Source organism: Arthrobacter sp. NPDC055138 (assembly GCF_053607305.1).
On the sequence record NZ_JBSGTH010000006.1, the window covers coordinates 180,944 to 238,614 of the forward strand.

General features: G+C 67.4%; 43 protein-coding genes (1 of these 43 cut by a window edge). 16 read left to right on the plus strand and 27 right to left on the minus strand.

What is annotated here, in order from left to right; all coding sequences use genetic code 11:
• Positions 1–1,236, plus strand: the 3' portion of a protein-coding gene (locus ACWF5H_RS15795) for a GAF domain-containing protein (RefSeq protein WP_452038014.1). Its footprint begins 54 nt before the window's first position; only the last 1,236 of its 1,290 coding nucleotides appear in the window; its start codon lies beyond the left edge, outside the window; it ends in the stop codon at positions 1,234–1,236.
• A 41-nt stretch (positions 1,237–1,277) separates the two neighbouring features.
• On the opposite strand, the gene ACWF5H_RS15800 is transcribed toward ACWF5H_RS15795, so the two are convergent.
• Complete coding sequence (locus ACWF5H_RS15800; protein WP_452038016.1) at positions 1,278–1,820, minus strand: dihydrofolate reductase family protein; 543 nt, start codon at positions 1,818–1,820, stop codon at positions 1,278–1,280.
• A gap of 242 nt (positions 1,821–2,062) precedes the next feature.
• On the opposite strand from ACWF5H_RS15800, the gene exaC reads away from it, so the two are divergent.
• Both exaC and ACWF5H_RS15810 read left to right on the plus strand, forming a co-directional pair.
• The gene (exaC, locus tag ACWF5H_RS15805; RefSeq protein WP_364650932.1) at positions 2,063–3,586 is read left to right on the plus strand and encodes an acetaldehyde dehydrogenase ExaC; all 1,524 of its coding nucleotides are present in this window, start codon (positions 2,063–2,065) and stop codon (positions 3,584–3,586) included.
• A 14-nt stretch (positions 3,587–3,600) separates the two neighbouring features.
• Positions 3,601–4,044, plus strand: coding sequence for a DUF779 domain-containing protein (locus ACWF5H_RS15810; protein WP_452038018.1), 444 nt, complete (start codon positions 3,601–3,603; stop codon positions 4,042–4,044).
• A gap of 74 nt (positions 4,045–4,118) precedes the next feature.
• Here ACWF5H_RS15810 and ACWF5H_RS15815 read toward each other — a convergent pair whose 3' ends face one another.
• Entirely contained in the window at positions 4,119–4,496 is a 378-nt protein-coding gene (locus tag ACWF5H_RS15815) for a VOC family protein (protein ID WP_452038019.1), read from the minus strand.
• A gap of 67 nt (positions 4,497–4,563) precedes the next feature.
• Entirely contained in the window at positions 4,564–5,442 is an 879-nt protein-coding gene (locus tag ACWF5H_RS15820; protein ID WP_452038020.1) for an aminoglycoside phosphotransferase family protein, read from the minus strand.
• Positions 5,443–5,609: 167 nt separating this feature from the next.
• Between ACWF5H_RS15820 and mgtA the strand changes: the two genes are divergently transcribed.
• Positions 5,610–8,270 carry a magnesium-translocating P-type ATPase gene (gene mgtA, locus ACWF5H_RS15825; RefSeq protein WP_452038022.1) on the plus strand — a complete coding sequence of 887 codons (2,661 nt, stop codon included), beginning with the start codon at positions 5,610–5,612 and terminating at the stop codon, positions 8,268–8,270.
• A 174-nt stretch (positions 8,271–8,444) separates the two neighbouring features.
• Here mgtA and gatB read toward each other — a convergent pair whose 3' ends face one another.
• The 3 genes from gatB to gatC are packed head-to-tail and all read right to left on the minus strand — an operon-like array spanning position 8,445 to position 11,765.
• Positions 8,445–9,956, minus strand: a complete 1,512-nt coding sequence (gatB, locus tag ACWF5H_RS15830) for an Asp-tRNA(Asn)/Glu-tRNA(Gln) amidotransferase subunit GatB (RefSeq protein ID WP_452038024.1) — start codon at positions 9,954–9,956, stop codon at positions 8,445–8,447.
• Positions 9,957–11,459, minus strand: coding sequence for an Asp-tRNA(Asn)/Glu-tRNA(Gln) amidotransferase subunit GatA (gatA, locus tag ACWF5H_RS15835; protein WP_452038026.1), 1,503 nt, complete (start codon positions 11,457–11,459; stop codon positions 9,957–9,959).
• Between the two features lie 9 nt (positions 11,460–11,468).
• Positions 11,469–11,765, minus strand: a complete 297-nt coding sequence (gene gatC / locus ACWF5H_RS15840; RefSeq protein WP_127511844.1) for an Asp-tRNA(Asn)/Glu-tRNA(Gln) amidotransferase subunit GatC — start codon at positions 11,763–11,765, stop codon at positions 11,469–11,471.
• Between the two features lie 168 nt (positions 11,766–11,933).
• Between gatC and ACWF5H_RS15845 the strand changes: the two genes are divergently transcribed.
• The gene (locus tag ACWF5H_RS15845) at positions 11,934–13,022 is read left to right on the plus strand and encodes a metallophosphoesterase (RefSeq protein ID WP_452038028.1); all 1,089 of its coding nucleotides are present in this window, start codon (positions 11,934–11,936) and stop codon (positions 13,020–13,022) included.
• Between the two features lie 40 nt (positions 13,023–13,062).
• Here the strand turns inward: ACWF5H_RS15845 and ACWF5H_RS15850 are convergent, their stop codons facing one another.
• The 13 genes from ACWF5H_RS15850 to ACWF5H_RS15910 all read right to left on the minus strand — a co-directional run bounded on the left by ACWF5H_RS15850 (position 13,063) and on the right by ACWF5H_RS15910 (position 34,294).
• Positions 13,063–13,560, minus strand: coding sequence for a GNAT family N-acetyltransferase (locus tag ACWF5H_RS15850; RefSeq protein ID WP_364651277.1), 498 nt, complete (start codon positions 13,558–13,560; stop codon positions 13,063–13,065).
• 107 nt (positions 13,561–13,667) lie between these two features.
• The gene (locus ACWF5H_RS15855) at positions 13,668–14,444 is read right to left on the minus strand and encodes a hypothetical protein (protein WP_452038030.1); all 777 of its coding nucleotides are present in this window, start codon (positions 14,442–14,444) and stop codon (positions 13,668–13,670) included.
• 118 nt (positions 14,445–14,562) lie between these two features.
• Positions 14,563–15,051, minus strand: a complete 489-nt coding sequence (locus ACWF5H_RS15860; RefSeq protein WP_452038032.1) for a DUF2087 domain-containing protein — start codon at positions 15,049–15,051, stop codon at positions 14,563–14,565.
• Entirely contained in the window at positions 15,048–17,222 is a 2,175-nt protein-coding gene (gene ligA / locus ACWF5H_RS15865) for an NAD-dependent DNA ligase LigA (RefSeq protein ID WP_452038033.1), read from the minus strand. The genes ACWF5H_RS15860 and ligA overlap by 4 nt, the downstream gene beginning before the upstream one ends.
• 71 nt (positions 17,223–17,293) lie before the next feature.
• Positions 17,294–17,995, minus strand: coding sequence for a hypothetical protein (locus ACWF5H_RS15870; RefSeq protein WP_452038035.1), 702 nt, complete (start codon positions 17,993–17,995; stop codon positions 17,294–17,296).
• A gap of 95 nt (positions 17,996–18,090) precedes the next feature.
• Positions 18,091–19,608, minus strand: a complete 1,518-nt coding sequence (locus ACWF5H_RS15875; protein ID WP_452038037.1) for a serine/threonine-protein kinase — start codon at positions 19,606–19,608, stop codon at positions 18,091–18,093.
• On the minus strand, positions 19,605–21,146 hold the full coding sequence (locus ACWF5H_RS15880; RefSeq protein ID WP_452038038.1) for an FHA domain-containing protein: 1,542 nt from the start codon (positions 21,144–21,146) through the stop codon (positions 19,605–19,607). The genes ACWF5H_RS15875 and ACWF5H_RS15880 overlap by 4 nt, the downstream gene beginning before the upstream one ends.
• Positions 21,143–21,982: a PP2C family protein-serine/threonine phosphatase gene (locus ACWF5H_RS15885; RefSeq protein WP_452038039.1), complete on the minus strand. Its 840-nt coding sequence runs from the start codon at positions 21,980–21,982 to the stop codon at positions 21,143–21,145. Before ACWF5H_RS15885 ends, ACWF5H_RS15880 begins: the two co-directional genes overlap by 4 nt.
• Positions 21,979–23,223 carry an RDD family protein gene (locus ACWF5H_RS15890; RefSeq protein WP_452038040.1) on the minus strand — a complete coding sequence of 415 codons (1,245 nt, stop codon included), beginning with the start codon at positions 23,221–23,223 and terminating at the stop codon, positions 21,979–21,981. Before ACWF5H_RS15890 ends, ACWF5H_RS15885 begins: the two co-directional genes overlap by 4 nt.
• The gene (locus tag ACWF5H_RS15895; RefSeq protein WP_452038041.1) at positions 23,208–25,742 is read right to left on the minus strand and encodes a transglutaminase family protein; all 2,535 of its coding nucleotides are present in this window, start codon (positions 25,740–25,742) and stop codon (positions 23,208–23,210) included. The genes ACWF5H_RS15890 and ACWF5H_RS15895 overlap by 16 nt, the downstream gene beginning before the upstream one ends.
• Positions 25,739–27,091, minus strand: a complete 1,353-nt coding sequence (locus tag ACWF5H_RS15900) for a DUF58 domain-containing protein (protein WP_452038042.1) — start codon at positions 27,089–27,091, stop codon at positions 25,739–25,741. The genes ACWF5H_RS15895 and ACWF5H_RS15900 overlap by 4 nt, the downstream gene beginning before the upstream one ends.
• Before the next feature lie 39 nt (positions 27,092–27,130).
• Positions 27,131–28,102 (minus strand): AAA family ATPase, encoded by a 972-nt coding sequence (locus ACWF5H_RS15905; RefSeq protein WP_364650982.1) that lies wholly within the window; start codon positions 28,100–28,102, stop codon positions 27,131–27,133.
• Positions 28,103–28,195: 93 nt separating this feature from the next.
• Complete coding sequence (locus tag ACWF5H_RS15910) at positions 28,196–34,294, minus strand: Ig-like domain-containing protein (protein ID WP_452038043.1); 6,099 nt, start codon at positions 34,292–34,294, stop codon at positions 28,196–28,198.
• An 858-nt stretch (positions 34,295–35,152) separates the two neighbouring features.
• Here ACWF5H_RS15910 and ACWF5H_RS15915 point away from each other — a divergent pair.
• Positions 35,153–36,802, plus strand: a complete 1,650-nt coding sequence (locus tag ACWF5H_RS15915) for a DUF222 domain-containing protein (RefSeq protein WP_452038044.1) — start codon at positions 35,153–35,155, stop codon at positions 36,800–36,802.
• Here ACWF5H_RS15915 and ACWF5H_RS15920 read toward each other — a convergent pair.
• The 3 genes from ACWF5H_RS15920 to ACWF5H_RS15930 all read right to left on the minus strand — a co-directional run bounded on the left by ACWF5H_RS15920 (position 36,799) and on the right by ACWF5H_RS15930 (position 39,621).
• On the minus strand, positions 36,799–37,881 hold the full coding sequence (locus tag ACWF5H_RS15920) for an adenylate/guanylate cyclase domain-containing protein (RefSeq protein WP_364651280.1): 1,083 nt from the start codon (positions 37,879–37,881) through the stop codon (positions 36,799–36,801). The two genes, ACWF5H_RS15915 and ACWF5H_RS15920, sit on opposite strands and share 4 nt — an antisense overlap.
• A 255-nt stretch (positions 37,882–38,136) precedes the next feature.
• Positions 38,137–38,658 carry a PH domain-containing protein gene (locus ACWF5H_RS15925; RefSeq protein ID WP_452038046.1) on the minus strand — a complete coding sequence of 174 codons (522 nt, stop codon included), beginning with the start codon at positions 38,656–38,658 and terminating at the stop codon, positions 38,137–38,139.
• Positions 38,659–38,733: 75 nt separating this feature from the next.
• Entirely contained in the window at positions 38,734–39,621 is an 888-nt protein-coding gene (locus tag ACWF5H_RS15930) for a biotin--[acetyl-CoA-carboxylase] ligase (RefSeq protein ID WP_364650994.1), read from the minus strand.
• A 355-nt stretch (positions 39,622–39,976) separates the two neighbouring features.
• Between ACWF5H_RS15930 and ACWF5H_RS15935 the strand changes: the two genes are divergently transcribed.
• A complete protein-coding gene (locus ACWF5H_RS15935) occupies positions 39,977–41,572 on the plus strand; it encodes an acyl-CoA carboxylase subunit beta (RefSeq protein WP_452038048.1) in 1,596 nt (531 codons plus the stop codon).
• Positions 41,569–41,838, plus strand: coding sequence for an acyl-CoA carboxylase epsilon subunit (locus tag ACWF5H_RS15940; protein WP_452038049.1), 270 nt, complete (start codon positions 41,569–41,571; stop codon positions 41,836–41,838). The genes ACWF5H_RS15935 and ACWF5H_RS15940 overlap by 4 nt, the downstream gene beginning before the upstream one ends.
• Before the next feature lies 1 nt (position 41,839).
• Here ACWF5H_RS15940 and ACWF5H_RS15945 read toward each other — a convergent pair whose 3' ends face one another.
• On the minus strand, positions 41,840–42,223 hold the full coding sequence (locus ACWF5H_RS15945) for a VOC family protein (RefSeq protein ID WP_452038050.1): 384 nt from the start codon (positions 42,221–42,223) through the stop codon (positions 41,840–41,842).
• A 23-nt stretch (positions 42,224–42,246) separates the two neighbouring features.
• On the minus strand, positions 42,247–43,503 hold the full coding sequence (locus ACWF5H_RS15950; RefSeq protein WP_452038051.1) for a serpin family protein: 1,257 nt from the start codon (positions 43,501–43,503) through the stop codon (positions 42,247–42,249).
• Between the two features lie 170 nt (positions 43,504–43,673).
• On the opposite strand from ACWF5H_RS15950, the gene ACWF5H_RS15955 reads away from it, so the two are divergent.
• The 4 genes from ACWF5H_RS15955 (at position 43,674) to ACWF5H_RS15970 (ending at position 48,661) form a co-directional block, all read left to right on the plus strand.
• The gene (locus tag ACWF5H_RS15955; RefSeq protein ID WP_452038052.1) at positions 43,674–45,401 is read left to right on the plus strand and encodes a DUF885 domain-containing protein; all 1,728 of its coding nucleotides are present in this window, start codon (positions 43,674–43,676) and stop codon (positions 45,399–45,401) included.
• A gap of 253 nt (positions 45,402–45,654) precedes the next feature.
• Positions 45,655–46,311: a Maf family protein gene (locus tag ACWF5H_RS15960; RefSeq protein WP_452038054.1), complete on the plus strand. Its 657-nt coding sequence runs from the start codon at positions 45,655–45,657 to the stop codon at positions 46,309–46,311.
• 122 nt (positions 46,312–46,433) lie between these two features.
• Positions 46,434–48,212 carry an acetyl/propionyl/methylcrotonyl-CoA carboxylase subunit alpha gene (locus ACWF5H_RS15965; RefSeq protein ID WP_452038055.1) on the plus strand — a complete coding sequence of 593 codons (1,779 nt, stop codon included), beginning with the start codon at positions 46,434–46,436 and terminating at the stop codon, positions 48,210–48,212.
• Positions 48,213–48,391: 179 nt separating this feature from the next.
• A complete protein-coding gene (locus tag ACWF5H_RS15970) occupies positions 48,392–48,661 on the plus strand; it encodes a GlsB/YeaQ/YmgE family stress response membrane protein (RefSeq protein ID WP_364651286.1) in 270 nt (89 codons plus the stop codon).
• A gap of 314 nt (positions 48,662–48,975) precedes the next feature.
• Here the strand turns inward: ACWF5H_RS15970 and ACWF5H_RS15975 are convergent, their stop codons facing one another.
• Positions 48,976–50,379: an MFS transporter gene (locus tag ACWF5H_RS15975; protein ID WP_364651011.1), complete on the minus strand. Its 1,404-nt coding sequence runs from the start codon at positions 50,377–50,379 to the stop codon at positions 48,976–48,978.
• Between the two features lie 258 nt (positions 50,380–50,637).
• Here ACWF5H_RS15975 and ACWF5H_RS15980 point away from each other — a divergent pair, with 258 nt between their 5' ends.
• The 3 genes from ACWF5H_RS15980 (at position 50,638) to ACWF5H_RS15990 (ending at position 54,191) form a co-directional block, all read left to right on the plus strand.
• Positions 50,638–50,943, plus strand: coding sequence for a hypothetical protein (locus tag ACWF5H_RS15980; RefSeq protein WP_452038056.1), 306 nt, complete (start codon positions 50,638–50,640; stop codon positions 50,941–50,943).
• 75 nt (positions 50,944–51,018) lie between these two features.
• On the plus strand, positions 51,019–53,442 hold the full coding sequence (locus tag ACWF5H_RS15985) for a Tex family protein (RefSeq protein ID WP_452038135.1): 2,424 nt from the start codon (positions 51,019–51,021) through the stop codon (positions 53,440–53,442).
• Positions 53,443–53,819: 377 nt separating this feature from the next.
• Positions 53,820–54,191 carry an Hpt domain-containing protein gene (locus ACWF5H_RS15990; RefSeq protein WP_364651017.1) on the plus strand — a complete coding sequence of 124 codons (372 nt, stop codon included), beginning with the start codon at positions 53,820–53,822 and terminating at the stop codon, positions 54,189–54,191.
• Positions 54,192–54,215: 24 nt separating this feature from the next.
• Here the strand turns inward: ACWF5H_RS15990 and ACWF5H_RS15995 are convergent, their stop codons facing one another.
• Positions 54,216–55,166, minus strand: coding sequence for a response regulator transcription factor (locus tag ACWF5H_RS15995; RefSeq protein ID WP_452038057.1), 951 nt, complete (start codon positions 55,164–55,166; stop codon positions 54,216–54,218).
• A 121-nt stretch (positions 55,167–55,287) separates the two neighbouring features.
• The gene (locus ACWF5H_RS16000; protein ID WP_364651023.1) at positions 55,288–56,691 is read right to left on the minus strand and encodes an NAD(P)H-quinone dehydrogenase; all 1,404 of its coding nucleotides are present in this window, start codon (positions 56,689–56,691) and stop codon (positions 55,288–55,290) included.
• A gap of 170 nt (positions 56,692–56,861) precedes the next feature.
• On the opposite strand from ACWF5H_RS16000, the gene ACWF5H_RS16005 reads away from it, so the two are divergent.
• Positions 56,862–57,662 carry a purine-nucleoside phosphorylase gene (locus ACWF5H_RS16005; protein WP_452038058.1) on the plus strand — a complete coding sequence of 267 codons (801 nt, stop codon included), beginning with the start codon at positions 56,862–56,864 and terminating at the stop codon, positions 57,660–57,662.
• Positions 57,663–57,671: the final 9 nt, after the last annotated feature.

The window sequence follows — 57,671 nt, forward strand, 5'->3', positions numbered from 1 at the left end:
GCCCACGAAGGGCTTGATCCGGACGGGCTGCCCGGCCGTTCCGGGAGCCTGCGCCTCAGGGGTTTGCGCCCGGTGGTCCGCGACTCGTGGCAACGGTCCTTGCGGCTCGCCACGGATCCGGACCGTGCGTTGGCTCGGCTGGTCCTGGCCGAGGACGAGCTGGACGCCTTCCGACGGGACCATCCGCTGGCCGCGATCATGCCCGTCTTCAGCCGGTTGCTGGTGGAACCCAGCCACGAAGCGGGAATGCTGGTGGCCGTCGGGGACCAGCACGGGCGCCTGCTCTGGGTGGATGGCGACACCCGGCTGAGGGAACGCGCGGAGGGCATGATGTTCATGCCGGGCACCGACTGGTCCGAGGCATCCGTGGGCACCAGCGCCCCCGGCACCGCCCTCGCCCTGGGCCACGGGGTCCAGATTGCCGGCGCCGAGCACTTCAGCAGGGCGGTCCATTCGTGGAGTTGTACCGCGGTCCCCATTCATGATCCCGATTCCGGCGCCGTCCTCGGCGTGGTGGATCTGACCGGCGGCGAGGAAGCCGCCGCCCCGCACACACTGTCGCTGGTCCGGGCGGCGGTGGCCGCGGCCGAGGCCGAGCTGCGGATCATCCGCCTGCAGGCGGCGCCCAGCGGCCGGCCCAGGCAACAGCCCGCCGGCCTGACCATCACCGGCCGGGACCATGGCCTACTGGAGCTGGCCGGCCGGCGGATCGAATTGTCCCAGCGGCACACCGAGATCCTCACCCTGATGGCCCTGCACCCGGCCGGTCTGACGGCCGAGCAGTTGGCCGACCAGCTCAACCCGCACGCCCGCGGCGCAACACTCCGGGCCGAGATGGTCCGGCTGCGCAAACTGCTGGCCGGCATCAGCCCGGCCGCGGTCCCCGAATCGCGGCCGTACAGGCTGCGGCAGCCGCTGGCCGTCGACGCCCAGCGGGCCCTGCAGTGCCTGGCCCGCGGCTCATACCGGCAGGCCCTCGAGCTCTACCAAGGCCAGATCATTCCGGGATCCGAGGCGCCGGGCATCGTCGATTTCCGGCATCACGTCAGCGCCACGCTGCGCGAGGCGGTGCTCAGCAGTGCATCGCCGGAAACCGTGATGCGCTACCTTCAGCTTCCCGAGGCGAAGAACGACGGCGATGCCTGGCACGCTGCGCTCCGCCTCCTGCCGCCGCGCTCACCGCGGCGGGCCGGCGTCGTTGCCCGCCTGGAGCAGTTGGAGGCCGGGGACAGCTGACCGGCCAACCGGGTCTTGTCAGCTTCCCTCACCGCGGGCGATCAGCGCACGACGCGGAACCGCAGGTGGGTCTCGCTGGCGTAGGCAGCCGTCTCCAGCCGCTCCAAATTGATGCGTTCGCCCAGCCCGCCGAAGAGCGAGATGCCGCCACCGAGCAGCATGGGCAGCACGTGCAGCTGAATCTCATCCACCAGCCCCAGCGTGAGGCACTGCCGCGAGATGCTGCCGCCCAACAGGCTGACGGTTTTATCGCCGGCGGCCTGCTTGGCGGCGTCAACCGCCTGTTTGATGTCGTCGACCACAAAGGTATAAGTCGTCCCGTCTTTCTCGACGGATTCGTGCTCGCTATGCGTCATCAAGTAGACCGGCACTTTCAGCCTGCCACCGTACGGCAACTCACTTTCGTCGATGGTCTGCGTCTTGTTGGCGCCGCCCACCACCGCGCCTATCTCCTCCCAGATCTTCGTCATGACCGCCGAGTCCTCATCGGCAGCCTCCACATCGAACATCCAGTCAACGCCGCCCTCGGTGTCTGCCATAAAGCCGTCGAGGGTTACCGTCGCATGAATCATGACCTGTCCCATGACCTTCTCCATTCGTTGACCGGTGTCCGTGGCGGCACCCCACCCGGAAAGAGCCCGAGGTGGCCCCACGCTACCTTCACGGAACCGATGCGTCCACGTTCAACCTGACGAGCCAGGCGGGCGGTAGCGGGCCGGATGCCCGGTGCAACCTCGATGCAACCTTGCCTTCCCTAGGCTCATCAGCACAGACAGTGCAGTCTGCCGGACCGGCGTGGTCCGGAACCGAAGCCGAAGGAGTCGAGATGACTGTTTACGCCCAGCCCGGAACCGAGGGATCACCGGTCAGCTTCAAGCAACGCTACGAGAACTGGATCGGCGGCGAATGGGTCGCCCCGGTAAAGAACCAGTACTTCGAGAACATCTCCCCCGTGACCGGCAAGCCGTTCTGCGAGGTGGCACGCGGCACCGCCGAAGACATCGACCTGGCTCTGGACGCCGCACACAAGGCGGCACCGTCCTGGGGCAAGACCTCGGTGGCGGACCGGGCAGCCGTGCTGAACCGGATCGCCGACCGGATCGAGGAGAACCTCGAACTGCTGGCTGTGGCGGAAACCTGGGACAACGGCAAGGCCGTCCGCGAGACGCTGGCGGCAGACATCCCGCTGGCCGCCGACCACTTCCGCTATTTCGCTTCCGCCATCCGCGCGCAGGAGGGCAGGCTCTCCCAGCTCGACGACGACACCACCGCCTACCACTACCATGAGCCGCTGGGTGTGGTCGGCCAGATCATTCCGTGGAATTTCCCCATCCTCATGGCCACCTGGAAGCTGGCGCCCGCGCTTGCGGCGGGCAACGCCGTCGTGCTTAAGCCTGCGGAGCAGACGCCCGCGTCCATCCTGGTGCTGATGGAACTGCTCGCAGACATCCTGCCGGCCGGCGTGGTCAACGTGGTCAACGGCTTCGGTGTGGAGGCCGGCAAGCCGCTCGCCTCCAGCCCGCGGATCCGCAAGATCGCCTTCACCGGCGAGACCACCACCGGCCGGCTGATCAGCCAGTACGCGTCCCAGAACCTGATCCCGGTGACCCTGGAGCTGGGCGGTAAGAGCCCGAACATCTTCTTCTCCGACGTGGCCTCCGAGAACGATGCGTTCTACGACAAGGCACTGGAGGGCTTCACGCTGTTCGCGTTCAACCAGGGCGAAGTCTGCACCTGCCCGTCCAGGGCGCTGGTGCAGGATTCCATCTACGACTCGTTCATGGCGGATGCACTGGCGCGGACCGAGGCGATCATCCAGGGCAACCCGCTGGACACGGACACCCAGATCGGCGCGCAGGCCTCCAACGACCAGTTGGAGAAGATCCTCTCCTACATGGACATTGGCAAGCAGGAGGGGGCGAAGGTCCTGACCGGCGGCGGGCGCAACATTCTGGACGGGGACCTGGCCGAGGGCTACTACGTGAAGCCGACCATCTTCGAGGGCGACAACAGCATGCGCATCTTCCAAGAGGAGATCTTCGGACCGGTGGTCTCGGTCACCCGGTTCGCCGGCTACGAGGAAGCCCTCGAGATCGCGAACGACACCCTCTACGGGCTGGGCGCCGGAGTGTGGAGCCGCAACGGAAACGTGGCCTACCGCGCCGGCCGCGAGATCCAGGCCGGCCGCGTGTGGGTGAACAACTACCACGCCTATCCGGCAGGGGCGGCGTTCGGCGGCTACAAGTCCTCCGGCATCGGGCGGGAAAACCACTCGATGATGCTGGACCATTACCAGCAGACCAAGAACCTGCTGGTCAGCTACAACGAGAACAAGCTCGGCTTCTTCTAGAGACAGGTCCGCTCATGGCGTCTGCTTCACCGCAGCCGGAGGGTGCAACCAGCCCGCCCGCTGCACACCACGAGGCGGCGCTCGAGGCCACGGCAGCGCTGCCCGGGGAGGATTTTTCCCGGGTAGCGCTCACCGGTCCGGCCGTCGGGTTGCTGCAGAAACTTTGGGAGACCCACGGTCCGCTGATGTTCCACCAATCCGGCGGCTGCTGCGACGGGTCCTCGCCGATGTGTTATCCGGCGGGCGAATTCCTCACCGCAGACGCGGACGTGCTGCTGGGAACGTTCGATCTGCCGGACCGCGGAAGCCTTGACTTCTGGATGTCGCGGGAACAGTTTGCGTACTGGAAGCACACGCATCTAACTGTGGACGTGGTGCAGGGGCGCGGCAGCGGGTTCTCCGTGGAGGCGCCTGAGGGCAAGCGCTTCCTGATCCGCTCCCGGCTGTTCGACAGCTGAGTCTGTCGGGCATCCTCGGCGCGCGGCCGCCTACCCTCGGGTGGGCGGCCGCGCGTTGCTGGTTTTCGAGCGGGCTAGTTTTCGAAGAGGCAGAACGGATGGCCCGCCGGGTCGAAGTAAACGCGGACGTCGTCCTGCGGTTGAAAGGCCGCCGGCTCGGCGCCGGCTGCTTCCGCATGGCCGCAGGCCATCGCCAAGTCATCGACCAGGATGTCCAGGTGCATCAACATCTGTTGCTCGCCGGGTTCCTCGGGCCAGACCGGCCGGCGGTAGTCGTTTTCCAGCTGGAAGGACAGTCCGGGGCCGCCACTCGGATTGACCAAGGTGACCCAGTCCGGCTCCTTGGTGCGAACCTTCCAGCCCAGAAGCCGGCCGTAGAAGTCCGCCAGGGCCAGCGGGTCGGGGGCGCCCAAGACGGTGGCGTGCAGCCGCAGCCCTCCGGTTCCGGGCATCGTGCCTCCTCTGCTCCGCCAGGCTGTTGCGCCGTCCGGTCATGCTACTGCGGCTGCGGCCCGGCGGCTAGCTGCCGGAGAGCACCTCGGCCAGCGCGCGCTCCCCGACCCCGCGCAGCAGCCGGTTGTCGTCGGAGGAGGTCAGCAGCGCCGTCGCCATCACCAACGCCCAGCCGCGGCCGCGCTGCCAGGTTTCCGGCGCCACAGCGGTACGCGATTCGACCGCAGCGATGAACTCCCGGCGTCCCGCGGCGTCGAACACCAGCCAGGCGACGGCCAGATCCGTCGCCGGGTCGCCCGCGGTGATGTCGCCGAAGTCGATCACGGCGGCCAGCCGGGTGCCGTCCACCACCAGGTTGCCGGGGTGGAGGTCGCCGTGCAGCCACAGCGCCGGTCCGTCCCACGCCGGCAGCCCCGAGAGCTGGCGCCACAGCGCGGAAACGCGCTCTGTCTGCGGCACCGCGCCCGAATCCAGCCGCTGCAGGACGGCCGCGTTGCGCGCGGACAGCGGCACGCCGCGGACCGGGTTCAGCGGCGCGCCGGACGGGGCAGGTACGTGTAGCGCAGCCACGAATGCGGCCAGCCCGGGGGCCAGCGAACGCCGTTCCTCCGCGCGGAGGCGCCAGGCGGCCCGGCCTTCGAGCCACGGCACCACCGACCAGGACCAGGGATAGTACGACGACGGCTTGCCGCAGCGCACCGGGGCGGGCACGGCGACCGGCAGTTCCGGCGCCAGCGACGGCAACCACTGCTGTTCGTTCAACAGCAGGTCGGCCGCCGCCTCGCGACGCGGCAGCCGGATGGCCAGCTCGCCGCCGAGTTTGAACGTGACGTTGTCCCAGCCGTTGGCCACCCGGACCAGGGGCAGCCGGGCCAGGTCCGGAAACTGGTCGGCCAGCAACCGCTGCACCAAATCATTGGTGACGTCGATTTCCGCAGCGGGCATCAAGGCCATCTGGTTCCGTACTTCCTTCATTCGTGTGGCAAGGTCCCGCCAGCGGCGCGGACCGTGCCGGCGGGCTGATCTGAGGCGGGGACTTCCATCAGATCATCCGGGAGCGCCCGGGACCAACCGGACACGCTGCCGCAGAGACCGGGCGTAAAATTTGCCCTGTGAGCGTCCAGGCTCTCCCCGGGCTCGTCCAGCTTCCCGCCCCGCGGGCCGCTTCAATGCCGTCCGATGAAGTGCTCGCCACTCTCGGTTCGGGTCCCGAGGGGCTCAGCGAGAGCGAGGCAGCCCGTCGCCTCGCTCTCGGCGCCAACGTCATCGAAGCGCGTCGGGTGAGCTGGCGGCATCTGCTGGTCCGCCAGTTTGCGAGTCCATTGCAGGCGCTTCTGGTCGCGGCAGCGACGCTGTCCTTCATCACCGGTGACCGCCTCAACGCGACGATCATCCTCGTGATCCTGCTCGGCAGTGCCCTTCTGGGGTTCGCGAACGAGTACCGGGCGGAGCGCACCGCAGCTGATCTCCACGAGCGGATCAGCCACACGGTCGTCGTTGTCAGGAACGGGGTCGAGCGGCCGCTCCCGGTCCGCGACCTTGTTCCGGGCGACCTGATCAGGATAGGCCTCGGAAACATCGTTCCCGCGGACGGGCGCATCCTCGAAGCCGAGGGTTTGGAAGCCGATGAAGGCGTGCTCACCGGGGAATCGGCAGCGGTCGACAAATCGAGCGATCCTGTTTCGGAAGGGGCCGATCTCGCCGAGCTGTCGGACTGCCTGCTCATGGGGACCGTCGTCCACGCGGGCTCGGCGCGCGCGGTCGTCGTCGCGACGGGCCCAGCGACCGAATTCGGGCGGATCGCTGCCGGCCTCGCCCAGGTTTTCCCCCAGACAGTGTTCCAGCGTGGTCTCCGGCAATTCTCGTTCATGCTGATGTGGGTCGGTATCGCGCTGACCGGGGGCATCCTTGCCATCAACCTGCTGCTTGAGCGTCCGTTCCTCGACTCGGTCCTGTTCTCGCTCGCGATCGCGGTGGGCATCACGCCGCAACTGCTCCCCGCCGTCGTGAGCACAAGCCTCGCAGCGGGCTCGCGGCTTCTGGCGAAGAACGGTGTGCTCGTCAAACGGCTCCTCGCTATAGAGGACCTGGGAAACCTCGACGTCCTCGTGACCGACAAGACCGGGACTCTCACGGATGGCCGTATCGGCTTCGAGGAGGCCCTGCCCTCTCTCGGAGGTTCAGCGGACCGGCTGACGGAGCTGGCGCTACTGTGCTGCGAGGCCGATCCGACTGAACCTGGGGCGTCCGGCGCAGGCCAGAACCCGGTCGACGCGGCTCTGTGGGAAGCCTTTCCCGGCCTCGCAGCCCGGCTGACTGCTCGGCCCCGGCTCTCCCTGCGACCGTTCGACCACGACACCCGGACCATGGAGACCAAGGTGGCGGGGCCCAAAGGCCCGGTGCGCATCCTTAAGGGGGCTCCGGAAGCGGTGCTCGAACGTTGCGAGCGCGTTGAGGACACCGCGCGGAACCAGCTCGACGCCCTGTTCCGCCGCGGTGCGAGGGTCGTCGCCGTCGCGAGCGGGCCGGCCGACGACGCCGATCGAATCGGAGAGCAGCTCTCGCTGGAGGGCTTTTTGACCTTCATTGACCGGCCCAAGGCGGACGCGCGGGCGTCCCTGGATCGGCTGAAGGGTCTCGGCATCGACGTCAAGATTGCGACGGGAGATAACATGCTCGTCGCCGAGCACGTGATCGCCGTGCTTGGCATGCCTGCCGGCGACGTTCTCAGCGGCGCGCAGATCGCCGGCATGGACGACGACGCACTCGCCGCTGCCGCCGCCGGCGCCCGCGCCTTCGCACGGGTCTCCCCCGAACAGAAGGCACGCATCGTCATGGTGCTCCGGCGGGTACACGCGGTGGGATTTCTGGGCGACGGCGTCAACGATGCCCTCGCCCTCAACCGGGCCGACGTCGGCATCTCCGTGGACAGCGCGACCGACGTGGCCAAGGATGCGGCAGACGTTGTCCTGCTCCAGAAGGACTTAGGGGTGCTCGCCGACGGAGTCGTGGGCGGGCGGCGGATCTTTGCCAACACGATCAAATACCTGCTGATGGGCACGAGCAGCAACTTTGGCAACATGTTCTCCGCCGCGGTGGTCAGCGCTTTCCTGACGTTCCTCCCCATGCTGCCGGGGCAAATCCTCCTCAACAACCTGCTCTATGACGCTAGCCAGCTCGCCATTCCCACCGACAGGGTTGACCAAGACCAGCTCCCCAAGCCCGCTCACTGGGACATCGGCGCGATCCGCCGGTTCATGGTGATCTTCGGTCCCATCTCCTCGCTCTTCGACTTCGCCACCTTCGGGCTCATGCTCTGGGTCTTCGCTGCGACACCGGAGGAGTTCCGGGCCGGGTGGTTCGTCGAGTCGCTCGCGACCCAGACCCTCATCGTCTTCGCTATCCGAACGCGCCGGATCCCGTTCTTCCGCAGCCGCGCCTCGGTGGCGCTCACGGTAAGCGTTCTGGCTGTTGTCGCTGTCGGCACAGTCATTCCTTACATCCCCTTCGGCACGCTGATCGGCTTCCGGCCTTTGCCGGCGCCGTTCTTCCTGGCGTTGGTCGGGATGGTCCTGCTTTACCTCGTGCTCGTGGAGACCGCGAAGCACTTTTACTATCGGGCCGCCCCGGAGGCCATTCCCGCGCCGCTCCCGGCCAAGGCTGAGCATCTGTCCCATGCGCGCGTCCACCGCCGTGCCGCCCCGTTCCTTGCCCACACCGGGCGCGCCAGCGTGCGGCGTCTGCCGCAGCACGGACAACGCCCCCGCCGGTAACGGCAGGGGCGTTGTCAACATTGAGCCGTGGCCTGGAGAACCGCTAGGCCCGCGGCGTTGGTCCAATATCGGTGGCGGGTGTGCCCCGGCCGATCAGGACGATCCGCCGGGGCACCGGGCCGATATCGGCGCGGGACGAGCCAGGAGCAATACTCTGCACTTGTTCTCTCCCGACTAACCCTGAACGCCGAGGCGTTCGAAAATGAGTTCACGGACGCGGCCGGCGTCGGCTTGCCCGCGGGTCGCCTTCATGACACCGCCGACAATGGCTCCGGCGGCCTGGACCTTGCCGCCACGGATCTTCTCCGCAACCTCCGGCTGGGCCGCCAGCGCCGCGTCGATCGCTTCCAGCAGCGCCGAATCGTCGGAAACCACGGCCAGGCCGCGCTTCTCCACGATCTCTTCCGGGCTGCCTTCACCGGCGAGTACGCCGTCCAGCACCTGGCGGGCCAGCTTGTCGTTGATCTTTCCGGCCTGCACCAGGCGGTCCAGTTCCACCACCGTCTGCGGGCTCACGCCCAACTCCGACGGTTCAACTTCGGCTTCCTTGGCCCGGCGGGAGATCTCGCCCATCCACCACTTGCGCGCCACCGCTGCGGAGGCACCGGCGGCGATGGTCTCCTCGATCGAATCCATCACGCCGGCGTTGACCACGTCGCGGAACTCGGCGTCCGCGTAACCCCAGTCGGCCTTCAGCCGCTTGCGCCGTTCGGCCGGGGGCTCCGGCAGCCGGGCACGGAGTTCCTCGATCCACGCTTCGGTGGTGACCACGGGCACCAGGTCCGGCTCCGGGAAGTAACGGTAGTCGTCGGCATCCGACTTCGGCCGACCGGAGGTGGTGGACCGGGTGTCTTCATGCCAGTGGCGGGTCTCCTGGACAACCTTCTGCCCGGATTCCAGCACCGCGGCGTGGCGCTGGATCTCGAAATAGACCGCACGTTCCACCGCACGCAGCGAGTTCACATTCTTGGTCTCGGACCGGGTGCCGAACTGCGTGGCGCCCTTCGGCATCAGGGACACGTTGGCGTCGCAGCGGACGTTGCCGCGTTCCATTTTGGCATCCGAGACGCCCAGGTTCTTGACGATCTCGCGAACGGCGGCCACGTAGGCGCGGGCCAGTTCGGGAGCACGGGAGCCGGCTCCGACGATCGGCTTGGTGACAATCTCCACCAGCGGCACGCCGGCGCGGTTGTAGTCCACCAGCGAGTACTCAGCGCCCTGGATGCGTCCGGTGGCGCCGCCCATGTGGGTGAGCTTGCCGGCGTCCTCTTCCATGTGGGCGCGTTCAATCTCCACGCGGAACACTTCGCCGTCTTCCAGCTCGATGTCCAGGTACCCGTCGTAGCAGATCGGGTCCTCGTACTGGGAGGTCTGGAAGTTCTTCGGGGTGTCCGGGTAGAAGTAGTTCTTCCGGGCGAAGAAGCACGACTCGGCGATCTTGCAGTTCAGCGCCAGCCCGATCATGATCGAGTACTCCACCGCCGACTTGTTGACCACCGGCAGCACGCCGGGCAGGCCAAGGTCCACCGGCGACACGTTCGTGTTCGGTACATCGCCGAACGCGTTCGGAGCGGCCGAGAACATTTTCGTCTTCGTGTTCAGCTCAACGTGGACCTCGAAGCCGAGGACCGGATCGTACTTCTCCATCGCCTCATCGAAGGCGACCAGTTCTTGTGTTGCAGCCATTTACTTCACACCTCCGAGAGCGGGAGCCTGGGCCAGCAGCGGGCCGCCCCATGTGGCTTCCAACAGGTTTTCGAGGCCGGCGCCGGCGCGGTACAGGCGGGCATCTTCGCGGGCCGGGGCCAGGAACTGGATGCCCACCGGCAGGCCGTCGGCCAGGCCGCCGGGCACCGAGATGCCCGGGACACCGGCCAGGTTTGCCGGAATGGTGGCCACGTCGTTGAGATACATGGCCATCGGATCGTCCAGCTTTTCGCCCAGTTTGAAGGCGGTGGTCGGAGCGGTCGGCGAGATCAGCACGTCCGCGGTTTCAAAAGCGGCAGCGAAGTCGCGCTGCACCAGGGTGCGGACCTTCTGCGCCGAGCCGTAGTACGCGTCGTAGTAGCCCGCGGACAGGGCGTAGGTGCCCAGGATGATGCGTCGCTTGACCTCGTCGCCGAAGCCGGCGGCGCGGGTGGCACCCATCACGCGTTCGATGGTCAGCGAGCCGTCTTCCGGCAGCACCCGGTGCCCGTAGCGGACGCCGTCGTACTTGGCCAGGTTGGAGGAAGCCTCCGAGGGCATGACCAGGTAGTAGGCGCCCAGCGCGTACTTGAAGTTCGGGCAGGACACTTCCACCACGTCGGCGCCGGCGCCGCGCAGCAACTCAAGTGCCTCGTCGAAGCGGGCCTGCACGCCGGCGGAGTACCCTTCGCCCTGCAGTTCCTTGATCACGCCGATGCGCATGCCGCGCACGTCGCCGCTGCGGGCGGCCTCGACCAGCGCACCCACCGGATCGGTCAGCGAGGTGGAGTCGGCCGGGTCGTGCCCGCCGATCACCTCGTGCAGCAGTGCAGCATCCAGCACGGTCCGGGTGACCGGCCCGATCTGGTCGAGTGAGGAGGCCATCGCGATGGCGCCGTAGCGGGAGACTCCGCCGTAGGTCGGCTTCACGCCCACCGAACCGGTCACCGCGGCCGGCTGCCGGATCGAGCCGCCGGTGTCAGTGCCCAGCGCCAGCGGGGCCTCGAAGGCCGATACCGCAGCCGCGGAACCGCCGCCGGAGCCGCCCGGGATGCGCTCCAGGTCCCAGGGGTTGCGGGTGGGGCCGAAGGCCGAGTGCTCGGTGGAGGAACCCATGGCGAATTCGTCCAGGTTGGTCTTGCCCAGCATCGGCATCCGCGCCGCCCGGATCTTCTTGATCACGGTGGCGTCATACGGGCTCATCCAGCCCTCGAGCATCTTAGAGCCGGCGGTGGTGGGCTGGCCCACGGTGACGATCAGGTCCTTGATCGCAATCGGGACACCGGCCAGGGCGTGCAGCTCTTCGCCGGCGGCGCGGGCCTTGTCCACGTCGGCGGCGACGGCGAGCGCCTCGTCGGTGTTCACGTGCAGGAAGGCGTTGACGTCACCGTCGACTGCGGCAATGCGGTCCAGGTGTGCCTGGGTCACCTCGGTCGAGGACACCTCGGATGCGGCCAGCAGGTCCGCCAGCTTCGCGGCGCTGTGGTTAATCAGTTCACTCATCGGTGCCTCTTACTCCTCGTCCAGGATCGCCGGAACCTTGAACCGGCCGTCGGCCGCGTCCGGTGCGTTCGCCAGTGCCAGTTCCTGGCTCAGGGTCTCGCCCACGACGTCTTCGCGGAACACGTTGGTCAGCGGGATCGGGTGTGAGGTCGCCGGCACCTCGGGCCGGGCAACTTCCTGGACAGACTTGATCGAATCGACAATAACGTCGAGTTCTCCGGCCATCTTGTCCAGTTCTTCGGCGGTCATCTCAATGTGGGCCAGGCGCGCCAGATGCGCCACCGCCGCACGATTGATCTCAGACATGAGTCTCCTACGCGGATGGATTGCTTTTCCTGTTCAGTCTACCGGCGCGGGAAGGTCCGGAGTCGCCAAGACGGCGGGGGGCGATCCGGACCGCGGGGACTTGTGACCACGTTGACTGCCGTCTGCCCAGTGCTTAGAATTTCGACCCATCCACGGCGAGGAGGCCCAATGCGTCCGGCTCGACTGGCAGCAGCAGCCCTGGCCGTCCTGCTGCTCTCGTGCTGCAGCAGCCTGCCGCCAAGCTCACCCGCTGCCACGCCGCCGGCCACCAGCGGCGGCACGGCGAGCCAGCCGGCCACCGCCTCGGCTCCGGCCACTCAGGCAGATCCCTCCGGCACGGCAGTGGAATTCGCGGCGGCCGGAGATTTCGGCGACGGACAGGCGGCCGCGGAGGTCCTGGACGCAATGGCGGCCAGCAAGGCACAGTTTGGCTTGGCGCTCGGAGACCTGTCTTACGGAAGCCCGGGTTCAGAATCGGCGTGGTGCAGCTTCGTCGCCGACCACTTGGGGCCGGATATTCCCTTGCAGTTGCTCTCTGGTAACCACGAAAGCGACGGCCGGAACGGTTCCATCGATGCCTTCGCTGACTGCCTGCCGCAGCGTTTGTCCGGCGCTCACGGCGTCTATGGCCGCCAATGGTTCGTCGATCTCCCGCAGCGGGATCCCGTGCTGCGGCTGATCATGATTTCGCCGGGCTTGGATTTTGCCGATTCAGGCCGCTGGGACTACGTGCCCGGAAACGAGCACTACGACTGGACCGCCGCCGCCATAGACTCCGCCCGTGACGCGGCCATTCCGTGGGTGGCGGTTGCCTCGCACCTGCCCTGCCAGACGATGGGCCGTTACGACTGCGAGCCGGGCCCGGCCGTGACGAATCTGCTGCTGGACAAAAAGGTGGACCTGGTGCTTCACGGCCACGAACACCTCTACCAGCGCACGCACCAACTGGCGCTAGGCCCTGGCTGTCCGTCGCTGCTGCCCGCCCACAGTGCCGCAGCCTGCATTGCCGACACCGATTCCGACTTCGTGTCCGGTTCCGGAACGGTCTTCGCGACCGTCGGCACCGGCGGACGGCCGCTGCGCGATGTCAACGCCTCGGACGTCGAGGCGCCGTACTTCGCCGCCTACTCCGGAAAGAACGAGGACCCCACGCACGGGTTCCTGAAGATCCGGGTAACCGACGACTCGCTCCGTGCCGAGTTCGTCCGTGCCGGCGGCGGGAATTTCGCCGACTCCTTCACGCTGCATCGGCCCTGAGCGCGCACCCTTGCCCGCAGCGGGCGGCGCTGCGGCGGGCTTACAGCCCCTTGACGAAGACCAGCAGCCGGATATCCGTGCCGGGCACCGGCCAATCCCGCTCCGGCACGCGGTCGAACCCCAGCGATTCATACAGCCGGTGGGCCGCGGTCCAGTCGCTGCCGGTGGTCAGGCTGACCGCGTCAATGCCCTCCAGGGTGCGGGCATGTGCCACGATCGCCTCCACCAGCGCCCTCCCAACACCGGAGCGCTGCAGCCCCGGATCGACCGCCAGCATCCGGAACTCCAGCTCACCCTCCCGGGCGATGTCCGCGTACTCGCCGCCGGCCCGGGCCAGCGTCACCGCGCCGGCGACTTGCCCGCCGCGCTCGGCCACCCACACCTCGGCCCGCGCGGCCCGGTGCGCCACGTCGGAGACGTGTACCAGGTACGGGTGGTCGGCGGCCGGAAAATGGCCTGCGGCCAAGTAGGCCTCGCGCGTGAGGCGCGCTACGTCGTCGTAATCAGCTGCGGTGGCAGGGCGGATGGTGATGTGCATGTGCTGGGGCGGGTCCTCGCGGAAAGGGGAAAGCACGACGGCGGTGCGTGCCTTACCAGTTTCGCGCACCGCGGGCGGTGCGCGCCAATGCGGCCGTCCGTCCCGGTTTAGCCCGGCTGCGGGTCGGCGATGGGCCCGGGCCGCTGCTCGGGCCGGTCGCCGCGCCGCGGCCCCGCCGGCGGGTCGGGCAACGGCAGCAATTCAGGATTGACCTGCCGCTGCAGGGCCGCCAGTGCCTCGGCGGGCAGGGCCAAGAGTCCGTCCAGCTCCTTGCGTGCCCGGCTGTAGGCCAGCTGCCGCTCGGCCGGTGTGGCGGCCCGGTCCACCGCGATGGTCAGCAGCCGGCGGGCGGTGTTCAGCCGCAGCCGTTCGGGCCCGCGGAAGTGTTGGTCCCGGATCCGGCGGGCCTCGCGTTCGGCGATGTCGAAGGCCACCTCAAAGGCGCGCACCGCCTCGCGGTATTCGCGCAGCCGCTCGTCGGTGGAGATTTCCGCCGCGGTGACCGGAAGCAGCCCGTCTGCGGTCCGCTTGGCGCGCAGGAATGCCACGGTGAGCGGTTCACGCACATCTGACATCATCGGGTAGTCGATCAGTTTCGCTACGTCCAGCTCATAGTCCAGCCAGCGGACGTTGACCGCGTGATGGTCCGCCATCAGTTTCTCGGTATCACGAAGCCGCTGCTGGTGGGCGGCAGCGGCGGCATGCCGTCGGTCCGCCTCGCGCCGGGAAGCCTCCGACCATGCGCTGTCGCGGCGCTGGCCACCCGCCCGGTTCCTGGCCTGCTGGCGCCTGGCTCGCTTGGCGCGCTGGCCCATGCCGGAGACCACGGCGAAGCCTACCCAGATGAACCACCAGGGAAAACCATCGGCGAAGAACTCGTTCATGGCCGCTCCACAGGTCCATGCTCCCATGGCCGGTGACGCGAGTCACGCCTACGCTTCCGGTTCTGCCCGGGCGGCGCACGCCGGCGCCGACCAGGCGCCGGACCGGAGCTGTACCCGGTTACCCGTTGGCAGGGCCCCGGCGGTAGGCACTGCCGTCCGGCTCACGGACCAGGAACCCGTAGTCCACCATGGCGCGCCGGAGCATCGGGACATCCGTCGTGAATGCGGCCAGCCCGGCGTTCAGGTCCTTTTCCGTCATCGATTCCCCCTCGGCGATGACGCGGTCGCGGAGGTAGCCCAGCAATTCCAGCCGGTCGGCCGCGCGGTGCGGCAGCACCACCAGGCCGCCGGCCAGGAAGCGTTCCGGTCCGGTCGGCTCCGGCGTCCGTGCCGCCGCCAGCGCCGCCTTGAAGACGTCCGGAGCAACGGCGAGGGCACCGCCGTCGTCACTCACCAAGCCGGAGGCGAGCAGCTTCTGCCGTTCCTTGGCGGTCATCTCGGGCCGCTGGCCCAGCACCAGGGCCGCGTAGAGTCCGCGCAGCCGATGGCTGGCGAGGGTGGAGAGGATTTGCTGCCAGCTGGTCTCGGCAGGCTGCTCCGCCGTCATGGCGCGCCGGTTTCCAGCAATCGGCGGAAGCCGTCCTCGTCCAGAACGGTCAGGCCCAGGGATTCGGCCTTGTCCAGTTTGGTGCCGGCGTTCTCGCCGGCCACCACGTAGCTGGTGTTCTTCGAGACGGATCCGGACGCCTTGCCGCCGCGGATGATGATGGCTTCCTTGGCCTCGTCGCGGCTGAAGTTCGGCAATGTGCCGGTCACCACCACGGTCATCCCCTCCAGCGTGCGCGGCGTGCTCTCGTCCACCTCGTCGGCCATCCGCACGCCGGCCGCGGCCCACGCATCGACGATCTCGCCGTGCCAGTCCACCGCGAACCACTCCTTCAAGGCGGCCGCGATGGTGGGCCCGACGCCGTCCACGTGCGCCAACTGTTCCTCGCTGGCGGCCCGGATGGATTCCATCGATCCGAAGGCGGTGGCCAGAGCACGCGAGGCGGTGGGCCCGACATGCCGGATGGACAACGCGACCAGCACGCGCCAGAGCGGCTGGGCCTTGGCTTTCTGGAGTTCCTCGAAAAGCTTCTTGGTGTTGGCCGTGGGGACCGAGGGCTTCTTCGGGGTGCCCTTCGTGTAGAAGTAGGGCACCAACTCCATCTCGCCGGTCGGCACGCCCTTGGTCTTCTTCTCGCGGAGGATCCGCACGTCCGCCAGGTCCTCGGGCTTGAGGCTGAAGATCCCGGCCTCGTTGGTGAGCGGAGCCTGCTCGGGTTCGGCCGGGCGGGTCAGCGCCAGCGCCGCCTCGTAGCCCAGCGCCTCGATGTCGAAGGCGCCGCGGCCGGCCAGGTGCGCCACCCGTTCGGTCAGCTGAGCCGGGCAGGACTCGGCGTTCGGGCAGCGCAGATCGACGTCGCCCTCCTTGCCGGGGGCCAGCGGCGTGCCGCAGGAGGGGCAGTCGGTGGGCATGACGAAGTCGCGGACCGGCGGATCCTGTGCCTCACGCAGCGCCATCACCGGGCCGACGATCTCCGGGATCACGTCGCCGGCCTTGCGCAGCACCACGATGTCGCCGATCTTCACGCCCTTGGCCTTGACCACGTCCTGGTTGTGCAGGGTGGCCATCTCCACGGTGGAGCCGGCCACCTTCACCGGTTCCATCACGCCGTAGGGAGTGACCCGTCCGGTGCGGCCCACGTTCACGCGGATGTCCAGCAGTTTGGTGTGGACCTCTTCCGGCGGGTACTTGTAGGCCACGGACCAGCGCGGCACACGCGAGGTGTGGCCGAGCGCGCGTTGCAGGCCAAAATCGTCCACCTTGACCACAATGCCGTCGATTTCGTGCAGCAGGTCGTGGCGGTGCTCGCCGTAGTGCTCGATGAAGGCGAGCACGTCGTCCAAGCTGTCCACCACTTTGAAGTAGGGACTGGTGGGCAGCCCCCAGCCGCTCAGCAGGCCGTAGGTGTCCGATTGGCTTTCCGCGTCCAGGCCTTCGCGGGCACCGATCCCGTGCACGAACATGTGCAGCGGCCGCTCCGCCGTCACCTTCGGGTCCTTCTGGCGCAGCGAGCCGGCCGCGGAGTTGCGCGGGTTGGCGAACGGCGCCTTGCCGGCCTCAACCATGCGTTCGTTCAGGGCCAGGAACTCTTTGGTGGGGATGAAGATTTCACCGCGGATTTCCACCTCGGCCGGAAAGTTGCTGCCGGTGAGCTTGCGCGGAATGTCCCCAATGGTCAGCACATTGTGGGTAATGTCTTCGCCGGTGGTGCCGTCGCCGCGGGTGGCGGCACGGACCAGTTCGCCGTTGCGGTAGAGCAGGTTCACCGCCAGTCCGTCGATCTTCACTTCGCTGAGCCAGCGCAGTTTCCTGCCGTTGCCCAGATTCGCCACGGAGGCGGTGGCACGGTCTACCCAGGCCTTCAGCTCGTCCAGCGAGAAGACGTCCTCCAGCGAATACATCCGCTGCAGGTGCTCCACCGGGGCGAAGGCCGCGGAGACCTCGCCGCCGACTTCCTGGGTGGGCGAGTCGTTGGCCACCAGTTCCGGATGCAGCGCCTCGATTTCTTCCAGCCGGCGGTAAAGCGCGTCGAACTCGGCATCCGAGACCAGCGGGGCGTCCTCGTTGTAGTACGCGTAGCGGTATTTGCGGACGTTCTCGGTCAGCTGCTCGTATTCGTCCCGGATCTCGTCGCTCGGGATTTCGCTGGCGGGTGTTTCAACTGTGCTCACCTGACTATCTTGCCCCAGGCGCCAAGATCAGGCGACGACGGCGGTGCCCCGGCGGGCGGGGCACGTTGCGTTCAGTCCTCGGCATCCAACTGCACGTCGAGCAGCGGCAGGTCAGCTGCAGTGACCAGATGGGAGGTCACAGCGTGCTCGACCAGCCGTGCCCGCCGGTTGGTGGCGAGCTTGCCTCCGCCGCCGCGCAGCCCGGCGACACCCACCCGGTCCAACTTGTCGCAGACGTTGTCCAGCTTGCGGTTGAACTTGGTCAGCGGCCAGCCCAGCCGTGCGGCTGCCTGCGACGACGAAGGAATCGAACTCAGCCCGGTGCCGTCGCGCTTGAGCATCGGCTCGGCCAGGGCCAGAATCAGCGCCTTTTGCGAGTCGGTGAAGATCACCGGGCCGATGGTGGTCTCCCCCACCGCGTCCGTGTCCCGGTGTTCCTGCCGGAAGGACGGGGTCTTGACGTGGACGGACAGCTCGTAGGTGGTCGGGCCGGCGGTGAAGACGATATTCGTCAGGCTGAAGACCAGCGGGATCCGTGCGCCTGGCGCCAACCATGCCTGCATGCCGCCGGTGGAATCAGCCACGGTAGCCGAGATCAGGGAGCCGACGTTGGCCAGCCACCAGATCTCGTCGTAGTGCGCGATCTGGAGGAACTTGCGGTGCAGGTACGGATTATCGTCGATCTCCAGATCGCCTTCGCGCCCAATGGTGAACACGTCGTCGTCCTTGGGTTCATACCACTCCCCGCAGAACTCAATGCTCACATCCGCCACCGGAAGCCCCCTGTATATTGTGTTGCCCGAACGGGTCGACGCGAGTTGATCGTTTCATGTACCCGCCTTCCTACTCTATTCCAGCGGGCACGTGGCTATTCGTCGGCGCAGCCGCGGACCGGGTCCGAGGCCCGGCCGTTCGCCCGCACCACCACGACTTCGATGCAGGTTCGGTCGTTTTCCGCCAGCGGCAACGCCGCCTTGGGTTCGCCGGTGCGTTCAGGCTCGCCCTGGCCCAGTGCGGTGACGGGCGTCCAGATGAACAAGTCGTCGTCGCGCGGGTCCGGATTGGTCCAGCTGAAGACGGCTTCGCTTCCCTGGACCCGGCCGTCCAGGTCCTCGGGCGGCACCACGTTGCCGGACAGGCCTTCCAACGCGTTGGCCGGCGCCCGGCTGACCGGCGCATCGGGCTCGGCGGCCTCGGGCGCTGGCCCGTTCAGCACAAAGATGGCGCCGGCAGCTACGGCCACGGCGGCAAGCGCCCCGGCCGCCCAGGCCCAGGGACGGCGGCGAGCGCCGGCGCCGGATTCCGTCCACTGGTCTTGCTCCGAGTCCCTCAGGACGGTGGAGTTGTCCGGCTCCAGTTCCAGGCGGCGTCCGTCCGGTCCCGCGGGCAGCCGCTCGGTGCGCTCCGGGAAGACGGACCCGGCCGCGGGCGGCGCCGCGGTGGGGTCAATCGAGACGATCCCGCGGACCCGGGTCGCTTCGCCGTCGTCGGGATCGCCGTCGCCCGCGGTGGGCGCGTCCTCCAGCACTTCGAACGGGGTGACCGACAGGTTCAGTTCGGCCTGGACCCGCTGCAGGGACAGCGCGAAAGCGTGCGCGGATTTGAACCGCGAGCCCGGCGACTTGGCCATCGAGGTGGCCAGGGCCAGTTCCAGCGATGCCGGCACATCGGCACGGCGCAGCGGCGGCAGCTGTGCATGGGCAATGCGGTCCATCAGCTCGCGCTGCGAGTTGCTGCCGCCGGGCTGCATGAACGGGGAGCGCCCGGCCAGCAGCGTGTAAACCGTGGCGCCCAAGGCCCAGATATCGCTGCGGGTGCCGTTGCCGGCGTCGCCCTTGAAGGCTTCCGGCGGAGACCACGGAATGGACATGCCGGCGTCACTGTCCGCGGCGTCGGTGCTGGAGGAGATGCCGAAGTCGGTCAGCGCCGGCCGGTTGTAGTCGGTGACCAGGATGTTGGCCGGTTTGATGTCGCGGTGCGCGATTCCCGCCCGGTGCGCGGTTTCCACGGCGGAGGCCACCTGGATGCCCAGGGTCAGGACCTCGTCCACACCCAGCGGCCCTTGGCGGTAGCGTGTTTCCAAGCTGGGCCGCGAGCAGTACTCCATCGCCAGGTAGGAATGACCGTCGGAGGTGAGGTTGGCTTCGTAAATCGTGACGATGAACGGGTGCGTGGACAGCTGCGCCATCAGGTTCGCCTCGGACTCGAAGCGGCGGCGCGCGTCCTCGGTTCTCAGCCCGGACAGCAGCACCTTGACGGCCACCCGGCGCCTGGGCCGGTCCTGTTCGTAAAGATAGACGTCGGAGAAGCCGCCCGAGCCAAGCAGCCGGACATAGCGGTAACCGTCGATGTTCGGCGGCGGCGCGGGCGGACGCTTCACGCTCACGGAAGGTCCTCGAAGCGCAGCGAAATTCCGTCGCCCAAGTCAGCGATGTCGCCGTCCAGCAGCATGACCGCTTCCCCATGGCCCAGCCGCCGCGGAGCTTGCCGGCCGCGCAGCAGCACCGTGCCGTTGGTGGACTTCAGGTCCGCCAGGATCACATGCCAGCCTTCCAGCCTGACTTCCACGTGCGAACGCGATATATCCCCGCTGGTGCTGTGCACCGGGACCAGCCGCGGCATCACGCTGCCCTGGACCCGGTTGGCCGACGGCTGCCGCCCCACAATGACCGGCCGGTCCAGTTCCACCACGTCGCCGGTGGAGACCCGTATCCGCCCGAGTACCGGCCGTTGCACCTCCTGGGCATCCTCGTTCAGCGGAGCACCGCAGAGGGCGCAGGCGGAGCTGGTCGGCGGGTTGGCGTGGCCGTCCCGGCACATCCGGGCCAGCACCATCGGCGCGGTGCTCGGCGCCGGGGCTGTCGACGGGACGGCGGCCGCGGGCGCGGTTGGAACATCGGGCAGGTCGCTGCGCATCAGCGTCTGCCCGTCATGGTCGCCCTCGTCGATGCCGGCGGCTTGCGGCTCCGGGGCCGCCGGTGCCGCGGCACCGGCGGAAGCGGAACGCGTCAGCCAGGGCACGGCGTCGATCAGGTCCGCTGGCTGGGCAGGCTTCCCGGCTGTCCGGCCCGCCGGAACGTTCGGTGCGACGGCGGCGCTCCCCCGGGCGGCGGACTGCTGCTGCGGTGCGGTGGGCAAATTGGCCCGTTGCGCGGCGGCATGGACAACAGTTTGGTCCAGGTCGTCAACGGCCGTCTCGGCGTCCGGTTCGGTCTGGCCGCCGGCCGGCTCCTTGCCTGCGGAGGCTGGATCGCCCGCGGCGGGAGCGTCGTCGTGCTCATCCTCCGGCACGTAGATGCCGGTCATCTCCAAGTTTTCGGACAACCCGGGCACGGCAGGAGGGCGCGCCGGTTCGACGGCTTCGCTCTGCCGCACCGAGTTGACGGTTTCGGTGCGCCGCGCCGGTGCCGCGGCAGCGCTGACGCCGACAGCCCGGGCAGCGGAAGCAACCTGTCCCTCAGGCTCCCGTGCCCCGGCGGGAACCGCGCCCAGCCGAAGCGTTCCCAGCTGCACGGCGCCGGCGCGCAGCGGCAGCCACGGTCCCTGCTGGTCTGCCGAACCGGGCCCACCGGATCCGGCCGCAACTCTCACGCTGTCGGAGGCCAGCCGTCCTTCGGTCCAGCTGGAGACTCCGTGCCCGCTCAGTTCCTGACCGTCCGAATCCGCGGACACCACCACGTCTCCGCGGAGCACCGCGTGGATGCCGTCGGTGGTGGAGACGATGCCGAATTGGGGCATGGCGGACAGATTCGCGCCGCAGCCGGTCACGACGGTGCCCAGCAAAGACTCGAGGGTGGCACCGGACTCCAGCGCCTGCCAGAGCTGCTGCACCAAATCATCGGCGGCACCCGGTTCCAGGAGCACGGCGGTGCCGCCGCTAACCAAGCCGATCCAGCTCCCCGGGCTGTAGGTCTGGCCCGTCACCTGTCATCCTCCTCCGGGGCCTGCTCTCCGGGAGCCGCCAGCCGGGGGAGCGTCGTCGTATCCTCCTGCCGTGGCGTGGTCGAGGCGTCCTCCGGGTCGCCCTGGAGGCCCCCGGCGTCGATCACCACCACGGTGATATTGTCCCGTCCGCCCGAACGCAAGGCCGCCTGGATCAGCGAATCGACCGCGTCCTGCGGCCGGGACAGCGAAGTGAGGATGGTGTAGATGTGGTCATTGCTGACCTCCGAGGTCAGCCCGTCGGAACAGATCATGATCCTGTCCCCCGGTTCCACCGGCACCATCCAAAAATCCGGCTGGTTGTCTTCGCCGGTGCCCAGCGCCCGGGTGACAACATGCCGGCGCGGATGCACCAGCGCCTCCTGGGCAGTGATCCGTCCGGCCTCCAGCAGTTCCTGCACCTCGGAGTGGTCCACGCTGATCTGTTCGAGCCTGCCATTGTGCAGCCGGTAGGTGCGGGAATCGCCCACATTGAACACCAGCCAGTAAGGCACGCCGCGTTCGGAGACCAGCGCCGCGCCGGACACCGTGGTCCCCGCCCGGGACGCCGCCGCGGCCCTGATCCGCGCGTCCGCCCGGGCAATCAGCTGTTCGAGCTCGTGCGCGCCCAGCTCGTGGCTGGCCACGTAGTCGCGCATCGTTTCCACGCAAATGCGGCTGGCCACTTCCCCGGCCTCATGCCCGCCCATCCCGTCGGCCACCACGAACATGGTGCCGTCGGCCAGATACGCATCCTCGTTCAGCATCCGCCGCAGTCCGCGGTCGGAGCCGGCGCCGACGTTGAGCCGGAGGGCCCCGGCGCCCGATGCCGCGCTCATGCCGCTCCGATGGTGAAGCTGCGGTCGCCGAACTCCACGGTGGCACCGGGAGCCGCCGCCACGGGTTCGCCCGGGGCCAGCTGCCGGCGGATGCCGTCGGCGCCGGTCACGGCGGTGCCGTTGGTGGAGTTCCGGTCGGTGACCCACACGGTGGCGCCGTCCACGCGCAACAGCACATGGGTCTTGGACACCGAGCGCCCCATGTCCGCGAAGTCGATCAGTTGGTCGATGTCTTCCCCGGCGGCTGCGGCCGGGTTGCGCCCGATCAGGGCCGTCGTTTCGAGTACCACATCGCGCCCGTCGTCGAAGGTAAGAGTGAATGGGCCCGCCTGCGTGCCGGACGCGCGGACCAGGGTGGCGGCGAACTCCTCATCCGGATGTTCGTCCGCGTTGACACCTCCCGCAGCAGCGCCCACCGCCGCTGTGCCTGCCGCTGCCGGTCCCGCCATGGCCAGGGCGTACGACGGCGCGGCCTCCCGGCTGTCCACGTCGCCGGGCACCGGTGCGGGCGGCGGCGCAGTGATGGCAGGAGCCGCGGGGGCAATTGGCGAAGCAACCGGTGCCGGTGCCGCATCCGGGCCGAAACCCGGGATCGCGGAAATGACGCCGGAAGGCTGCGGGGCTGCCTCCACCCGGGAGTCCCCGTGTGAATGGTGTCCGTGCGGGGCGGCCTCGGAAAAGCCGGCGTGCGCGTCGGTGCCCTCAGGTGCAAAGGCCGCGGGCCCGTACAGTCCGCCGGTGGTCAGCGGGTCGCGGCCCTGCGCCACATCCAGCACCAAGGTTTTGGCCACCTTGTCGTGCCAGCCCTGCCGCTTGTGGTTCCGGTCCCACAGGTTGGAGACCACCACCACCATGGCGCCCACTGCCAGCACCAGAGAGCCGACGGCGATGATCAGGCCACGCAGGAAGATGGCGCCCCAGCCGGCAGCATGGCCGTCCTCGTTGGCGGTGCGCAAACCCAGCACCAGATTGCCGGGGGTCTTGCCGGTGGTCGCTTCCCAACCCCACAGCCACACGGTGTAGGCCAGCGACAGCAGCGATGCCAGTCCCAGCCAGAGGAACAGTCCGCCCACCGCCGAGCCGGCCGCGGAGGCGCTGCCGGAGGCCGCGGCCTGCAGCACTGCGGGAACGCTGGCGGCGTAGGCGGCCAGCATCAGGACGGCCGGCGGAATCTTGTCGATCAGCCACGCCCCGAGCCGTTTTCCGGCCGAGGCGCTGACCAGATTCAGTCTTGCTGCCACGTGCTGCTCCCGCCTTGTTCCGACCGTCCGGCCTGTGAGTCTACTGTACGGATTCTAGCCGCGGCCGGTGCGCGGCCACGCTGCGCGAGCCGCCGCCTAGCGTCGGCCACCAGCGAGCGCGGCGAGTATTTGGCCCGCTGCCGCTGCCAGAAACCCAGCGAGCCCTTCATCTCCGCCAGCGACTGGTCCACACGGTCCCAATACTGCTGCACCTGGACCTCCGTGGGCTCGGCGGCCCCGAAGATCGCGGCGTCGGCCCGCCGCGCCAGCAGCGTGGTGCCCGCCGCCGTCGTCGGGAATTGCTCCGCCAAGGCGGACGCGTGCTCACGCCGGGTGGCATTGGCGGCCGCCCGCGCCCCCATGTCGGTGGCCAGCGAGATCACTTCGCGCCAGCCGCCGCCCACCCGCTCGCTGGGCAGGCCTTCGCTGGCCCGCCGCTTGCGTCGGCGCAGCTTCAGCCAGGCGATCAGCAACAGCGGCGCCAGCAACACTGCCAGCGGAACGGCGGCCAGCCCCGCCGCGGCGAAGAGCCAGCCCCACTGGTCCCAGAACGATTTGTCCTGTTGCTCGGCGTCCTGCGGTTCCGGGGCAGTGTCCGGCGGCAGTTCGGCCGGTTCCTGCGGCGGGGGCGGCGGCTGCAGGACCTGCGGCTTCGGCGTGGATTTGGGCTCCTGCTGCGGCGGAGTCGGCTCGTTGTCCTCGTCCGGCGTGGGATCGAACGCGACCCACCCGGCATGTTCAAAGGCCACCTCCACCCAGGCGTGCACGTCCTCGCCCTTGATCTGCACCGGCCCGGAGCCGGAGCGGCCGTCCTGCGGATCCGGGTAGAACCCCATCACTACCCGCGCCGGGATGCCCAGGTGCCGGGACATCAGCGCCATCGCGACGGCGTACTGCTCGTCGTCGCCAATCATCTGTTCGGCATCCAGCAGCTGGATCATCCGCCCGGCGTGATGCCCGGACAGGCTGCGGGCCTCGTCTTCCTTGCCGTTGCTGAAGAAACCGTTCTCGTGCAGATTCCGTTCCAGCTGGCGGACTTGTTCGATCGGCGCCGTCGCTTCGCCCACGAACTCGTTGGCCTTGGCCGCAATGATGTCCGGCACCCGGACCGGTTCCGGCAGGCGGACGGACGCGAAGTCGTACTGGGCCAGCTGGGCATCTTCCCACCGGCCCGGGAAGGTGGTCTCCACCGAGTAGCCGTCGCCGGCTCGCAGGTACCGCGTGGTCAGCGCAGTCTTCGACTCGTCGTTGTAGAACAACGAGCCGCCCAGCTCGCCGGCCCGGTCGCCGTCGAACGCCATGCCGTTGATCCGCCCGCCGGCCGGCAGCCAGACGCCGTTGTAATCCTCGATCCGGATGTCCAGCCGGGCGTTGTCGCCGCTCACCGGGCCCAGCGATCCGGCGTCGCCCACCGGTGTGAAGTTGCCGCCGCTTTCCGGGTTGACGTTGTACACGGTGCCATCGAAAGTATCCAGCGCGGCCAACCGCACCCGCTGGCCCTCCGGCAGCCCGGCCACGGTGAACAGCGTCTCGTCGGGCCGGTCCTTCACGTAGCCGCGGAAATCCATCAGCGGGCTTGGGTAGTCGTAGAGATTGACCGGGGGTACGACGACGTCGCGCAGCACCTCGCGGTCGCCCCGCGCCGTGAGCGCGGGGCCGGCCAGCGCCGTCAAGACCACCGCGCCGGTCAGCATGCCGGCGCCCAGACCCAGCCTGCGCCGCAGCCCCGCCCGGTGCGCGGCGGGATCAGCCAACGCCGGGCTGGCCGCCACGCCGGCGGACGCATCGCCGCGGGCCAGGTGGCGGTCCCACGCCAGCCAAGCCGCCGATACCGCAACCAGCAGCACGCCGCGCAGTACCGGCAGCGCCGGGACGTCGGTGCCGAAGGCGATGCCGAGCAGGAAAAACGCCAGCACCGGCAGCAGCGGCCAGTACGGTCTGCGGACGCGCCACGCCAAGGTGCCCGCCAGCAGGGCCGAGGCCAACGCGCCGAGGTACGGCACCACCAGCATGCCGCCGGTGACTCCCACCGGCGGGGCAACGGTGAGGATGTCCTTCCACGCGAAAACGAAGCCGGTCAGCAGGGTGCGCAGGGACTCCAGCGACGGCAGCACGCCACCGATGGCTGCGGCGGGCGCGGCGAAGGCGCTGCCGAACAGCAGGTAGGCGCCCAGCCCGGCGGTGGCCGTGGACAACAGGCCCAGGCGGTAGCGGGCGGAGGCCAGGGACAGCAGCAGTCCGACGACGATGCCGCCGACACCCGCCGTCAGGTAACGTCCGTTGCCGCCAAAAACGTGGTGGAAGCCGGCTAATCCCAGGCCGAGCAGCAGCACCAGGACGGCGGCGTCGATGGCCAGCTGGCGTCCCGGCCGCGGCAGCCAGACTGCCAGTCCCCCGGCGGTCTGCGGACGCCGCCGACGCGCGGCGGGCAGGCCGGCGTCGTTCTTTCCGTCCGCGGCCCGACGGCGCGCGCGGGTCGGCTGCCGGTCCGGTTGCGGAGCGTTTGAGGCGCCGTTCATGCGGCGGCCTTCCGAAGCACGATGGCCAGGTCGTCAAGGCTGGGCAGCGACAACACGGACAGGTCGCCGATGGTCGCCCGGGCGGCCTCGAGTCCGCCGCCGCAGCGGATGGCGAAGGCACGGATGCCGGCAGGTACAGCGGACGATGCCTGACGCAGCTGGGTGGCCGTGACCCGGTCTCCGACGACCAGGAACATCACGGACGCGTTGGGCACGGCCTCGGCGGTACCGCGGGCCAATTCCACCGCGGTGGACCGCTGCGGCTTGCCTTCGATCCGGGTCATTTCATCCAGCAGGATGCGGCCGGTTTCGCTGCGCAGCGGGCCCCGCTGGGTCAGCACGCTCAGGTTGCGCTGCTCGCGGATGGCCTGCAGTCCAATGGAGGCGGCCACGGAGACGGCCAGCTCGAAGTCTTCCTCCGAGCTGTATTCCTCCGTATTGGTGGAGACCGCGACGGCCAAGTGCGCGCGGCGGGTTTCCTCGAACTGGCGCACCATCAGCGAATTGGTTCGCGCCGTCGTCTTCCAGTGGATGTACCGGCGGTCATCGCCGGGCACATAATCGCGCAGCGCGTGGAAGGAGACATCGGCACTGGCCAGTTCCTTGGTGGGCAGGCCCTCGAGGTCGCGGATGAAGCCGGAGGCCGAGCTGCCCAGCGCCATGGTGCGCGGATGCACGAACAGATCGGTCGGCTCGGTCCACATCATCTGGCGGCGCAGCAGGCCCAGCGGATCCTGTCGCACAGAGCGGACCGGGCCGACCACGATGACGGCGCGGCGCTGCGTGGGGATGGTGAACAGGTCCTCGTGCACCTGACCGGCCTTCATCCGCGGCAGCTGGAACACCGCCGTGGCCGCTCCCACCGGAAGCTCCAACGCAGCAGGCAACAACGGTTTATCCGCCGTGTTCGTCACGGCCACGCTGCCCACGGCCCGGTCGCCGACGGCAACCCTGGTGCGCGCCAGATCCAATTCGACCCCGTAGGAAGAACGGCCGAGGACAAAACCGCTGGCCAGCAGCAGCAGGAACAATCCCATCAGCGCCGCGATCTTGGCTTCCTCCCAGCCGAAGGCGGCTCCGAGCACCAGCAGCAGCAGCGTGCTGCCGGCCATCACCCAGCCGAGTGGACTGACCGTTTCCAGTACCGGCCGTAGGTAGCGCTCGGCGGCATTCTTCGCCCGCTGCCAGCCCGGCTGCAGGTATTGCTGGGTGAGCGATGCTGCTTCGGTAGCCAGCGAGGCCGGATGCAGCAAGCTGGACCTGTCCGGGGCTGCCTTGCGGATTGTTTCGCTGAGGCCGCCGAGCCGTCGAGTCTGCCCCGTGTCCCGTTGAGTCTCCGTCTCCGTCATACAGAGGGCTCCGGCGGGAATCGATTCTCCGGCACGGCCTTAGACCGTCACCCGCTGCTGCGGGGCCGGCACGTCGGCCAGCACCCGGGACATCACAGCCTCCGGCGTGGCGCCGGCGAACTCCGCCTCGGGGTCCATCACGAACCGGTGGTTCCAGACCACCGGAGCCAGTTCCTTGATGTCGTCCGGCAGCACGAAGTTGCGGCCCTGGGTTGCGGCCCAGACCTTGGCCGCACGGACCATCGCCAGGGCGCCGCGGACGCTCACACCCAGACGGGACTCGGCCGCATTGCGGGTTTCCTCGCACAGATGCGAGACATACTCCAGCACCGAGGTGTCCACGTGATTGGTGGCCGCCAGGTCCGCCATATCCCGCACGGCCTGCGGGGTGATGATCGGTGTCAGCGCCGCGGACCGGTCGCGGGTACTCGCGCCGCCCAGCAGTTCTACGGTCGACGCGCGGTCTGGGTAACCGATTGACGTTTTGATCAGGAAGCGGTCCAGCTGGGCCTCCGGCAACCGGTAGGTACCGGCCTGCTCGATCGGGTTCTGCGTCGCGATGACCATGAAGGGCCGCCCGGCGTCGTAAGTCACGCCGTCCACCGTCACCCGGCCCTCTTCCATCACTTCCAGGAGCGCCGACTGGGTCTTCGGCGAGGCGCGGTTGATCTCGTCCGCCAACACCACCGTGGCGAAGATCGGGCCCTTGTGGAACTCGAACTTCTGCGTCTTCTGGTCATAGATCGTGATGCCCGTGACGTCGGAGGGCAGCAGATCCGGCGTGAACTGAATGCGCGAGTTCGAGCCCTGCACCGTGGCAGACAGCGACCGGGCCAGCATCGTCTTGCCCGTGCCCGGAGCATCCTCCAGCAGCACATGCCCCTCTGCCAGCATGGCGGTCAGCACCAGCCGCACCACCTGGTTCTTGCCCAGCACCGCCTGGCCCACATTGGCGGCCAGCTTCTCGAACGTCTCGGCGAACCACTCGGCCTGCTCGGAAGTCATCGTCATGCTGTTCTCGGTCTCTCTTCGTCATGCATCGGTGTCAAAAGCCTTTAGTTACTTTACGGAGCGGGGGGTACTGGTCCCAGATCCAGACCTTGTTCAGCCGCACCCAGGCATGCCACTCGGCGGCCCGTTGCCCATGTCCGACCCTCCGCCGTGCGTAACGTGGATGCCCTTGACGAACAGGCCAATATTCTTGGACCGGCCGCCACCGCTCTGCTGATACCAGAAAATATCGCCCGAACGCTTGATCCAACAATTCGATAGGAGCGTTTGGTGCGGGTTATCCCGGTCGTTTGCCCAATGATCTCCGTCGCACGAAACAGGTGGTCCCGGATTGAAGTTTGTACCGACCCGCTCATCCATGCATGTACGGTGTCCCTCCGGCAATTGCCCGCCCACAGTCAGCGTCCAAGATGTCGGAGGCTTAGGCTTGGGCTTGCTGCCGCTCGTGCCAGAGGCCGATGCGACCGCACCCATATCGCCCTTGGAATTACCGGCTCGGACCTTGATGTCCACCTTGGTGCTGTGGCCGACGTTGACCGTCCGGCTGCCGGACGCGACTGAGACGTTCTCCCAGCCCTTGCCGTCAACGTTGATCTGGAGCTTGGCAACGTCGTGGCTGGCGGTGTTGGGCGGACCCCAGTTGACCGTCACCTGCGGACTATTGGTCTCGCCGCTTTGCCCGCTGGCCGAAGCTGTTGCATTGCCGGGCGCACCGTACGGCGTCGCGTTGCCGGAGGCTGCGCTCGGCGCACTCGAGTAGCTCGCGCCGTCGCTGTTGGCCACGGTCGTGATGCGGACGTTGACGGCCTTTCCGTTGGCGAAGCCGCCCACCTGCTGGCCGTTCGTGATGGCCATGGTCCGGCCGTCGCTGAAGGTCGCCCGGTAGCTGACTTCGCCAGCCTGGGCGCCGTTGCGCTGCGCCGCGGTGAGCTCGTTGAAGGACACCGTCACCGATCGTCCGGCCCCGCCGGTCTGCGCTTCCTTCAGCGCAACACCGGTCGGTGCATCCGGCGCACCGACCGCCCGGCGGGCGTTGGACTGCGGACTGGCCTCGCCCGAGCCGGCCTTGTTCCGCGCCGTGACGGAGTAGGTGTAGGCGGTCTCCGAGTTGGGTGCGGTGACGGTTTGCGACGTCGCGTTCACCGCCGGGAAGGTCCGGTTCAGTTTCCCGCCTTGGTATTCGCGCACGGTGTAGTCGAGGATCTCGCCGCCATTGTTGGATGGCGCCGCCCAGCTGACCTTGAGCTGGCTCTGGTCGCCCACGGACTTGACCCGCTCGGTGGCCGGCGCGGTGGGCGCAGCCGGTGGCCCGGCGGGCACCTCCGGCGCCGAGTAGGCACTGAACTCGCTGGGCTCCGGAGCCCGGTTGTGCGCCTGCACGCGGATCTCGTAGGCCTGGCCGTTTTCCAGCCCCTCCCACTGGTAGCTGGTCCCGGTCAGGCCGGTTTTCTGCAGCTGGCCGTTCGGCGGTGCTGGCGAGATTTCCAGCGTGTAGCTCTCGATCGCCGAGCCTTCGTTCTCGGGCGCGGTCCAGGAGACGCCCAGCGACTTGTCGCCGAACTTCAATTGCGGTGCCGCAGGTGTTGCGGGCCGTACGTCGGGCCGCGCCACCGCGGACTCCGCAGACGGATCGGACGTGCCCACGCTGTTTTCCGCCGTCACCGTGAAGGTGTATTCGACGTCGTTCTTCAAGCCGATCAGCGTGCAGGTGGTAGTCGCGCACTGCTGGCTGAATCCCCCACCCGCAGCGTTCACGGTGTAGCCGGTGATCTGGTCGCCGTTGTCGCTCGGCGCCGTCCAGGACAGCACCACGCTTTGGTTGCGGACTGAATCCACCAGCGGCGTGCTCGGCGCTTCCGGCCGGCCCTTGACCACCAGCGAGATGTTCGCCGTCGCTTGCCGGCTGCCCTCGCGGGTCTTGTCCTCCACCGTGTATTCAACATTCATGGTGCCGGAGAAGTCCGCGCCGGGCGTCACGATGATCCGCTCGCCGTCGATTTCCGCGGTTCCACCGTTGCCGGCGGCCGCGCTCACGATGGTCAGCGGTGTTTCCGGGAAGGGATTGACGTCGTTGGCCAGCACGTCCACCGGCAGCGCTTCGCCCTGCACCGCGTCCGGCACCTCGTCGTCGTTGGCCACGGGCAGCGGACGCGTGGAAGCGGTCGCTTGCACAGTCACGCGGCTGCTCACCTTGTCCGAACGTCCGTCTGTGACGGAGAAATTGACGACGCCGGTGGCTCCCGTCTCGATCTCGGCATCCGCCGACACCCGCAGCACGCTGCCTTCAAGACGGACGTCGAATCCTGCGGGCGTACCGCCTTCGACGGCAAACTCCAGCTTCTCCAGGTCCTCCGGGTTCGGGTCGCTGGCCAGCGGCCGCAGGTCGTAGCTCACGGCGTCTTCGCCCTTGGCGACCTCCAGCGTGCCGGTGGTCAGCTCCGGCGGGAAATTCCGGTCCGCGGCCGGATTCACCTTGGTCATGATGGTCAGCGTGGACTTGAGCCCCTCCGGGTCGTCCGGGCCCGAACCGTCGGTCACCTCAAACGTGATCGAGCCACGGCCGGCGTAGTCGATGTCCGCCCTGTAACTGAGCGTGCTCTCGTCGGCCATCCACTGATCGTCGCTGGTGCCGATGGCGCGGATGTTCTCCGCCACGGTGATCCGCGGGGTGCGGCCCTGCCGGACTTCCACCAGCTCGGTGAGGTCCAGCTGCAGTTCATCGCCGGCTGTCACCTCGTGTGGAGTATTGTCGCGCAGCACCGGATACTGCTCGCCCAGCGGCGGCACCCAGATGACCGCGGTGGCCTGCAGCCCGTCCACGTCCCGAACGGTGTACGGGATCAGCTGCACGTCCTCGGTCAGTTCCACGTTGACCTGGCCGTCAGCCACCGTGCGCGCCGTCGGATAGGCGCCGTCCACAATCACCTCGAGGTCCTTGGCCACGCCGTCGGGATCCTCGTCGTTCTCCAAGACGGGGACGTCGACGGCGGTGCGCCCCTTGATGTCGGCCGATTCCACCCGATCATCGCGGGCCAGCGGCGCCTGCAGCGGTGCGTCCGGATCCACCTGGACCGTCACGGTGCCCACGGCGGAGCCGCCGCGGTCGTCGTCCACGGTGTACCGCGCGTTGACCGTGCCGGCTTCGGCCGGGGTGGTCAGGTAGACGCGGCCGTCTTCGGCCTTGGCGCCAATAGACTCCGGCTCGCCGACAATCTTGTCGGCGACCAACTGGAGCGCGTCGCCGTCCGGGTCGGAGTCGTTCTTCAGCACGTCCACGGCCACGGTCTTGCCCGGCCGGATCTTGATCCCGTCGTCGATCGCCACCGGGTTCTGGTTGCTGTCCTGGGCCGGGGCAATGCCCACCAGGACGGTGGCGGTATTGACGGCGCCCAGCCGGTCCTTGACCCGGTAGGTGAACCTGTCGGTTCCGGCGCCTTGTGCCGACGCCGTGTAGTCGATGTAGTTGGGTCCGGCCACCGCCGCGCCCTTTTCGGGTGCTTTGTCGATACCCGTCAGGTAGACGGAGTCGCCGTCGGGATCGATGCCGTTCAGCGGGATCGGGATCCTGACCGTGGAACCTGCGATGGCCCGGGCTTCCTGGTTCTTGGGAGCAGGCTGGGAGTTGGATTCGTCGTCGCGCGGAATGATGTTGATCCGCAGCTGGGCGGAGTCCTTCTGGCCGGCAGGATCCGTCACCTCGTACACCGCGTACACGGTTTTCGCCTGCTGCCCGGCGATGAAGCGCACGGTGTTTTCCGCGGTAAAGATCCGCCCGTCGGCAGGATCCGGGGTCTCCGGAAGTCCATCCGCCAGCGTCAGCGTCTCGCCGTTGGGATGGGTGTCGTTCGTCAGCACGTCCACGGTCACCACATCGCCAACGCGCACGGTGGCGGTATCGGCTTCGGCCTGCGGCGGCAGCGGCTTCTTGGAGCCGTCAACGGAGATCACGCTGACCTCGCCCGTGGCCGAGGCGGTGCCGTTGGAGACGGTGTAGCCGATGGTGGTCTGCTGATGCAGTCCCTTCGCATCGCTGATGCGCAGAATGTTGTGGTCCAGCACCTCGACGGCGATCGGCGCGCCGTCCGCTTCCACCGAGGTGACCACCAAGACGCCGCCGGTAGGATCGGCGTCGTTGGCCAGCACATCCACCAGCACCTGGCCGTTCTGCGGCAGCAGGGCCACGTCCCGCACAGCCACTGGCGCGCCGTCGCCTTTGTCTTCGGTCGCGTCGATGCGGATCAGGCCGGTGGTGCTGGACGGGCCGTTGGTGACCAGATAGGTGAAGTAGTAAGTCTCCGCCTTGTCCGCCGTGAACTTGACCGTGCCGGCGTCATAGTCGGGCACTATCTCGGTGTTGGCGGTGGAGCCGGTCTTGGCCAGCCTCAGTTCGCCGCCGTTCGGGTCCTGGTCGTTCTTCAGCGGAGCGATCTGGATTTCCTGGCCCACGGTCGCGGAAAAATGGTCGGCGTTGGCCAGCGGCGGCAGCGCGCCGGGTGGCCGGACGTCGAAAACCACCACCTCTTCGGTGGTTTCGGATCCATCCGAAACCCTGACCGTCACATCCTTCTTGCCGAAGGTCTTGCCCACGTCCTGGAAAGTCAGCAGCCCATCGGGTCGGGTGCGGACCAGGTCACCGTCTGCGGTGTTGCCCGCACCGTCCAGGAACAAGTCATCGCCATCTGGATCGATCCAGTCGCTGAGGATGTTCTGGCTGATTTCCCGGCCCTGTTCCACCAAGATGGTGGTCTTCCGCTTCGGTTCCGGCGGCAGGTTGCTGCCCTCGGCGCGGACGTCGATGGCCACCCGCGCCGAATCGCTGCCGCCGCGGCCGTCGTCCACTTCGTAACTAAAGGTATGCCGGCCGGGAGACGCGTCCCCGTTGACCAGGATCTGCAGTCCGGTGCTGTCGTAGATTCCCTGCACCTCGCCGATGCCGGGGCCGTCGCCGGTGAGGCGGGCGGTGAGCACATCGCCGTCGGGATCTGAATCATTGTCCAGAATGGTCAGCGTGGTGGTGCGGCCCGCCCGGACTCCGAACGTGTCATCCTGCGCCACCGGCGGCTGGTTTTCTTCGGTCCGGTCGGGCAGCGTGTTGACCGGGTTTTCGTCCGCCGAGTCCTCTTCGTCCTCTTCGTTCTCCTGCTCCGGCGGGATCAGGTCGCTCCAGTTGTCCACCAACTGCATGTTTTCGAGCACCAGCCAGACATTGCCCGCGTTCACGTCGTTGAGCACCACAACATCCCGGTTCACCCGGAACACCAGCGAGGCGTTCGCACCGATCCCCTGAATCGGCTGGGCCAGGTCATCGGCGTCGTGGCCGCAGTCGCGCAAGTAGTGATTGATCCCCGCCCAGGCCGCATGCAGGCAACCCGCCAGCTGGACCGGGGCCGCCGGTGTTCCGGTGCCTTCCATCGGCAGGATTTCCGCGTTCGAACCGTTCAACGGCTGCTTGATCAGCGCCGACTCGGTCGCCACCGCCACAAACGAGCTCTCGTCGCCGCTTTGCTGCAACTCGCCGCCGCGGGCGTCCGGCAACGTGACCTCACGGCCGCCCGGCAGGACCAGCAGGCCTGCCTCGGCGTCGAACACCACGGATTTTTCGCCCACGGCGGCTATTTGCAGATCCCCTGCATCGGCCAGCGCGTCCACCCGATCGGCGCCCGCGCGTTCGGCGATGCCGTCCTCGTTGACCTGGAAGCGGACTACCTCGCCGGCCGCAGGATCGGCGATGAAGACGGTGTCCTGCTTCGATACCGTGGCCACGCTGCCCTTGGCATCGGTCAGCAGCGGCTCCGCCGTCTCCTCGTTGAAGGAGCCCAGCTCGTTGGCCGGTCTGATCCAGACCTGGCCCTTGACGGTATCGGTGATGGAGAGAAGCTGATCGCCGAATGCCACCTGCGCGGTGCCCGGCAGTTGCTGCTCCGACCCGCGTTCCATCTGTGCCACGTCCACCGGGCTCAGCATCGCCTGGTCCTGGTTTTCCATGAACACCGTGCCGGCGCTCTGCATGACGTCGAAGCCATCGCTGTTGGCCCGGAAACCGCCGTCAAGCACCTGGGACTGGTAGTTCAGGTGGCCCACCATGCCCTGGCCGTTGTTGGTGACCCACACACCGCCGTCGTTCAAATCCACATCAGCCGTGGGGAAGCCTTGGTAGTAAATGGCGCCGCCGACCACAAGGGCGGTAGCCAAGGAGAAGGTCGTCGTCGATGCAAGCGTCTTTCGCCGCCGCGTCCGCCCCAACATTTTCCCCCGCAATGTCATTCTTCCCTTGTCCAGCTCACACCTTTGTTGTGCCCCGTCGTAGGCAACGACCCTACGCGGCAGGCACCCAAAGACGGCCCCTGGCATGCCACGGACCCCTACCGACTATTGCACGTATAACCAGCGGGCGTAAACCCGCCGCATGGGGAGAACTCCCCTTCCAGAACCACGATCCATGCACGACGGCGGTGCCTACCGTTTGAGCGCCGCCTGATCTTCCCTTGTTGTTCCCTTAATACTTTCCTGCTCAACCGCAGCGACTTTGGATGTGAACACCGAGACTTCTCTGACCTCACCACACCTTTCCCGTTGGGCACTCATGCGGTTCGCATCGGCCTCCCGTGCACCCGAGCTTCCCCGGCCGTCGGTCCGTCCCAACCTCCTCCAGCCCCGACCAGTCGTCCTCTCCCGCATGCCGGACCGTGCCCCTCCCCGACCCTGGTCTGCCAACTGGTCTCCCACCTCCCGACCGTCGCCGACCAACCGGCCTCCCCAGCCTGCTGGCCCGCGCCCCTCCCCGGACCCCCGCCTGCAGGCCTACCGCTTTTCCCACGCCCGTCCTCCTGTCCTGTCCTCCACAGCCGGCGCAGAGCGATAGTTGGGCACAACCGTTAGAGACTCTCCCAAAGTGTCCGAAGCAGCCCATAGGCTGTTTTCAGTAGCAGTTCAGTACCAATCGTTGGCCATCGGGTTGGGGTTTTCCTGGTGGCGTCTGCGGGCCTTGTTCCGCGACCGTTCATAGTCGATGCCGTGCCCGGTGGGCGCGCTGAAGATTGAGACGCACTCATGGTTGATCCGGCAGCACCCGAACGACCCGCCGCGGTCCCGGCTGCCTCGGTCTCGTTGCCGCCGATGGATCTGGATGCCCCGGCGGCGGAGTTGGTGGACCAGATCACGGCCAGGGAGAACGCGAAGGACGCGATCGCCGCGGAGCAGGCCAGACTGATGGTCGCGCTGGATCAGCGGATCCGGGCCGAGCGGGCCGCCAAAGGCGTGCCCGCCGCGCGGCAGGGCGAAGGGATTGCCAAGCAGGTCGGGTTGGCGCGCCGGGAGTCCCCGAACCAAGGCGCGTTGCTGCTGGGCCGGGCCAAAGTCCTGGTCCATCAGATGCCACACACGCTCCAAGCCCTCGAAACGGGGAAACTGAACGAGCGGCGGGCGGCGATCCTGATCAGCGAAACCGACTGCCTGAGCCCGGAGCACCGGGCGGCCGTGGATGAGGAACTGGCCGGCAACCCGGACCGGCTGCACGGGCTCGGGAACCGGCGGCTGGAGGCCGAAGCCAAACGCGCCGCCTACCGGCTGGACCCGCACGCGGTGGTGAAGCGGGCCGCGAAGGCCGAAGCGGACCGGTATGTCTCCTCCCGGCCCGAACCCGATGTGATGGTCTCGGTGAGGACCCTGCTGCCGGTGGTGCAGGGGGTCGCGGTGATGGCCGCGCTCAAGCAGGAAGCGGACCGGCAGGCCAACGCCGGGGACCCCCGGACCCGGGGCCAGGTGATGGCCGATACCGTGTTTGAACGCGTCACCGGCCGCACAACCGCCGACCCGGCCACCCTCGAAGTCCAACTGGTGATGACCGACCGGGCCCTGCTGCAGGGCGAGAACGAACCGGCCCGGCTGACCGGGTACGGCATCGTCCCGGCCCAGTACGCCCGGGACCTGATCCGCCTGACCCAAGACCCGCCACCCGGATCCCAACCAGGAACCGGAGACAGCCCGCCAGACTCGGGCCCGCCAGACACCAGCCCGCGCGGCATGGGTCCGCCCGGTGCACCCGGCACGAGCACTGGCCGGCCGGGCAGCGGTTTCGGGCTGAAGGCTCCGCCGGCCGGGACCGAGCCGGGCTGGAAGACCGCCCGCGAGCAGGCCAAACAAGTACGGCTGCGGAACCTGAAGGTCGGCGGTGTGGACGACGTCTGGATTAGGCGGCTCTATACCGCCCCGGGAAACGGGCAGTTGCTGGGCATGGACTCGAAGGCCCGGAAGTTCCCGAACGGGATCCGGCGGATGGTCATGGCCAGGGACGCGTCCTGCGCCGGTCCCTGGTGCGACGCGCCGATCCGGCACATCGACCACATCGTCGCCTCGTCCGAGGGCGGTCCCACCACCCTGGCCAACGGCCAGGGATTGTGCGAACGGTGCAACCAGTCGAAAGAGGCCGACGGCTGGTCAGCCAAATCCGTCGGCGGGGCCCGCCACACCGTCGAGACCACCACCCCGACCGGGCACACCTACACCTCCACCGCACCACCCCTACCCGGCACCACAGTAAGCGGGCCGACGGCAGCGGCGGCTGGACCCCGGCCCGGGACCCTTACAAACGGAGCGACGCCAGCGGTAGCTAAGGCCAAAAAGGTATTGGTCCGCCGACGTAGGGATCAGCTGGACCGCGAGCGCGTCAGCAAGCGAAAGCGATCAACGAGCCGAGGCTAGTCGACGACCAGGCCCTTGCCGGTGCCGTGTGCAACGGTGACCGGGTTGACCTCGCCGAATCCGCGGACGGTGCGGACCTTCTGAGGGATCAGCACAAACCGCTCGTCGCCGGCGAGTGTCGATGCGGTGGTGGCGTCGACCAGTACGGTTCCGGGTTCGGCGAGTGTGGTCAACCGCGCAGCCAGGTTGACCGTGGGGCCATAGATATCGCCGAGCCGGGAAAGAACCCGGCCCCACACCATGGCCACCCGCGCCGAGGGCAGCAGATCGTCGTCGCCGATCGCCTTCGCCAAGGCCAGCGAGATTTCGGCCCCGGCCTGCGGCGACGAAGCAATGTAGAGGACTTCATCGCCAATGGTCTTCACCAGCCGGCCGCCGCCTACCGAAATGATCTCGGCGCAACGGTTTTCAAAGCGCTGTACCAGCTGGGCGAGGGTCTTTTCGTTCATCTGGCGGGACAGGCTGGTGTAGGACACCAGGTCCGCGAAGCCCACGGCCCGCAACAGGGGCAGCGAGTCATCATCGTCCGCGCCGGTTCCGGCTCCCAGGCCGGCTTCGGCCCGGACGGTCAGTCGGGCGACCCCGGCATTGAGCTGTCGGCGGTAGGAGTAGACCAGGACCTTCTCCAAGGAGTCGATCAGGTTCGGCAGCTCATGAACCAACCGCTGGCGCGCCTGGGCATCGGTGAGTCCCCGCTGGTGCACCATCTCTTCCACCAGCGCCTCGACCTGCCAGACCACCATGCGGTCGGTCATCTGTCCGATGGAGCGGGTGATCGAAATGGCCGCTTCCTCGGTCAGACGCTCCTCGCGGACCAAGTCGATGATGGTGGTCAACGCGTCCAGGTCTGCCTGGGTGAACGCCAGATCCTCGTCCCCGAGGTTGGCGAAGCCGAGGGCGCGCCAGATTTTTCGGGCCGACAACAGCGATACCCCGGCACCGGCGGCCACTTCGCGGCGCTTCATGGTCCGTTCGGAGCCGAGCAGCCGGACTTCAAGGTCCTTGATCGCTTGCCGGTCCACCTTGCCGTTGGAGCCGCCGGCGGGAGCGGTCTGGGCGGGCAGCGGCACGCGGGGCATGGACAACGTCAGCGGCTCGGGTTCGCCGGCCGGGTGTCCCCCGGTGGTCCGCACGTCTTCGGGGACCGGCTCGGCTTCCAGGATGGGTTCAGGGTCCTCCGCCCGGGTCTCTTCGAGCTCTTCGACCGGCTCGTCGGCGGCCGGCAGCGGTACTTCGCGGCGCAGCAGTTGGGGCAGCTCGGGATCGCGCGGCACCGGTGGCCGGCGCGGTTCATCCTGCGCGCTGCTGATGTCCATCCTGTGCATCCTCCTCTGTCAGCTGTCCCAGCTGTTCCACTCGGTTTCTGTTTCCATGTCTACACCATCGAACATGGCGGTGCGTGGCAGCTGCTCAATGGTCTCCACCACCAAAGTCCTGAACCGGAAGACCTCGGGTACGTCAACGATCCGGCTGGTCCGTCCGTGCCCCATGTCGATGGTGAGGTTACCGCTGCGCAGCGTCCGCTGGATGATCGACTGCTCGGTGTGCAGCTCGGCAATGTTCACCAGCAGTAGCTGTCGCTCATGCCGCCGGCCCATGCCCCGGCGGACGATGAGCCTCTTGCTGGTGAGCAGATAGCGGGTACTCACCCAGCGCAGCAGCGGCAAGAGAAACAGCCGTGACAGCAGCGCCGCCACCACCACGGCCAGTCCGGCGAGCAGCAGCGGGTGCCACTCTTCGATCCAGTCAGGCGGGTTGGCTCGGCTGAGGTTCGCCAACACGTAGGAGCCCGAACCAAGCACCAGCAGCGCGGCCACCACCGGCCAGGTCAGCTTCCGGGCCTGCGGCCGCGTCATGACAATCACGCGTTCCCCCGGATCCAGTTTCAACCGCAACGCGGCTCCCGGATCCGGCAGGGGGTCCAGATCAACTTAGGGGCCTTCGTGCGGCCGGAGGTGCACCACGTCGCCGGCCGCCACGACATGTTCGGTGCCTTCAGCATCACGGATCTTGACGGCGCCGTAGGCGTCCAGGCCGAACGCTTCGCCGATGATCTGTTTTCCGTCCGGCAGCTCGGCCCGCACCTGCTGTCCCAACGTGACCATCACATCGCGCATCCGCGAGAGCAGGCTGGACCCGTCGTTCCATTCAGCTGCCGGATCACCGTTGACGTTGCAGAATTGCCGGTAGCGCTTGGCGAACACCCGGACATAGGACATCAGCAGAATGTTCCGGTCGGTTGTCCGCCCCTTTTCAATCGCCACGCTGGTGGCGGTGGGCACGGGAAGCTCATCCCGGGAGAGCGTCACGTTGAGGCCGGTTCCGAGAACGACGGCGGGGGGCGACCCGTCGGGGTAGTTGACGACCTGGGCCAAGATTCCGGCGATCTTTCGTCCGGAGACCAGCACGTCGTTGGGCCATTTGACCTCTGCCTTGAGCTGCGCATACTCGCCCAGCGCCTCCGCCAGTGCCGCGGCCGCCAGCAGCGAGAACCAGGCATAGCTCTGGGTGGGCACAGGGTTGCCGGCGCGGTTGAAGGGCCGCAGCAGGATGCTCACGATCACCGACGAGCGGGCTGGGGCGGTCCACTGCCGTTCCAACCGGCCACGGCCGGCCGTTTGCTCCTCGGCGGCCAGGATGCTCAGGTCCGACCAGCCCACCTTGTCCGCCACAGCCCAGGCGGCCAGATCGGTATTGGTGGAGCCGGTGGATTCCACCAGTTCAAGCTTCCGGTACGGACCCAAGGGTGCACAGAGAGCGTCGCTGAGACCGTCCAAGTCCAGGGCCGGGCGGTCGACGTCGGAAAAACTCTGGCTCATGTGTTCCATCCTACTGATCGCGGGCGGTTGAGGGGGTCGTGGGCGGCCCGCGATCCTTCGCGCATCCGGTGGGGGAACCTGGAACGCGGCTGGTGGCCACGGTAGACCACAGCCGGTGGCCAGGGCAGAACGGAGCCGGTGGCCAGGGTAGAAAGCGGCTGGTGGCCGCCGTTGAACGCAGGTGGTGGCCAAAAGCTGCGGCGGCGAAATTGTAGGGTTCCTACAGCAGGCGTCCCGCTGCTGCTCACTAGACTTGGTTCAGCGACGCGCCTGCGACCCGCGGTTTTGTACGAAACCTACTTAACCGCCTGCAGGCCGCCAGCGTCCGACACCCTCGGCAGAATCCGGAGATTTCATGAGCCTCGATCAAGACCTTGACCTGCAGACCACTGCAGGCAAGATTGCGGACTTCCGCCGCCGCCAGGCAGAGTCCCTGCAGCCCTCCGGCGCCGAGGCGATCGAGAAGCAACATGCCCGCGGCAAGAACACCGCCCGGGAACGGATCGAAATGCTGGTGGACGAAGGATCCTTCGTGGAGTTCGACGCCTTGGCGACGCACCGGTCCACGGCCTTCGGAATGGAGAAAAAGAAGCCGCTGGGCGACGGCGTCGTCTCTGGTTACGGCACCGTGGACGGACGAATGGTGGGGGTATACAGCCAGGACTTCTCCGTCTACGGCGGTTCGCTCTCCCAGGTCAACGGCGAGAAGATCGTCAAGGTGCAGGAATTCGCCCTGCGCAACGGTTGCCCCGTGATCGGCATCAACGACGGCGGCGGCGCCCGCATCCAGGAAGGCGTGGCGTCCCTGGCGATGTTCGCGGATATCTTCCGCAACAACGTGGCCGCGTCCGGCGTCGTGCCCCAGATCTCGCTGATCATGGGTCCGTGCGCGGGCGGCGCCGCCTACTCCCCCGCCCTGACGGACTTTGTGGTGATGGTGGACAAGACCAGCCACATGTTCATCACCGGACCTGACGTGATTAAGACCGTCACCGGCGAAGAAGTGGACATGGAGACGCTGGGCGGAGCGCGCCAGCACAATGCCACAACCGGCACCTCCGCCTATCTGGCCGCCGATGAGTCGGACGCCATCGAGTTTGTCCGCGAACTGCTTGAGTTCCTTCCCGCGAACAACTTGGCCGAGGCTCCCCCACTTGAATTCGATGAAGAACTCGAGATCACCGATGACGATCTGAGCCTGGATGAGCTGATTCCGGATTCGGCCAACCAGCCCTACGATATGCGGACCGTGATCGAGCACGTCGTCGACGACGGTAACTTCCTGGAGATGCAGTCCCTGTACGCGCCGAACGTGATCATCGGCTACGGCCGCGTGGAAGGGCACACCGTTGGCATCGTGGCCAACCAGCCCATGCAGTTCGCCGGCACGTTGGACATCAACGCCTCGGAAAAGGCGGCACGGTTCGTCCGCCACTGCGACGCCTTCAACGTCCCCATCCTCACCCTGGTGGACGTGCCCGGTTTCTTGCCCGGCAAGGACCAGGAGTTCAATGGCATCATCCGCCGCGGTGCCAAGCTGCTCTACGCCTACGCCGAGGCCACCGTGCCGAAGCTAACCGTCATTACCCGCAAAGCCTACGGCGGGGCCTACATCGTGATGGGTTCCAAGAAGCTCGGCGCCGACTTGAACCTCGCCTGGCCCACGGCGCAGATCGGCGTGATGGGTGCCCAGGGCGCCGTCAACATCCTCTACCGCCGCGATCTTGCGGCCGTGGCCTCGGACGGCGGCGACGTCGAGGCCCGCCGGCAGGAGATCATTTCGCAGTACGAAGAAGAGCTGCTCAACCCCTACCAAGCCGCCGAACTCGGTTATCTCGACGCCGTGATCGCACCGTCGGAAACCCGACTCCAAGTGGTCCGCGGCTTGCGCGCACTGCGCGACAAGCGGGCCACCATGCCGCACAAGAAGCACGGGAATATTCCGCTTTGAGCAACTGGTCAGAAGCCGTGGACACGGCAGAAGCATCCGATGGATTCGAGCACGGGGACGCTGCAGTCCGACAGCGGCCCCTGCTGACGGTGGCCAAGGGCAATCCGACGCCGGAGGAACTCGCGGCGCTGACGGCCGTCGTTGCCGCCCTCCAATCCTCCGGGCAGGCCGGCACTCCGTCGCGCCGGTCCCGGCGGCCCCGCCGACCCCTGCTGCGGCCGTTCGTCTCGCACGGCCCAGGAGCCTGGCGGCATACCTTCCGCTAGGTCATTCCGGCGGCGGGGCGGCTTCGCCCTGCCAGAAGTTCCACTGATAGCCCCATGGATCGGTGACCGTGAAGGTCCGCGGCCCGTAGGGCTGGTCGGCCGGTGGTTCCACGTCCACGTCCACCGCGGCCTGCACGCGCCGGTACTGGGCATCGACGTCGTCCACGTGCACGATGAGCAACAGTCCGCCGCCGTTGCCCGGGTCTGCGGCGCGCCCGCAGACCGCGATCCGGCAGCCTCCTGCCACAATTTCGGCTTCCTCGGTGATCCCGTCGGCGTTGCGCCAGCGCGTGGCCGGACCGAAACCGAGCACCTGCTCCATCCATTCGAGGGCAGCGTCGGCACCCTCGTAGTGCAGATACGGAATCACTTCCGTCACGGCCATGGTGTCCCCCGTCGTTTGTCTGTTCAGCGCGGATCCATCACCGTGCCGAGGAAGAGCGGGAAACCCGTGGGCAGGTGGACGATCTGGTAGAGGAAGGGCCGGTCGAACGAAAGCTCGACGTCAGGCTCCGGCGGCAGCGAACCGGCCATCACATCCAACTGGGTCACGGCCGCGGCGATCGTTCCTTTTTCCCCTACGGTGATGTTGGCCTGCTGGGCCGCGCTGGTTACCGATGCTTCCTGCTGGATGGCCGCCAGGTCCGGCGCCGGGCCAAGGGTCTCGCCGAGTCCGAGCCGTAGCAGGACCGGCAGTAGGTCCTGCTGGTGCGTGTGGTTCCAGCGGGGCAGCCCAAGAACGACCATGGCGTCGTCGGCGCTGTCCATTGCTGTTGCCACGTCCATCAGCCCGGCCTTGTCCATGACGGGCGCACCGCCGTCGGGCAGGATGAGCCGCATCGCGAACCCGTCCCCATACGGCAAGTCCACGCCTTGCCAGCCCTTCCCTCGTACGTAAGGCGCCTGGACCAGGTTTCCCATCATGGGTACGGAAACCCTTTCCCCCGATGCGGTGGTGAAATCCGCATCCTCCGTAGCCGATGGGTCGAACGGCTGCTCCCAGGCAGCCGCGAAGTACACTGCGTTCAAAAGGGTTAGCGTGTTGTCTGGATGATAGCCGCCGGGTGCCTCGGTGATCCGGCCGCCGGTGTGGTGGTCCACCCAGGCATCCATGGCCTCCTTGGTCGACGGATCCGAATAGTCCAGCGGGTAGACGCCGGAGCCATAATGCTCCGCCAGGATCTGCAGGTAGCCCTCACCGGTCGGCGTCCCTGCGTCCACGAAGACGCCGTTCGCCAGATGCATCAGCGGCCTGACGGGCGGCTCGTCCTCGTCCACCGAGCCCGGGTCGCCGTCGAATTCCTCCCACTGGGCCAGCAAGGCGTTCAAGGCAGCGTCCAGGTTTTGCTCCGGAAGGCCCAGGACCCGGTCCAGTTCCACCGCGGTGGTGCTGCCGGCGCCGGCACGGAGCATGGCCACGGCGTAGAGCAGACTCACCGGGCCGGTGACCTGATTCTTCTCAGGCGCCGCCGAGAGCATGGCTGCCCCAAGCGTGAAGGCAGATTGCCGCAAGGCGTCGATTTCGGCCGGGAACTGGCCCGCCGCCGCGTCGGCCCTGGCCACACCGTCCGCTCTCAGCAGGTCGGGCGGCGCCGCGCAGCCGCCGAGCATCACGACCGGAGCCAGCCCCAATGCGGCCAGCGCCGCCGTCGTCCTTCTTCGCACTATGTTCTCCTCACCGTTGACCCCAACCTAGGCGCTGGCGAGGATGGGGACCAGATGCGGCCGGCTACGATCCGATGACAACTGCCGGCAGGGAGGGGTTCGCGGCGCCAAAAGGCCACAGCCGGAGCGTTACGTGGCCCAAGGCAACTGGTTGCCGGTAGGCTCTCGGTGTGACTGAGCAGACATCTGAACTGACCAAGACCCCGGAGCCCGGGCGTATTCCGTCCGCCATCGACGCCGTAGCGGACGCCTACACGGCCGCACTGCTGGAGTTGGATCCATCGTTGGCAACCTCGCTCGGCATCCCCGGGCACGAGACCGAGTATCCCGACTTCTCGCCGGCCGGTGCGGAGGCCTTCGCCGAGGTCACCCGGGAAGCCCTGCGGCGGCTGGAGGATCTGGAACCCACCGACGACGTGGACCGGGTCACACTGGACGCGATGCATGAGCGGCTGGGCCTCGAGCTGGAGATCCACGAGACCGGCTGGGATCTGGCTGACCTGAACAACATCGCTTCGCCACCCCAGGACATCCGCGCCATCTTCGACCTGATGCCCACGAGCACCGTCGAGGACTGGAACAACATTGCCGGCCGGATGGCCAACGTCCCCGACGCAATCGCCGGCTACGTGTCTTCCCTCCGCGAGGCCAAGGACCGCGGGCTGGTCGCTGCCAAGCGGCAGGTGCGCATTGTGATGGAGCAGACCGGGGCGTATGCGGCCGAGGACGGTTTCTTCCGGTCGCTGGCCGGGCAGGCTGCAGCCGAAGAGGGCGAGCTGTCCCAGGACCTGCGGGACAGGCTGGCCGCGGCCGCCGAGGCCGCGGCAACTGCCTACGGCCAGCTTGCCAGTGTGCTGGAAGCCGAGGTGCTGCCGGCCGCACCGGAGAAGGACGCCGTCGGCCGCGAACGCTACGCGCTGATGTCGCGCCGGTTCCTGGGTTCCGCGGTGGATCTGGAAGCCACCTATGCCTGGGGTGTCGCGGAGCTGGAGAGGATCATCGCCGAGCAGGAAGCCGTCGCCGAGCAGATCCGCCCCGGTGCCAGCATCGAAGAAGCGATGGCACTGCTGGATGCTGACCCGGAGCGGCAACTGCACGGCACCGATGAACTGCAGGCGTGGATGCAGGACCTGTCCGACAAGGCCGTGGACGAGCTGTCCGGGCACTTCGACATCTACGAGCCGATGCGCCGGCTGGAGTGCATGATCGCCCCGACCCACGAAGGCGGCATCTACTACACCGGCCCCAGCGACGACTTCGCCCGGCCCGGCCGCATGTGGTGGTCCGTGCCGGAAGGCGAGGAGAGCTTCACCACCTGGAAAGAAACCACCACGGTCTACCATGAGGGCGTTCCGGGCCACCACCTCCAGATTGCGACGGCGACCTACCGCCGCGAGCTGTTGAACAACTGGCGGCGGAACATCTGCTGGGTCTCGGGCCACGGCGAAGGCTGGGCCCTGTACGCCGAACGCCTCATGGACGAGCTGGGCTACTTGGCCGACCCGGGCGACCGGATGGGCATGCTCGATGCGCAGCGGATGCGGGCGGCCCGCGTGGTGTTCGACATCGGAGTCCACCTGGAGCTGGAAGTCCCGGAACGCTGGGGATCAGGAACCTGGACTCCAGAGAAGGGCTACGAGTTCCTGCGCCGCAACATTGCGATCAGCAAGGGCCAGTTGGACTTTGAGTTCACCCGCTACCTTGGCTGGCCGGGCCAAGCGCCGTCCTACAAGCTGGGCCAGAAGCTCTGGGAGGAAATCCGCGACGAGCGGCGGCGCCGTGAGGGCGCCGCGTTCGACATCAAGGCTTTCCACAGCCAGGCGCTGAACATCGGCTCCGTCGGGCTGGACACCCTGCGGCGCGCGCTGCTGGGCGAGGATCCGGTTCCGGCCGCCTGATTCGCCCCAGCCGGGCAGACCCGGACAAACAGGAGGGCCGATGCATCCCCCAACGGTGCACCGGCCCTTACCTGTGCCGGGTCCCTTCCGCCCCGGGTGGGCGTACTCTCCGGCGGGAGAAAGCTCCCGCCAGAAATCGTACGGTCAGGCAACCGGTCCTGCGGCCAACCGCGGCGGTTCTTTACGCTCAGGTCACGGGGCGGAAACATGCTAAGCAAGGTTGGCTTTCCCGGCAGCAGATAGGCTTGGTCGGGTGACCGACCTTCGCCTGATCCTCGCCTCCGCATCCCCCGCCCGCACCAAGCTTCTGACCGAGGCAGGGATCACGCACCAGGTCCTGGTCTCGGAGGTGGACGAGGACGCCGTCACGGCCAGCTACGGGGTCACGGACCCGCATGACACCGCGCTGCTGCTGGCCCGGGCCAAGGCCGAAGCGGTGGCCGCCCTTCCTGGGACCGACGGCGCGCTGGTGCTCGGCTGCGACTCGGTGTTCGAACTCGACGGCGAGCCGTACGGCAAGCCCCACGAGCCGGAGATCGCTCGCGAACGCCTGCGCAGAATGAGCGGCCGGCACGGCGTGCTGCACACCGGCCACTGGCTGGTGGACTGCCGAGCCACCGCCTTTGATGCCGAAGACCCTGAAAATGACGACGCCGGATCGGGTGCCACGGTGGGCGCGGTCGCCTCCGCCGCGGTGCATTTCGCCCAGCTCTCCGACGCTGAGATCGACGCCTACGTGGCCACCGGCGAACCCCTGCACGTTGCCGGCTCCTTCACCATCGATTCGCTGGGCGGGGCCTTCATCGAGCGGGTCGACGGCGACCCGCATGCCGTCGTCGGGCTGTCCGTCTCCACCCTGCGCCGGCTGCTGGCCAACGCCAACGTGCAGATCACCGACCTCTGGAATTGATCCACCCGGTGGTTTTGTAGGACTCCTACAAAGAACAGGCCGCGCACACGCACAAACGGCATTATTCATGAGCGATTCCCGCAAAAGCAGGCTAGGCTCCTCAAGGATAGAAGGAGCTTTGAATGACCCAGCGCATCACCAAGGTACTGATCGCCAACCGTGGTGAAATTGCCGTCCGCATAGTCCGCGCCGCACGCGACGAAGGCATTGCCTCGGTCGCTGTCTACGCCGACCCGGACCGGGATGCCCTGCATGTCCGGCTGGCGGACGAAGCCTTCGCACTCGGCGGGGACACCGCCGCCGAATCCTATCTGGTGATGGACAAGCTCCTGCAGGTGGCCCAGGCCGCCGGCGCGGACGCGGTCCACCCCGGCTACGGCTTCCTGTCGGAGAACGCCGAGTTCGCGCAGCGGGTCCTCGACGCCGGCCTGACTTGGATCGGCCCCTCCCCCGACGCCATCTCCCAGCTGGGCGACAAAGTCCAAGCACGGCACATCGCCGAACGGGTCGGCGCTCCCCTAGTACCAGGCACGCCCGATCCGGTGTCTAGCGTTCAGGAAGTGCTCGACTTCGCCGATACGCATGGCCTGCCGCTGGCCATCAAGGCCGCTTACGGCGGCGGCGGCCGGGGCATCAAGGTGGTCCGGGACCGCCAGGCCATCGCCGAATCATACGAATCGGCGGTCCGCGAAGCCACCGCGGCGTTTGGCCGCGGCGAATGCTTCGTGGAACGCTTCCTGGACGCTCCGCGCCACGTGGAAACCCAGTGTCTGGCCGATGCGCACGGCAACGTGGTGGTGGTGTCCACCCGCGACTGCTCGCTGCAGCGGCGCAACCAGAAACTCGTGGAAGAAGCCCCTGCGCCCTTCCTGTCCCCTGAGCAAAACGAACGACTCTACGCTGCGTCCAAGGCGATCTTGCGCGAAGCCAAGTACCAAGGCGCGGGCACGTGTGAATTCCTGGTCGGCCAGGACGGCACCATCTCCTTCCTGGAGGTCAACACCCGGCTGCAGGTTGAGCACCCGGTCTCGGAGGAAGTCACCGGCATAGACCTGGTCCGCGAACAGTTCCGACTGGCCCGCGGCGAAGAGCTTGGCTACGACGACCCCGAAGTGCGCGGCCACTCGTTCGAATTCCGCATCAACGGCGAGGACGCCGGCCGCAACTTCATGCCAGCCCCGGGCGTGGTGGAGACGCTGCGCCTTCCCACGGGCCCCGGCGTCCGGGTGGACTCAGGCATTGAAGCAGGCGAAGTTGTCGGCGGTAACTTTGACTCCATGCTGGCCAAGCTGGTCATCACCGGAAGCACGCGCGCCCAGGCACTGGAGCGGGCCCGGCGGGCGCTGGACGAGATGGAAATCGGCGGCATGCCTACCGTGCTGCCGTTCCACCGTGCCGTGGTGGCTGACCCGGCGTTTGCCCCAGAGGACGGGGCGTTCAGCATTCACACCCGCTGGATCGAAACCGAGTTCCAGAATGACATTCCCGCTTTCCAGTCCGCTCCGGCCGCCGCGGCCGACGAGGACGGTGAGCGCCAGCGCGTGACCGTGGAGGTCGGCGGCAAGCGGCTGGAAGTGGTGCTGCCGGCGGGCCTCGGCTCGGGCACAGGGTCGGCCGCCAAGTCCAACGGCAAGCCTAAGCGCGCCCGCGGCCGTTCCGGCGCGGCCGCCGGCGCCGCGGCAAGCGGTGACGGTTTGGCGTCGCCCATGCAAGGCACGATTGTGAAAGTTGCCGTAGCCGAGGGCGACACGGTCGCTGAAGGCGATCTCGTCGTCGTGCTCGAGGCAATGAAGATGGAACAGCCGCTCACGGCCCACAAGGCAGGGACGATCTCGGGGCTGTCCGCCAAGCCTGGAGACACTGTTTCCGCCGGTGCGGTGCTGGCCACCATCGCTGACTAGAGGCGCTTTTTGCCCGGCCTGACTGTACCAGCCGTTGTAGTTCTGTCACGTTTTAGTGCCTAGTGGGCGCGGGAACTTATAAGCAGGCTGTCTATGCTGTACCGTGATGTTTACCAAGGAGCAGAACCCGGCCTGGCCGGGAAAAATGAAGTATCACCTACGTAAAGGAGATGCACATCATGGGTTTTCTAGCATTCCTCTTGCTTGGATTGATTGCCGGCGCCATCGCCAAGCTGATCCTTCCCGGACGGCAGGGAGGCGGCTGGATTGCCACCCTGATTCTGGGCGTCATCGGCGCTCTTCTGGGCGGATGGATCGGCGGTATGGTCGCGAGTGTCGATATGAATGAATTCTTCAGCCTCGCATCGTGGATCTGGGCCATCATTGGATCCCTGGTCGTGCTGGTGATCTGGGGCTTCATCACGAACAGGAGGAGCAGCACCGTCTGATTCTGGCCGCTTGATCTGCTCCTTCAGCGGCATCTGGCCCGCCGTCCCCCACGGGGCGGCGGGCCTTTGCACGTGCAGGTTTTCCCAAGGGTAACCATGACAACCTCTACACCAGTGGCCCGCCGGCCCAAGAACGATTCCGGCGGAAACGGCCATAGCCTTGCGGATCCGGCGCCCAAGAGCCGGACCATTCAGGGGCCGACGCCCAAGAGCCGACCCCCCTGGGAGGGGGCCCTAGAGGATGTCATCATCCGCTACGCAAGGAGGGCCCGCGGCAATCAGCCGCGGGCCCTCCCGTGTGTCCAGCGAACCAGTCAGCTGGACTGGTTCTCGTAGTCCATGTCCTTGGTCTCCTTGCTCAGGAGCAGGGCGATCAGGGTGAGCACTGCGGCTGCACTGAGATACAGGCCCACCAGGAAGGTACTCCCGTCCGCGGCCTGCCACAGCGCCACGGCAATGAACGGAGCCACTGAAGCGCCGAGGATCGAAGAGAAGTTGTAGGCCACGGCGGAGCCGGTATAGCGCACGTTGGTGGGGAACAGCTCCGGCAGGATCGCTCCCATCGGCCCGAAGGTCAGGCCCATCAGGGTGAACCCGATGATCAGGTGTGCCATGGTGCCGGCGAAGCCGCCGCCGAACAGGGGCACCCAGAGGAAGCCGAAGGCCACAATGCCCAGCGTTACCCAGATCAGGGTCTTCCTCCGGCCGTACTTTTCGGCGAGCGGCCCAGCCACCAGCGTGAAGATTCCGAAGAACACCACGCCGATGATCAGCATCAGCAGGAAGTCATTGCGGGCATAGCCCAGACCGGCGGCAAACGTGTCCGGGTCGAACGGCTTTCCGGCCGCCTCTGCCTTGGCGGTGGCGTCCTCGACGTTGGTTGCTGCAGTGCCGTAGGAGAGCGTGAAGGTGGTCATCAGGTAGAACAGCACGTACGTAGCCAGCATGATGAACGTGCCCAGGATCAGCTGGCGCCAGCTGGACTTGAAGACCCGGCCCAGCGGCAGCTTGGTCACCTCACCCTTATCCACGACCTTCTGGAAGGCCGGGGTCTCCACCAGCTTCAGGCGGACCCACAGGCCGATGATCACCATCACGGCGCTGGCCAGGAAGGGAATGCGCCAACCCCAGTCCATGAACTGGTCGTTGGTCAGGTTGATGCTCAGTAACAGGAACAGCGAGTTGGCGATGATGAAGCCGATCGGCGCACCCAACTGCGGGAACGTGCCATAGATGGCCCGCTTGTTGGCCGGCGCATTCTCGGTGGCCAGCAGCGCTGCGCCGCTCCATTCGCCGCCGAGGGCCAGGCCCTGGGCGAAGCGCATGACCACCAGCAGGGCCGGGGCCCAGAAGGACCAGCCGTCCACTTGGGCGGTGGGCAGGCAGCCAATCAGGAAGGTGGCGATGCCCATGGTGAGCAGCGAGGCCACCAAGGTGCCCTTGCGGCCGTACTTGTCGCCGAAGTGTCCGAAAACAATCGATCCGAGCGGGCGGGCAATGAAAGCCACGCCGAAGACCGCAAACGAGCTCAACAGTGCGACGGCGCCGCTGGCATTCGGGAAGAACAGCGCGGGAAAGACGAGCACGGCTGCGGTTGCATAGACGTAGAAGTCGTAGAACTCGATGGACGTGCCGATGAGGCTGGCGACGATCACGCGGCCGCGGGAGTTCACCGGCGCGGCCGGCGCCCCCTTGGTGACTGGTGCTGGTGTGGACATTGAAATGACGGCTTTCGCTCGGGTGAATATCGGATAGATTCTAAGCCACCGTGTCCGAACTCCGGACATTCATTTCATTATGTGGACACCTGTGATAGAGAGACGCAGCTCATACTTCGCGCGCAGTTGGGGAGGTCACCGGTAGCCGCGACACGGCGAACGTGGCATGCTGTTGCGCACGTCACCGGCCTAGGGATCGCGGACCGGGTCCTTGTCAGTACCGGCTGGCATCCTTCGGACGTGACTAAAGTGGATGTTGTGACTGCCAGCAGTTACGCGAAGAACCGCGGCGAGCCGCGCATGACCGCCCGGGCACGCCATACACGCACCGCTCGCGAGGCCTACTGCCGCGAGCCCTATGTTCGGGTGCAGCTGGACGGCGGCACCCTCGATGCCAAGGCGATTTCCTGGGACCAAACCAGCGTGCAGGTGAAGTGGATCGATACACGGGGTTCTTCACGGACCGCGTGGGTCCCCGCCGGAAAGGTACGGCGCATCCACCGCGACGAATCCAGTTGGCGCGATCCCTACGATGACTACGCCTTCTACTATCCCGACAGGTAAGGGAGGCTGCCCATACGGCACAATGGATCGGTGACCGAAACATCCGCGCTTGAACAGCCCGCCCTCCTCACGACCCTGCCTCCTCAAGATCCGGCCGCCCTCAGCGCGCGGATCTATGCCCAGCTCACCCAAGAGTTGGGAGTCAATACGTGGCAGGTCAAGGCAGCGGTGGAGATGCTCGACGGCGGTGCCACCGTCCCGTTCATCGCCCGCTACCGCAAAGAAGCCACCGGGACGTTGGATGACGCGCAGTTGCGTGATCTCGAAGAGCGGCTGCGCTACCTGCGGGAGTTGGAAGACCGCCGTCGCGCTGTGCTGGAGGCCATCGCCGGCCAAGGCAAACTCACCCCTGAACTGGAGGCCGCCGTCAACGAGGCGGACACCAAAGCCCGGCTCGAGGATATCTACCTCCCCTACAAGTCCAAGCGGCGGACGAAGGCCCAGATCGCCCGCGAGGCCGGGCTGGAACCGCTTGCCGTCGGCCTGCTGGCGGATCCGTCGCAGGATCCGCTGGCAGCCGCGGCACCATTCCTTAATCCCGAACACGCCATCAACGAGCCGGCAGACGCCCTGGCCGGCGCCCGCGCCATTTTGGTGGAGCAGGTCAGCCAAGACGCCGATCTGGTATCTGAACTGCGGGAACGGCTGTGGAAGCAAGGCCTGGTGCGGGCCGAGGTCCGCGAGGGCCAAATGGAAGCCGGCCAAAAGTTCGCCGACTATTTCGACTTCGCCCAGGACCCCGCCGGCCTTCCTTCGCACCGTGTGCTGGCCCTGCTTCGCGGTGAGAAGGAAGGCGTGCTGAACCTGGACATCAGCGAGGGCAACCCCGCTGATGCCGAGGACTACGCACAGGCGCGCGGCCGGTTTGAGAACGCGGTGGCATCGCGCATGGGCGTGGCCGATCGCGGCCGGCCGGCGGACCGCTGGCTGATGCAGACCGCCCAGCTGGGGTGGCGCCGGATCCTGGTCAAGCTGGCCATTGACCTTCGCGTGCGGCTGTTTACCGCGGCCGAGGACGAGGCTGTCCGGGTCTTCGCTGCCAACCTCCGGGACGTGCTGCTGGCGGCGCCGGCCGGAAACCGGTCCACCTTGGGGTTGGATCCCGGGCTGCGCACCGGCGTGAAGGTCGCCGTCGTCGACGGGACCGGCAAAGTGGTGGCCACCGATACCATCTACCCGCATGCTCCGGCCAAGAAATGGGATGAATCTTTGGCCTCGCTGGCACGGCTGGCGGACAAGCATGCCGTCGAGCTCGTCGCCATTGGCAATGGCACCGCCTCACGGGAGACGGACAAGCTGGCCACCGAACTGATCAAGCTGATGAGGTCCACCCGCAAGCTGCAGAAGCTAGTGGTTTCGGAGGCGGGTGCATCCGTGTACTCCGCCTCGGCTTTGGCCTCGGCGGAACTGCCGGAACTGGATGTGTCCTTGCGCGGTGCCGTCTCGATCGCCCGTCGCCTGCAGGACCCGCTGGCCGAGCTGGTCAAGATTGACCCCAAGTCCATCGGCGTCGGGCAATATCAGCATGATGTCACCGCCACCAAGCTGGAGCGGTCGCTGAGTGCAGTGGTCGAAGACTGTGTTAATGCGGTCGGCGTGGACCTGAACACCGCGTCGCCGTCCCTGCTGTCCCGTGTGGCGGGTCTCGGTTCGCAGTTGAGCGAAAACATCGTCGCCTACCGCAACGCCAATGGACCGTTTGCCAAACGCGCCGATCTCAAAAAGGTCCCGCGGCTGGGCGAGAAGGCTTTCGAGCAGTGCGCCGGCTTCCTTCGCATCACCGGCGGGAACGAGCCTTTGGACGCTTCCAGCGTGCACCCGGAAGCATACGGCATCGCCCGGAAGATCCTCGCCGCGGCCAGCACCACCGCCACGGGGGCGGCACGAGGCGGCCAGTCGCTGGCTGTGCTGGATCCCCAACAGTTCGTCGACGACAGCTTCGGCCTTCCGACGGTGGTGGACATCATCTCCGAGTTGGAAAAGCCAGGACGCGATCCACGCCCGCATTTCACCACCGCGACCTTCACCGATGGCGTGGAGAAGATTTCCGACCTGACGCCGGGCATGGTGCTGGAAGGCTCCGTGACCAACGTGGCCGCCTTCGGCGCCTTTGTGGATGTAGGCGTCCATCAGGACGGGCTGGTCCATATTTCCGCGATGTCGGACAAGTTCGTCTCGAATCCCCACGACGTGGTTAAGTCCGGGCAAGTGGTGAAGGTCAAGGTCTTGGAGGCCGACCCGGAGCGCAAGCGCATCTCGCTGACCCTCCGGCTTGACGACGAAGTTCCCACCGGGGAGCCGCGCCGGCAGGGTTCCGGCCAGGCGGGCCGCCCCGGAGATGCCCGCAGGGAAGGCCCACGTCCAGGCTCAGGTGCAGGCAGGTCCGGCCGCCGCGACGGCAAGAAGCCCGGCAGAAATGACGACCGGCAGCCCGGCAACGGAGCTTCCGCGAACACGGCAATGGCCGAGGCCCTGCGGCGGGCAGGCCTCGGAAAATAGAGAACGGCAGCGCAGCACCTCCCGCCGCCGGAGCACTCCCTCCGGGTGATGCACAAGGTGCCGGGCTGCCGTTCCCAGCGGATGGTGGACTTGCGGAGACTGGGTCCAGGCTTGGCTCACCTGTGACCTCTGACAAAGACTCTGGCCGACGTCGCTTAAGGTCCGCCTGAGGTTTCCGAAAGACTCGCTCAGTTTTCGAAAACCCACGGCAGCCACAATTGGTGCTCAAGAGTTACCAAGGTTGGGCGCGCTCGCGCAGGCTGGACGTGACTGTCGCTTACGATAAGAGATAGTTCGACATCGCAACCAACTCGAAAGGAGTGCCGCCCCATGCTCGCTTCTGGGCGCGCCTCCGCTTCCGGCTCCGAGGTGACGGCATGACCGCCGTTGCAGCCGAGGTTCCGCTGGTGCTGGACTCCGTGCTGGAGAAACTAGCGACGGATCTCGGCGACCACGACGGCAGCATGCGCCGACGCTTCATCACCAATTATGTGGAGCTGTGGGATCACCGTTACGGCAGGGTGTCCGGTGCGGTGTTGGCGCGGGATGCCGAAGACGCCATGGATGCCATCCTCAGCTTGAAGATCTCCAGCAGCATGGTGGGGGCAGGACGGCTTGGCCGGATGGCCGAGGATCTCGAAGGGCTGGTCCACGGGCAATTGTTTGATGCTGCTGCCACCCTGCTGGATGAGCTGCGCGCCTGCGGGATGTCGACGACGGCGAAGCTGCGCAGCTACCACCTGGCGTAGGCAGCTGCCACCCGGCCTGGCTGGTTACCGCTTGGGTGCCAGGCTGTAGCCCACACCGCGGACCGTCTTGATCCAGCGCGGGGCCTTGGTGTCGTCGCCCAGCTTGCGGCGAAGATTGGCCATGTGCACTTCAATGGTGCGCTCGTCCGAGTCGGAGATGTAGCCGCCGGTGTTGTACGGCTCGTTGCGCAGGCGGCGCACCAAATCGGCCTTGGTCCGTACCACGCGTCCGCTTTCCATCAGGGCGTACAGCAGGTCGAATTCGCTGCGGGTCAGGTCAAGCTCGCGTCCGGAACGGATGACCGTCCGGGCACGGCTGTCCACCACGATCCCGTTGTGCTCCAGCACGCCGTCAGCGACCGGGACCGGGGCGGCAAGGCTGTGCTCGACGCCGGCCTGGGCGGCCACCGCAAGCGAGGTGCCGCCTCCGGCAGCGGCCGGAACCGGGCCGCCCGACGACGACAGCTGCAGTCCGGCCTGTGCACCGCCGCCCACTCCGGCACCCTGCAGAACGGGCTCCGGCGTCGGAGCAGCGGTGGTTGCGGGCACATCTACCGACGGCGTCGAGCCGCCCCCGGCGGCACCGCCGTCGTTGTCCTTGGTGGCACGCGGGCGCCGCAGCATGGCGGTGATCCGGGCGCGCAGTTCGCGGGGGCGGAACGGCTTGGTCAGGTAGTCATCGGCGCCCGTTTCCAGGCCCAACAAGGTGTCCAGCTCTTCGGCGCGCGCCGTCAACATGATGATGTACGTGTCGCTGAAGCGCCGCACCTGGCGGGCCACCTCGAAGCCGTCGATGTCCGGCAGGCCGAGGTCAAGGGTGACAACGTCCGGGTTGTGGCGCTTGATCGCGGCAACGCCTTCCATGCCGGAGGACGCAGTATGGACCGTGAACCCGGAGCTGGACAGCACCGTCGAGATCAGCTCCCTGATGTCCAGGTCGTCCTCCACAATGACGGCAGTTCGCTGCTCGCTCATTCCTTGTCCCCCAACTGATCTACTCTGGTTCATCGTTTCAATCACTACTAATTGGTGATTGTAGTCGCAAAGTCAGACAATTTGGCGCACTTTATGCCGGAATGACGGCGGAGTCTGCCGCCTAGAGATGAACGTGCAGACGCCGTGCGGCCTCGGAAATCGATCCGGTCAGCGACGGGTACACGGTGAAGGTGTTCGCGACGTCGTCCACGTGCAGCTTCTGCGTGACGGCCAGGGCGATCGGGAAGATCAATTCGGAAGCCCGCGGGGCCACCACCACTCCCCCGATCACGGTGCCGGAACCGCGGCGGGCAATGATCTTGACGAAGCCGTCGGAAACGTTCATCATCTTGGCCCGCGCGTTGGTGTTCAGCGAGAGCTTGATGATGTCGCCTTGGTACCGGCCGGAGGCGACATCCTCCTCAGTGACGCCGACGGTGGCGATTTCCGGACTGGTAAAGATATTGGATGCCACCTGGGTGAGCTTCAGCGGCTTGACGTAGTCGCCCAGCAGGTGAGCCACCGCGATCCGGCCCTGCATGGCGGCCACGGAGGCCAGGGCCAGGACACCGGTGCAGTCGCCGGCCGCGTAGATGTTGGGCGCCGTGGTGCGGGAGACACCGTCCACCTTGATGTGGCCGCTCTCCGCCAAGGCCACGCCGGCCTCTTCCAGCCCGATCCCGGCGGTATTGGGAACACCGCCAACGGCCAGCAGGCAATGCGAGCCCTCGACCACGCGCCCGTCGGCCAGGGTGACCAGCACGCCGTCGTCCGTTCGTTCCACACCGGCGGCGCGGGACTTGGACAGCACCGTCATCCCGCTGCGGGCGAAGACGTCCTCGAGCACCGCGGCGGCGTCCGCATCCTCGCCCGGCAGCACCCGGTCTCGCGAGGAGACCAGGGTGACCCGGGTGCCCAGCATCCGGTAGGCGGAGGCGAACTCCGCGCCGGTCACGCCCGATCCGACCACAATCAGGTGTTCGGGAATCTCGGTCAGGTTGTACACCTGGGCCCAGTTGAAGATCCGTTCGCCGTCGGGCTTGGCAGTGGGAAGTTCCCGCGGCGTTGCACCGGTGGCCAGCAGGATGGCATCCGCTTCCACGGTCTGGGTCCCGGCGTCGGTGGTGACAACAATCGCGTTCGGACCGGACAGCTTGCCCTCGCCCAGGATGACCCGCACACCGGCACGCTCCAAGCCGTGGTGGATGTCCGCCGACTGGCTCTCCGCCAGCTTGAGCAGCCGGTCGTTCACCGTCCGCAGGTCGGCGTAGGCAGCCTTCGAGTGCTCATCAAAACGGACACCCAGATCGTGGGCGCTGGCCACCCGCCGCATGGCATCCGCCGTGGCGATCAGGGTCTTGGACGGCACCACGTCGGTCAAGACCGCCGAGCCGCCAAGTCCTTGCCGCTCGATGATGGTCACCTTGGCGCCGAGTGAATTGGCCACCATGGCCGCCTCATACCCGCCGGGGCCCCCGCCCAGGATCACCAGACGCGGGGCACTGAAATCTATTTGGCTAGTCACGGACTTCATTGTGTCTCATGCCCACCACGGCCTCAACCTGCGCCGCGGTCGGAAGCAGCGCGGCGGCCGCATCGGCGCCGGCAGCGGACTTCCAGAATGATCAAGCCGACGAAGGCGGTGCCGCCCCTTCTGCTTTCAGCAGCAGTTGGGCAGCGGGTAGGTTAGGTGCTGTGACTACAGATCCCTTTGAACTGGCCGCCGAGGCAGCCGCTTTCCTCGCCCAGCAGACCGGTGTTCCCGCACATGATGTGGCCTTGGTGCTCGGCTCCGGCTGGGGCGAAGCCGCCGACCTCATCGGTGACACCACGCACACGATTCCGGCCACGGACATTCCCGGGTTCTCCGCCCCCGCCGTGGAGGGCCATGTGGGCACCATCCAGTCCGTCCTGACCCCGGACGGCAAACGTGTTCTGGTGCTCGGGGCCCGCACCCACTACTACGAAGGCAAGGGCGTGCGCGCAGTGGTCCACGGCGTGCGCACCGCCGCGGCCGCCGGCTGCAAGACCCTGGTCGTGACGAACGGCTGCGGCGGTCTCAACCCGGCCTGGGCGCCGGGTACGCCGGTGCTGATCAGCGATCACATCAATCTCACCGCCGCATCTCCGCTGGAAGGGGCTACCTTCGTTGACCTGACAGACCTCTACTCCCAGCGGCTCCGCACTGTGGCCCGGGAGGTCGACCCCAGTCTGGACGAAGGTGTGTACGCACAGTTCACCGGGCCCCACTATGAGACGCCGGCGGAGGTGCAGTACGCCAAGCGGATCGGTGCCGATCTGGTCGGTATGTCCACGGCACTGGAGTCCATCGCCGCCCGCCACGCGGGCATGGAAGTATTCGGTATTTCACTGGTGACCAACCTGGCCGCCGGTATCAGCGACACCCCGCTCAGCCACGCCGAGGTCATCGAGGCGGGACACGCCGCGGGACCGCGGATCTCCCGGCTGCTGGCCGGCATCGTCGCCAAGCTGTGAACGGGAGCG

Bases quoted from the DNA above. Each gene is read 5' to 3' on its own strand.
- ACWF5H_RS15800 (WP_452038016.1), bottom strand. From the start codon at position 1,820: ATGGGACAGGTCATGATTCATGCGACGGTAACCCTCGACGGCTTTATG.
- exaC (WP_364650932.1), top strand. From the start codon at position 2,063: ATGACTGTTTACGCCCAGCCCGGAACCGAGGGATCACCGGTCAGCTTC.
- ACWF5H_RS15810 (WP_452038018.1), top strand. From the start codon at position 3,601: ATGGCGTCTGCTTCACCGCAGCCGGAGGGTGCAACCAGCCCGCCCGCT.
- ACWF5H_RS15815 (WP_452038019.1), bottom strand. From the start codon at position 4,496: ATGCCCGGAACCGGAGGGCTGCGGCTGCACGCCACCGTCTTGGGCGCC.
- ACWF5H_RS15820 (WP_452038020.1), bottom strand. From the start codon at position 5,442: ATGCCCGCTGCGGAAATCGACGTCACCAATGATTTGGTGCAGCGGTTG.
- gatB (WP_452038024.1), bottom strand. From the start codon at position 9,956: ATGGCTGCAACACAAGAACTGGTCGCCTTCGATGAGGCGATGGAGAAG.
- gatA (WP_452038026.1), bottom strand. From the start codon at position 11,459: ATGAGTGAACTGATTAACCACAGCGCCGCGAAGCTGGCGGACCTGCTG.
- gatC (WP_127511844.1), bottom strand. From the start codon at position 11,765: ATGTCTGAGATCAATCGTGCGGCGGTGGCGCATCTGGCGCGCCTGGCC.
- ACWF5H_RS15845 (WP_452038028.1), top strand. From the start codon at position 11,934: ATGCGTCCGGCTCGACTGGCAGCAGCAGCCCTGGCCGTCCTGCTGCTC.
- ACWF5H_RS15850 (WP_364651277.1), bottom strand. From the start codon at position 13,560: ATGCACATCACCATCCGCCCTGCCACCGCAGCTGATTACGACGACGTA.
- ACWF5H_RS15855 (WP_452038030.1), bottom strand. From the start codon at position 14,444: ATGAACGAGTTCTTCGCCGATGGTTTTCCCTGGTGGTTCATCTGGGTA.
- ACWF5H_RS15860 (WP_452038032.1), bottom strand. From the start codon at position 15,051: ATGACGGCGGAGCAGCCTGCCGAGACCAGCTGGCAGCAAATCCTCTCC.
- ACWF5H_RS15885 (WP_452038039.1), bottom strand. From the start codon at position 21,982: ATGAGCGCGGCATCGGGCGCCGGGGCCCTCCGGCTCAACGTCGGCGCC.
- ACWF5H_RS15895 (WP_452038041.1), bottom strand. From the start codon at position 25,742: ATGAACGGCGCCTCAAACGCTCCGCAACCGGACCGGCAGCCGACCCGC.
- ACWF5H_RS15900 (WP_452038042.1), bottom strand. From the start codon at position 27,091: ATGACGGAGACGGAGACTCAACGGGACACGGGGCAGACTCGACGGCTC.
- ACWF5H_RS15905 (WP_364650982.1), bottom strand. From the start codon at position 28,102: ATGACGATGACTTCCGAGCAGGCCGAGTGGTTCGCCGAGACGTTCGAG.
- ACWF5H_RS15915 (WP_452038044.1), top strand. From the start codon at position 35,153: ATGGTTGATCCGGCAGCACCCGAACGACCCGCCGCGGTCCCGGCTGCC.
- ACWF5H_RS15920 (WP_364651280.1), bottom strand. From the start codon at position 37,881: ATGCCCCGCGTGCCGCTGCCCGCCCAGACCGCTCCCGCCGGCGGCTCC.
- ACWF5H_RS15925 (WP_452038046.1), bottom strand. From the start codon at position 38,658: ATGACGCGGCCGCAGGCCCGGAAGCTGACCTGGCCGGTGGTGGCCGCG.
- ACWF5H_RS15930 (WP_364650994.1), bottom strand. From the start codon at position 39,621: ATGAGCCAGAGTTTTTCCGACGTCGACCGCCCGGCCCTGGACTTGGAC.
- ACWF5H_RS15935 (WP_452038048.1), top strand. From the start codon at position 39,977: ATGAGCCTCGATCAAGACCTTGACCTGCAGACCACTGCAGGCAAGATT.
- ACWF5H_RS15945 (WP_452038050.1), bottom strand. From the start codon at position 42,223: ATGGCCGTGACGGAAGTGATTCCGTATCTGCACTACGAGGGTGCCGAC.
- ACWF5H_RS15965 (WP_452038055.1), top strand. From the start codon at position 46,434: ATGACCCAGCGCATCACCAAGGTACTGATCGCCAACCGTGGTGAAATT.
- ACWF5H_RS15970 (WP_364651286.1), top strand. From the start codon at position 48,392: ATGGGTTTTCTAGCATTCCTCTTGCTTGGATTGATTGCCGGCGCCATC.
- ACWF5H_RS15975 (WP_364651011.1), bottom strand. From the start codon at position 50,379: ATGTCCACACCAGCACCAGTCACCAAGGGGGCGCCGGCCGCGCCGGTG.
- ACWF5H_RS15990 (WP_364651017.1), top strand. From the start codon at position 53,820: ATGACCGCCGTTGCAGCCGAGGTTCCGCTGGTGCTGGACTCCGTGCTG.
- ACWF5H_RS15995 (WP_452038057.1), bottom strand. From the start codon at position 55,166: ATGAGCGAGCAGCGAACTGCCGTCATTGTGGAGGACGACCTGGACATC.